Here is a 57,671-nt window from a genome sequence, read left to right as displayed (position 1 = left end):
ATAATATCGCCGCTCCGGCAGGAATGATCGGTGCATCCAATTTCTTTGAGCTTGCTGTGGCGGTAGCTATTTCTATTTTTGGCCCTACATCACCGGTCGTACTGGCAACAATTGTGGGTGTACTGGTAGAAGTACCGGTCATGCTTACACTCGTAAGAATCGCTAATAAAACAAAACATTGGTTCCCAGGTGAAAAGGTATGTTACGGACCGGTGGAAGAGATGAAATAGTTGGTAAAACTACCGGTAACAGGTAAAAGTGCTTAAGATACAGGCGGGTGCGCCCATGCACCCGCCACTTTCCCTGAGAATGGCAGGGTAGAGTCGGGCGTTCTTTCCTTTCATTAAATATAATGCCAGAGTGTTTGTTCCCCAAAGAAGATGATAACTCAAGCACAAACAACAAACTAAAACGCTACCATCTAACTGTTTCCTTCACCATGTTTACTTTCCATCGCTCATAATTGTACTTTATATACATAGAATGAGAGATGTTTTTGAATCGTACCGTCTAATCTCTAGATTCAGATCATTTGGACTCTTAAAAGATGGGTTAATCGTGTGCGGATAGATCGATTACTTGCTATTGTTATAATGTTTCTAAGCAGGCGCAAAGTTACTGCTCAACAGGTCGCGGAGCGATTCGACATATCTGTGCGTACGGCTTATCGCGATATTGAGGCATTGAATTCGGCAGGCATTCCTATCGTATCCTGCCAGGGATCAGGTGGTGGATACAGCCTGATGGAAAATTACAAAATAGATCGTCAGTTGTTTACTCTTGATGATATGCTGTCAATTATTGCGGCCTTTAAAGGAATAAACGCGACCTTTTCACATAAGCACTTTGAGCTTCTTATAGAGAAGATAGATAGTCTTATTTCTCCCGAAAACAAGCACCGGTTAAGTAAACGAAGCGAGCCACTTGTTTTTGATATGAGTCCCTGGGGCCCTCAGGATAACCAATTAAACAGGTGTATGCAGGAGCTTTATGAGGCGATAATTAAAAACTTGCTTGTTGAGTTTTCTTACTACCCCCCTTTTAAACCTGTTAGCCAGCGAACGGTAGAACCGCTTACGATCTTATGTAAGTCATTCTCCTGGTATCTTTTCGCGTTTTGTCGTTTAAGAAACGAGTACCGTATTTTTAAACTCAAACGTATCAGGGGGTTTAACGTGCTTAAAGAGCATTTTTCACCCCGCGACGTTTCCTGTAAAGAGGTACTGATCAATGATCAGAAAAATGCACAGGAAGTATCTTTGCTTCTGCGCTTCAGTCCCTCAAAACGGCTGCTGGTTGAGGAGTATTTTCCTGCCCGGCTCATAGAGACGCAGCATGATGGTTCTTTGCTGGTTTGCGCCGCGATGCCTGAGGATGAGTGGTTGTATGGAATGATTTTAAGCTTTGGCCCCGATGTTGAAGTAATAGAACCTTGCCACATACGATCAGTTATTGCTACTAAAGCCGCCAATATAAAAAAAATATACCAAACCTGACATACTGCTGTCACAACACAGTGCTATCTTTTACTGACCAAACCTGGTGAGCCCTGATCGTATGCTCACCTTCACCTATAATTTAAGGAGAACAGTATGGATATGCAGCAAAAGGGACCATTTTGTCAAAGTTGTGCTATGCCTATGCAAAAACCGGAAGATTTCGGTACTGAAGCTACTGGAGTAAGGAGTAATGACTATTGCGTTTACTGCTTCAAAGATGGTACGTTCACCGCCCCCGATATAACTAAGGAGCAGATGATTGAGTTTTGTGTAACCCTTATGGATAAAGAGGGTATTATGCCCAAACATAAGGCTTCGGCGATGCTAAATGAAGTAATACCAAAACTAAAAAGATGGCAGTAAACTTCTCCAAATCGATCGGTTTGTCAACAAACATGACAAGGTGCCGGATACCACGTCCGGTAACCTTGTAATCATCTACTTTTGTTTTGACTTCTAAATTCTCAGATTATATTTTGCAGCTGAACTTTTTTGGTTACGGTTTTCTGAAAGGAGGATTGCTCATGGATAGTGACGATTATCACAGTTGTGATGATGATGTTCCTTTGTGTACTCAGTACTCAATTCGTTGCTTCCAAACAGTTAGCCTCAACATTCAGCGGGTGATCAAAGAAGTACTATATCCTTAGGGTATACACTCCTCGGCATTCATCCCTGAGAAGGTTTTGAGGGTTTGAATATGTATTTGGCACGCCTCATGCTGCCTTATCTCTAAACCGATGGAGTAAAGTAAATGAACAGAGAAATTCTGCACGATAAGCTGCGCGAAGCCCTTGAAGGGAAATACCTGGATGAAGTCAAATCCCTCGTCAACTCCCTTCACCCCTCGGTCACAAAGGAAGCTCTTGAAGGGTTTTCTTATGAAGAAATCTCACAGTTACTAAAGCTATTTAATCCAGACAAAAAGGCAGATATTTTCACCTATTTTGAGTTATCAGAACAGGTTGTACTGCTTGATATGATGCAGGAAAAAGAGATTCTGGACCTTGTACTTCATCTTAGAAATGACGAAATCGCGGATCTTCTCGTAGAACTACCCGAAGATCGTCACAGAGCAATTTTCCGCAAACTGGCACAAAAGAAAAGGGAGGAGATCTTAAAGCTTGAATCCTACCCTGAAGGCACTATTGGTTCCATTATGACCCCAAACTATGCCTTCGTTTCTCCTTCTATTACGGCCGCAGAAGCCCTGAACAAAATACGCAGAGAATCCACCGATGCAGAAGCGATCTATTATATATACTTGGTAGACTCAAACAGCCATCTCTTGGGTGTGGTTTCTTTAAAACAGCTCATTATTGCTAAGTCCGATAAACCTGTTAATACTTTCATGCAAAAAGACATTATCACCCTTCATGCGCATTCACCTGTTGAAGAAGCAGTGAATGAACTCAACAAATCAGATCTTCTTGCGTTGCCGGTGCTTGATCGTGAAGGTAGAATGGCCGGGATTGTTACTCACGACGAGATCGCAGACGCTGCGGCTGAGGAAACCACAGAAGATTTCCATCGCCTTGCAGCTGCTCCGGGGCTTAAATCACAAAACCTTAAATTAGCCACTATCCCTGAGCTTCTGGCTAAAAGATTGCCCTGGCTTTTAATCCTGGTATTTATGAATGTGTTCTCAGGTGCAGGAATTGCCTACTTTGAAGATACCATCGAAGCGGTAGTGGCACTGGTCTTTTTTCTACCACTACTTATAGACAGTGGTGGTAATGCTGGCTCTCAATCCGCAACGCTTATGGTCAGAGCTCTTGCAATAGGAGATGTGCGCTTACGGGACTGGTTTTACTTCTTAAGAAAAGAGGTCTCGATTTCAATTCTTATGGGTATTGCAATGGGTTTTGGTGTATCGATGGTTGCCATGTTCAGGGCACCGGAGGTCATGGTGGTTGTAGCACTCACTATGCTCTGCACAGTTGTGGTTGGAAGTCTTATTGGAATGATGCTTCCGTTTGTCCTGACACGGCTTAAACTGGATCCTGCTACCGCCAGTGCGCCTCTTATTACTTCTCTTGCGGATATCAGCGGTGTGATTATTTACTTTTCCATCGCCAATTGGTACCTGGGCCTTGCAGGATAAGCAGGTGTAGAGTATTGGAATATGCCCCAGAGAGAAAAAAGGGGTCACATGATGTGATCGTTTTTTTCTCTTTGCGACTTTTCACCGCCTGCGTCCACGATTGGCAAGAATCAATACATCCCAAATAAGCCAACAAGATTTGTAAGAACCACTCTTGCTGTTTATTCAGAATTATCCTCCCCACACCGCTCAGCAGCTATGCAAATAGATCAGCTGAGAGCTTTATCTAAATAATTGAAGCACACGGTTTGGAGGTGATACCATTCACTAACCTAACCAAGCAAGCTATTTTACCTCTTTGCAATCACCAGATCTGACACTACCAATCAATCATCCTGCCGGTAATTGACCAGAAATTTTTTGATTCGGTTCAATGCATCTTCAAGCTCATCGGCTCTTGGCAGAAATACGATTCTGAAATGGTCGGGATCTGGCCAGTTAAAACCTGTTCCATGAACCAGCAGGATATGTTCATTTCGCACCAGATCGTACATTAGCTTTTCATCACTTTTTATATTGAATTTTGCGGTATCGACCTTAGGGAAGATGTAAAATGAAGCCTTTGGTTTCACATAGGTTATACCATCAATCTGATCGAGTATTTTGCAGCACACTTCACGCTGATCACTTAATCTACCACCCTTTCGTGTAAGATCTTTGATACTTTGATATCCACCAAGCGCAGTCTGTATAATAGACTGACCGGGTACATTACTGCAAAGGCGCATTGATGCAAGCATATTGAGGCCCTGGAGGTAATCCTTTGCTGCTGCTTTGTTTCCACTTACGACCATCCACCCCACACGAAACCCGGCAACACGGTATGTCTTTGATAATCCGTTGAAAGATACAAATAAGAGATCGTCTGCCAGTGAAGCCATAGCAGTGTGCTCTGCATCATCATAGAGTATCTTATCGTATATCTCATCGGCAAAAACTATAAGATTATGTTCTCTCGCTACTTCGATTATGCTTTCAAGAAGTTCCTTAGGATAGAGTGCACCTGTAGGGTTATTGGGGTTTATAACTACGATACCTTTAGTATTTGGTGTAATTTTACTCTTTATGTCATCAATATCAGGATACCACTCGGACTCTTCATCACAGCGATAGTGCACAGCCTTACCACCAGAGAGATTGGCAGATGCAGTCCACAGGGGATAATCTGGTGAAGGAATGAGGATTTCATCCCCGTTATCAAGAAGCGCCTGCATTGACATCTGTATCACTTCACTGACACCGTTTCCAATAAAGATGTCTTCAATCTCTACATCTTTGATCGCTTTTTCCTGACAGTATTGCATGATAGCCTTACGGGCTGAGAAAAGCCCCTTTGAATCACAGTAGCCCTGGGTATTGCTGAGATTAAGCATCATATCATGAATCATCTCATCGGGTGCAAGGAGTCCAAACGGTGCAGGGTTACCGGTATTAAGTTTCAGTACCCTGTAGCCCTCCTCTTCAAGCCTCTTTGCCTCATCCAGAACAGGGCCACGTATATCATACAGTACATTATCCAGTTTTGAAGACTTTTTTATGTGAGTCATTTTTGGTATCCGATCATTAAGAGTAATTCCTTAGGAAATTATATATTAAATATCATTTATAATGCATCCATAGTTTTAGGTGCTATGAAACAACTTCAATTCAAAATCCAGTATTCAACACCCCATCCTCTCTCATACTCCTGATAATAATAACTTGTGTGAGGGCGATTAAAATATCTGAATAAAAGACCAAATCCCCTTGTACCCCTGGAAAACAATATACCCGCAGAACCATCAAAACCTCCACGCCAGTAACCAAGATGAACTAATTCACCTTTAAGGTAAACAAGGGGTTCGATCCCTGCGGTAATTTCAGATTTCACAAGAAGGGATAAATCCAATCTTTGCTTAAGCTCCTTTTGTGTTCCAACATTATAATACCATCCGTATGCTGGTGAAATTTCAAAGAAATCCCAAAACCTGTAATACAATTCAGCCCGTACCATTTCACTGCTTACAGCCCTCACGTCTTCTTCATCAATTCCTCCTTTGTGGCCATCTGCCAAATGAGCAGACAGGTGATATACCGGATAGAGCTTAAAGGAGAATTGTTCGCTTATCTGCGATGTAAGATATACAGTGAGAATGGCATAGAAATTATCCACGGCAAATTTCATATTCTCTGGTATCATGTTTATGTGAGCTGATGCCGTGACACCAATATCCCACGATTTAATATGGTCAAGATTCATTCCAAGTAGAGGAAAATCAACTCCGAATCTTCCACGCATGTAGAAGGTATCGTTTTCAGCTCCAGTGTGGAGCATATTGGTGTACTTAATATTCCTTAATGAAAGCAACTCTTCCTGCTGAGGAAAAAGTGTCAGATCGAATGAAAGAGCTGTGCCATAACAGACCAAAATAACTGCAAAGAACGATTTGATAGATACTTGCCGGTTCATTGAGAAAGCCTTTTTTAAGTAACACTGAGAGTTAGTAACTTTGGATACCAGAATCTCCGGGTATAATTTTTATAAATATAAAACATTCTATACAGTGCCATGCAATCAGAAATTGTGAAAGTTTGGGCCTTGCATTATACTGCACCTTATGTATCTTTTTAATTACTGATTTCAAATGACCGCAAAATGAGTAACCACAAATGAAAATAGTACTTCAAAGAGTAAGTAGGGCTAAAGTTTCGGTAAATAACGAAATAAAGGGTCAAATAGGGTGTGGTATTTTGATTTTCCTGGGAGTCGAAAACAACGATACAAATGAAGCGGCAGATTTTCTTGCCGCCAAATGTTCTGATTTGCGCATTTTCCCTGATCAGGAGGGAAAGATGAATAAATCATTAAAGGATATTGATGGCGAAGCATTGGTAATTTCACAGTTCACGCTTCCAGCAGACTGTAGCCGGGGACGTCGCCCCAGTTTTATTAAATCTGCTCCCCCGGAGTTTGGGGAAAAAATGTATCATTATTTTGTACAATCATTGAAATCGCACGTAAAAACAGTAGAAACTGGTGTTTTTGGAGCGGATATGAAAGTGGAGCTTTTAAATGATGGTCCCGTGACCTTTGTTTTGGAAAAGTGAGTGAGAAGGTTTCTGCAGAGCTTATCATGTGTTTTTTTTCATACCCACAAAATATTCTTCCCTATTATCCTAATTATTTATTTAGCTTAAATAAATTAGTTTGACATTTTTGCCGATATCTACTATTTTAGGCCTTTAGCGCACCTTTATGGGTAAATATCGCTATACGATTTCGGGCGTTTAGCTCAGTTGGTTAGAGTACTACCTTGACATGGTAGGGGTCACTGGTTCGAATCCAGTAACGCCCATTTCCGACATGCTCCTCGGTCCTCCTCTTACCCCGGGGCACCACAACGTTTTTGTGGCACTTTTTTGTAAAACAGAGGATAATCAGTTTTCAGGAATGTAGTTAATTCCTGTCATGTACACAGTTACTGCTTTTTGGAAAAGATATGAACATAATTTTACCCGATGGGAGAACTCTTCCAGCTGCGGAAGACGCGTCTTGTATTGATGTTGCTAAATCAATCAGTCCCCGTTTAGCTAAAGCCGCACTCGCGTGCAGAGTTAATGGTGAGCTAAAAGACACTTATACCAAGCTTAAAGATGGTGATCAGCTTTCAATTATCACTTTTGATGATCCCGAAGGCAAAGCAATCTTCTGGCACTCCTCCTCTCACATTCTCGCCCAGGCCGTTCAGGAACTTTACCCTGATGCAAAAATTGCCATCGGCCCGGCTATAGAAAATGGGTTTTACTACGATTTTGATGTTGAAAAACCATTTACACCAGATGAGATTACTGCTATAGAGAAGCGGGCAAAAGAGATCATCGCCCGCAAAATCACTTTTGACCGTAATGAAGTTTCAAAAGAAGATGCCCTTGAACTTTTTAAACAAAAGGGTGAAAGCTATAAATTAGAACTTATAGAGGATTTGGAAGGTAAACCAACGCTTTATAACCAAGGTGAATGGGTTGATTTGTGCCGCGGTCCTCACATCCCCAATTCCGGGTACATAAAAGCATTTAAGCTTCTCAGTGTAGCAGGCGCGTACTGGCGGGGTGATGAAAAGAGACCTATGCTTCAGCGTATTTATGGTATCTCTTTTCCCAAGCAATCGATGCTTGATGAGTATTTAACCCTTCTTGAAGAAGCACAAAAACGGGATCATCGCAAACTGGGAAAAGAACTTAACCTATTTTCTTTTCACAACGAGGGAGTTGGGTTTCCTTTCTGGCATCCAAACGGAATGGTGCTCTACAATTCAGTTATGGATTTTTGCAGAAAAGCACATGTAAACGCCGGATACCAGGAAATTAAAACACCCATCATTCTCAATGAAGAACTTTGGCGCAGAAGCGGTCACTGGGACAAGTATCGGGATAACATGTATTTCACCGAAATAGATGAAAAGATGCATGCAGTTAAGCCAATGAACTGCCCTGGCGGACTTTTGGTCTACCGAAACGATGCTCACTCTTATCGTAAATTCCCTATTAAGTACTGTGAATTTGGTCTGGTACACAGACATGAAAAAGCCGGTGTATTACATGGACTCTTCAGAGTTCGTCAATTTACTCAGGATGATGCGCATATTTTCTGCCTTCCCAATCAGATTGAAGAGCAGATTTCTGAAGTTATAGATTTCATTACGATGATCTATCGCACCTTTGGTTTCGAGGACTACAAAATTGAGCTCTCCACTCGTCCTGAACAATATATTGGCTCCATAGACATTTGGAACAAAGCAGAGGAAGCACTTAAAAACGTTTTGGAAAGCAGCAAAATCGACTATCAGCTCAATCCCGGTGATGGAGCGTTTTATGGACCAAAGATCGATTTTCATATAAAAGATGTCCTGAAACGCAGTTGGCAATGTGGTACGATACAGCTTGATTTCAGTATGCCCGAAAGGTTTGACCTTGAATACACCGACGCTGATGGTGAGAAGAAGCGGCCTGTTATGATTCACCGAGCACTTCTTGGCTCTATGGAACGTTTTATCGGCATACTTCTTGAACACTATGGTGGTGCACTTCCTCTGTGGCTCTCTCCTGTTCAATGCAGGATTCTGCCAATTTCAGATAAGTTCTCCCAATATGCCAATAGCATAAGGGATAAGGCGCAGGCAGCTGGTCTCAGAGTAGAGTTGGATGAGAGAAATGAAAAGATAGGGTATAAAATTCGCGATGCGGAACTAAAGAAGATTCCCTTTATGGCTATAGTTGGCGAAAAGGAACAAAACAGTGCAACTGTTTCTTTAAGACGCCACGGCCAGGGTGATAAAGGTAGCAGAAGTGTTGATCAGTTTATTTCTGAGCTGCTTGAAGAATCATTCGCTGCAAAAACAGTAAGTACCAACTAAACCAGGAGGTTTACTATTAACAGATTTCGTATGCCCCAGCGACGAGATGATAGTACACGAGTGAACAATGAAATCCGTGTCCCAAGAGTTAGGGTGGTAAGCCCTGATGGTGAATCGTTTGGCATTATGCCTATAGGGGACGCTTTAGACCGGGCTGAATCTTATTCGCTTGATCTCGTTGAAGTTGCCCCAAGTGCCGATCCACCAGTTTGCAGAATAATGGATTACGGCAAATATAAGTATGAGAAATCTAAAAAGGCCAAAGAAGCCAAAAAAAAGCAGCATATCGTCCATTTAAAAGAAGTCAAATTCCACCCTAAAACTGAGGAACATGATTTTAATTTTAAAACCGATCATGCGCGCAAATTTCTCCTTAAAGGGGACAGGGTTAAAGCCACTGTGGTTTTCAGAGGCAGAGAAATCACTCATATCGATTTTGGTAAACAGGTACTTGATCGTCTGTATGAAGCGCTCAAGGATATCGCACAGGTTGAGATGTCTGCGAAAATGGAAGGTCGTAACCTGACCTCTATCTTCGTGCCGGATAAAATAAAAATTAAAGAGTATACCCGTAAAATAGAGCAGGAAAAGAAGAACTCTGAATAAAACATAATAGATCGGTTTAAAATCCGACGCAACTTACACTAAACGGAGCCATGTTATGCCGAAAATGAAAAGTCGCTCAGCAGCTCGTAAACGTTTCAGCCTTACAGCAAACGGGCACGTGAAACGCAAAAAAGCTTACAAAAGCCACATATTAAACAAAAAGAGCAGAAAACGCAAACGTAATCTGCGTAAAACAGCTTATGTTTTCAGTGGTATCGAGAAAAAAGTACGTTCAATGGTCTGAGTCTACAAAAAGAAAAGTTTAAAGGAGTAAATCATGCCCAGGGCAAAAACCCGTGTTGCATCACGTGCAAAACGCAAAAAAATTATAAGTCAAACCGCAGGATATTTTGGAAAACGTAAAAACAGTATTACCATAGCCAAGGACGCTTTCTATCGCGCGGGAACATACGCTTACAGAGATCGCAGACAAAAAAAGCGCAATTTTCGTGCTCTGTGGATTATGCGTATCAATGCTGCCGCCCGCCTTAATGGAACCACTTACGGCAGATTCATCTCGGGGCTCAAACAAAAAGGAATCGAGCTTGACCGTAAAACTCTGGCACATTTAGCTGTGCATGAACCTCTGGCATTCACAAAGCTCGTAGAATCTGTAAAGGCCTAAGGATACTATAATGACAGAGGTAAGCGACTCCTATACATTAGATAATCTGGATGAGCTTGAAAGCAATGTACTTTCCGATCTTAAAAGTATTAGTAACGAAAGTGAAGCCGAGAGTTTCAGAATCAAATACCTGGGAAAAAAGGGTGTTTTTCGTCAGCTGTTGAAGTCTCTCGGCAGCATTGATCCTCAAAAAAGAAAAGAAGTTGGAGCAAAGGCAAATCGCCTTCGCTCTTTAGTCGAAACTGAATTTTCTAAAGCTCACTGGAAAAAAGAAAGCGCTGAAGTAGTAGACAAATCTTTTGACCCCAGTCTTCCGGGATTCCCTTTCCACAAAGGTTCATTGCACCCCCTTATGCAAATACGGGATCAGATCAGGGATATCTTCATAAGCATGGGTTTTACTGTCTCCTATGGACCTGAAGTTGAGAGTGATTTTTATAATTTTGAAGCTCTTAACACTCCAAAACACCATCCGGCCAGGGACATGCAGGACACCTTCTATATCGATCAAAATCACCTGCTGAGAACCCATACCTCCCCTGTGCAGATCAGGGTTATGGAAAACCAAAAGCCACCGATCAGATCTATTATGCCTGGAAGAGTGTACCGCAATGAAGAGATCAGTGCAAGAAGTTACTGCCTCTTTCATCAGGTAGAGGGGCTTTACGTCGATAAAGACGTTTCTTTTGCCGATCTTAAAGGCACTCTGCTTGCCTTCTCAAAAAGATTTTTTGATGAAGAAACCAAGATCAAAATTCGACCCAGCTTTTTTCCCTTTACAGAACCAAGTGTGGAAATAGATGTAGAATGTTTCTTATGTAAAGGTCAGGGCTGCAGCATATGTAAGCAAAGTGGCTGGCTTGAGGTTCTGGGGGCTGGTATGGTACATCCCAACGTTTTTAAAAGCGTTGGTATAGATCCCGAAAAATACACCGGTTTTGCTTTTGGTATGGGTATCGAAAGAATTGCACTTCTTAAATTCGGAATTGATGACATTCGCTTGTTCTATGAAAATGATACCCGTTTTCTCAGTCAGTTCTGAATCGACCTTTTTTTAAACGAATCACTCTTTTCTGGTAATAATTTATGAAAATAGTTTATAGTTGGTTAAAAGACTTTGTTGATATAGATGTCCCTGTTGAGGATGTAGCAGACGCGCTTACCAGTGCAGGTATTGAAGTTGATTCTGTAACTAAGGTATCTGTGCCAAAGGGCGTAAAAGTTGCCCGGGTGCTCTCCGTTTCAGCTCACCCTAATGCCGACAAACTATCGGTCTGTGAAGTTGATGATGGGTCTGGTGAATCAGTGCAGATTGTATGCGGTGCACCTAATGTAAAAGCAGGGATGATTTCTGCACTGGCAACCGTTGGTACAAAACTTGGCGACTTTAAGATTAAAAAAGCCAAAATACGCGCGATGGAATCGTTTGGCATGCTCTGTTCAGAACAGGAACTTGGTCTCTCAGAAGAACAAAGCGGCATTATGTCTCTGCCTCAGGAGTATGATATCGGAGCAGAAGTATCCAACTATATACCTGAAGATTGTATTATCGAGATTGAAATAACACCAGACCGAGGAGATTGTCTGAGCATTCAGGGAGTTGCACGTGAAGTAAGCGCAAAGTTTAATGTCCCGCTTAAAAACACCGCCATCAGGCCAAACGAAGCAGATGATGAACCTATTGACCGCGCCATTTCCGTTGAGATACTCGCTCCCCAGCGCAATCCCCGCTATATGGGCAGGCTTGTACGTAATGTACAACTTGGTCCATCACCGGACTGGATGCAGCGCAGGCTCTCTTTAAGCGGTCTCAGACCAATAAACAATGTAGTCGATATCACCAACTACATGCTTATTCAATATGGTCAGCCAATGCATGCATTCGATTATGATGAGATTAACGATAAAAAGATAAGGGTAAAGGAATCATCAACCCAAAGTACATTCACTACTCTGGATGGAGTGGAGCGTAAACTGCTTGAAACTGATCTTCTTATCTGCGATGGCAAAGAATCGGTGGCACTTGCAGGTATAATGGGTGGTGCAGGATCAGAGATCAAAGAGAGCACAAAAAATGTGTTTCTCGAGTGTGCCTATTTTGAACCAATAGGAATACGTAAAACATCAAAGCGCCTTGGTCTCTCAACCGATTCTTCGTATCGATTTGAGCGAGGTGTTGATCCTTCCCAGGGGCTTGTTGATGCACTGGATACCGCAGCTGCGCTTATGTCGGATTTAGCCCAGGGAACAGTTTTAAAAGGGGTCATTGATAACTATCCCACACCCATGAGCGAAAGCAAAATAACTCTAAGAAAATCAAAGGTAAATAAGATTCTGGGAATCGACATTGATATCGATCAAATCATTAAATATTTAACCTCTCTATCCATACTCTGCACAAAACAGGATGAAGAAACTGTAGAGTGTACGACTCCCCTCTTCAGACACGACCTCTCCCAGGAAATTGATCTGGTAGAGGAGGTAGGCAGACAGTATGGTTATGATAATATCGAAGCGATTGAGTGTGTACCCATTTCACTTGTAAAAGATACAAGTGTAGAGGAGCATAACAGAGATAGTATCCGTTATGCTCTCAGTAATTTTGGGTTCAATGAGCTTACAACCAACAGTATGACCAGTGAGGCCAAACGCAAACTTGTTACTCCTGAAGTTAACCCAATAGCCCTGCTCAATCCCCTTAACCCGGATATGGCAGAGCTAAGGACCACCATGGCCCCAAGCCTCATTGAGACAGTTGGATACAATCTCAACCGCAAAAACAATGATAACAAATTTTTCGAGATTGGCAAAATCTTCGAAAATAGTAGCGATATCTCAAACCACACAGAACGGGATATCCTTGCAATCATTATTGAAGGTAATTTCTTTAGTCCTTTTTGGAATAGTGAGGCAAAACCTTGTGATTTCTACATGCTTAAGGGAGTTTTAGAGACACTCTCCTATAACTGTAATTTTGGCGAGCTTACCTTTTCTGTTCTTGAGCTTCCCGAACCACTTTACGGTACTCATTCTGCTTCGATCTCAGGTAATTTAATACAAGGAACTGCTGGTCGTATTTCCCGGAAAGTGTGTACCTTTTTTGGCATAAAGAGCCCTCTGTATTATGCACAGCTTGATATTACTGAGTGGATTAATTCAATGCAGCCACTTGCCCAATATACACCGCTCCCTAAGTACCCTTCTTTGGAAAGAGATTTTAGCTTTGTGATGGCCGATGAAATCTCATCTTCCATTGTTGCAGAGGAGATTAAAACCCAGTCACCGCTGGTTGAAAAGGTTGAACCCTTTGATGTTTATCGGGGAGATAAACTTGGTGACGGTTTTAAAAGTGTGACGTTTTCGGTATCATTTCGCTCTGGTGAGAAGACGTTGAGCGACAAAGATGTTGAAAGTTTATGTGAAAAAATCATTGCTGTGATGAAAAAGAAGCATGGAGTAGTCTTAAGAAGCTGATTTTTGTGCTGCCTTAATACTATAATTGTAAAAAAAAGAGCAAAATAAGTGAGGTGCATTGTATTAGGTGTACCGCTTAGTATATATTAATAATACAATCTCTTAGCAGCGAAAAAGAGAAGAATGTAATTACTTTTTATATAGATTTTTATAGATTCCAAAAAAGGAGCACTTTTGTCTATTGAATTTTTATCAGATCTGGAAAATAAAATTGAGGAACTTATCGGAAAGCTCTCCGAATCCCGTGAAGAGATAGTCCGTCTTAATCAGCAGTGTGAACAATCAAAGAGTAGAATCACCGAGCTTGAGGACGAAAATCTTGAACTCAGTGAACAACTTGAAAATCTTCGCAGCGATGCTAATGGGCAAAGAGAAAAAATTAATGCTGCGGCAGAACGAATACAGGGGTTGTTATCTAAGCTGGAAACGGTTCAGTAAAGGTTTCCGGATAGGTTGGAGGAGAGTGTGGGCTCGATGAAAAGTGTGCGTGTTACGATTTCAGGCGTCGAGTACTCCATTAAAGGGGATGTGGACACAGAAACTACCATACAGGTAGCTAAATATGTTGATTCCAAAATAGCAGAGCTTCATAACAGCAATGCTTCAAGGGATAATATAAAATTAACCGTTCTTTCAGCATTAAACATTGCCGGAGAACTGTTTGAAAGCAAAGCCAAACATGAGGAAGATCTTCAAAAATTAAGAGAGTATGAGGAGAAGGTGGCGACTTTAAATCGCCGAATCGAATCAATTTTAGAAACTTAAAGAAGTATCATTCCTGATTTGTTCACATCTTTAATTCCCTTCCAGCTTTTCTAAAAGCCTTTATTACTCATTATACATGTTTACGGAAATCGAAAACCAGTTTCGGCTAAGAGCTGAACTGTATACATATATTCACATACATTCAGGAGGGTTAGATGGATTTGTCCATTATCATAATAGTTACCGTAGTTATAGCCTTACCACTTGGCTTTATCGGTGGCTTTTTCTGGCGTACAGTTGCCGATAAAAAATATCAGGCAAGCCATGAGGAGCAGATACGCAAAGATGCCGACAGGATAATCAAAGAAGCGAAAAATGAGGCAGAGTTAAAGAAAAAGACTGCAATTTTAGAAGCAAAAGATGAGTGGTTTAAGGCTAAATCAGAGTTTGAAAAGGAAGCAAACAGAACTCGCGAATCGATTCGTCAGGAACAGCAAAGGCTTAAGGAGGGGGATCTTGATCTAAAGCGTCGGGAAGAGCTTCTAGGGAAAAGGGAAACTGAATTCACTGCCCGTGAAAACTTTCTCAATTCAAAGGAAAAGACACTCAGAACCAAAGATAATGAGCTCTCACGCCTGATTGCGCTTCAAAACGATAAGTTAGAAAAAATCTCTCACATGACTCAAGAGGATGCGAAGAAACTTCTGCTTGAAAACCTTGAAGGTCAGGTTCGCTATGAATGCGCTCAGATGATTAAGGAGATAAAAGACCAGGCAAAATCTGAAGCAGAACGTGAAGCAAAAGAGATCATTATTCATTCTATACAACGCTGTGCTGCTGATACAACGGTTGAATCCACCGTTTCGGTGGTACATTTGCCCAGTGATGAAATGAAGGGCCGTATTATCGGGCGTGAGGGTAGAAATATCCGCTCCTTTGAAGAAGCTACCGGTATCGATGTTATAGTAGACGACACACCAGAAGCTGTAATCCTTTCCGGTTTCGATCCAATAAAGCGAGAGATTGCCAGACTGGCTCTTGAAAAACTTATTACCGATGGACGTATCCATCCCGGACGCATTGAAGAATTAATTAAGAAAAGCGAACGGGAGCTTGAAAAGATGATGAAAGAAGAAGCAGAAGAAGTGATCTTTGAACTTGATGTTCATGGGTTAAAACCAAAAATGGTTGATCTGCTGGGAAGGCTCAGATACCGTACTTCCTATGGTCAAAATGTCCTTCAACATAGTAAAGAAGTCGCTATCCTTGCCGGTCTCATGGCCTCGGAGCTTGGACTCGATTCCAAAACAGCCATACGGGCAGGATTACTTCATGATATAGGAAAGTCGATTGACAGAGAAACCGAAGGTACCCACTCAGAGCTGGGAGCCGAATTAGCAAATAAAAACGGTGAAAACGAAATTATTGCAAATGCAATTGCTGCGCATCATGAAGATGTCCCCCCTATCTCCATGTATCCTATTTTGATTCAAGCCGCAGATACAATCTCAAGCACCCGTCCAGGCGTGCGCCGTGAAACTCTCTCAAACTACATTAACCGCCTCACAAAACTTGAGGAGATTGCAGACTCCTTTCGCGGTGTTCAAAAAGCTTTTGTTATTCAGGCTGGACGCGAAATCAGAGTGATGGTGGAACCGGAGCAAATTGATGACGCGCAGGCAGAGGAACTTGCTGGTCAGGTTTCACAGAAAATTCAGGAAGAAATGGAATATCCGGGACAAATTAAGGTCACAATCATTCGCGAAAGCAGATACACAGAATACGCTAAATAATAATTATGAGAATCCTCTTTATCGGCGACATCTTTGGAAACCCAGGCAGGAGAGCACTTGCAGAAAGGCTCTCCTCACTTATTGATGACAACAGTGTTGATGTATGTATTGCCAATGGCGAAAATGCCGCCGGTGGCAGAGGCATAACAGCAAATCTTTTTAAAAAACTCAGAAAATATGGGGTACACGTTATCACTGGCGGCAATCACTCTTTTGCAATACCCGATAACGACAAAATATTCATGGATCACCCTGCTATTCTAAGACCGCACAATTACCCTCCGGGTAATATAGGCAAGGGAACGACACTTTTTACCCTTGAGGATGGCAGAAGTATTGGTGTGGTTAATCTTCAGGGTAGAACATTTTTCCATGAAACTCTTGATTGTCCTTTTCGTATGGGTAAAGCAGCAATAAAAGAGTTACGTGAAACTACTCCAATAATATTTGTTGACTTTCATGCTGAAGCATCCAGCGAAAAAATAGCCCTTGCCTGGCATGTTGACGGACTTGCTACTGCTGTTGTTGGCACACATACTCATGTGCAAACTGCTGATGAACATATACTTCCTGGTGGTACAGCCTTTATTACTGATGTAGGAATGACTGGACCGGAAAATTCCTGTATTGGAATGAAACCAGAGGGTGTAATAAAACGCTTTTTGCTTCAAACTTACGCACGTTTCGAACCATCAAATAGTTCACCTATGATTAATGGTGTAATCATTGATGCAGATGATGACACCGGAAAAGCACTCTCTATTTCACGGATTTTTGAACGGCTTTCATTACCATGATTTTTAATTCCTTTTTCCCACCTTCTGAGTTAGAACAACCCTACACCATAACTGAAATAAACAGTACCATCGCTTCTATCATTGAAGGGGGCAATAATCTGGTGTGGGCAGAGGGTGAGATAAGTAACTGGAAAGCAGCTTCCAGTGGGCATTGTTACCTTCGCCTCACAGACGAGCAGAGCCAGATACCAGCTGTTATATGGCGTTCCAATGCTGCTAAACTCCCCTTCACCCCTGAAGACGGAATGGCGGTAGTGGTAATAGCTTCCATTAAAGTTTTTCAACGGGGCGGATACTACCAACTTGACATCCACAAAATGGTGCAGGTGGGACAGGGAAAACAAAGCATTGCTTTTGAAAAACTCAAACAGAAGCTTAAAAAGGAAGGGTTTTTCGATCAGAAGCATAAAAAGTCACTCCCTGATACCGTTAAAACCCTTGGTATTATTACAAGTAAAAAAGGTGCCGCCCTACAGGATATAGTGAGAGTCGTATCGCATCGTGCACCTCAAACCGACATTGTTCTTTTGAATGTAAGTGTTCAGGGTATGAGTGCTCCCTTTGAAATCACAGAAGCAATTAAAAACATGAATGAGTATAATCAGGTAGATTGCATAATTGTTGGTAGAGGGGGCGGCTCAGCAGAAGACCTTAGCGCTTTTAACGATGAAAACGTTGCAAGAGCTGTATTTGAATCGAAAATCCCTGTCATCTCTGCGGTAGGTCATGAAATCGATTTTACCATTTGTGATTTCGTAGCAGATATGAGAGCCCCTACCCCTTCAGCAGCAGCAGAGCATGCTGTAGCTGATAATCAGGAGAATGAGCGATATTTTAGAGCCTGTTCCAAGCGCCTGATCAATAACTTTGCAAAATTTTATTCGCAAAATACTCAGCGCTATAACCGGGCGATTTGCTCTTCGGCTCTATCTAAACCATTTCGCATTCTCGAAGATTCCCGACAGAGCCTTGATGACGCAGAAGGACGTTACCATAAAGCAATAAAAAGCTGTATGAGAGATTTTTCTTTGAGATTAAGTACTGCAGGTTCAAAACTGCATTCACTCAGCCCTCTTTCTGTTTTAGAACGTGGATACAGTGTTACCCGCAATCAAAAGGGTAAATCGATTCGCAGCTGCAAAGAGCTTAAGGAAAACGAAAATGTATCTATTACATTTATGGATGGTACAGCACAAGCAAAAATTGAAAAACTAAGCTCAAATCGTAACATAAGCAACGCTCAGAATTTTGACAATTCTTAAGTGAATTATTAATTTTTGGATATAAATGTTAGACGATTTTCAGGAATTTTAGTATATGAAAGAAAAAAATAAGATAAATAGAAGTTTTGAAGAAGCACTTTGTGAATTGGAAAGTGTTATTGAGCAACTTGAGAGAGAAGATCTAACACTTGATAAGGCTCTGGAACACTTTGAAAACGGGATAAGCCTTATGCGTCATTGTGACAGCCACCTGAAAAATGCTCAGGGCAAACTAAAGGAGCTGTTAAAGGATGAAAATGGTAAATGGGTTACCAAGGTATCAGGGGTAACGCTACAATCTTTTATCGAGGGAGAAGAAGTTGATGGATGAGCTAAAAAAGTATATCAAAAAAGCATGTGAAGCAACCGATTTTACTCTCCAGAGGATTCTCCCACCAGAGGATATGTATCCTACTTCCATACACAAACTCATGCGTTACAGCAGTTTTGCCGGCGGGAAAAGGGTTCGCCCTTGCCTGGTGATCGCTGCGCACGAAGCCTCTGGTGGAAGTTTTGGTGATGAAAATGTGCTCAAAGCTGCAGCTGCCATCGAGATGCTTCATACCTTTTCCCTGATTCACGATGATCTTCCTTGTATGGATGATGATGATTTCAGAAGAGGAAAACCAACAGCACACAAAGCTTTTGATGAAGCTACTGCGGTGCTGGGCGGAGATGCCCTTTGCATTCTTGCTTTTGAAGTGCTAGCAACAACTGGAAAAATTGAAATTATTCAGGAGATTGCAAAGGCGCTTGGTACCAGAGGAATGATCGGTGGCCAGGTTGTAGATATTGAATCTGAAGGAAAAACAGTCACCAAAGACATAGTAGAATACATTCACAATAATAAAACTGCTGCTTTAATTAAAGCATCTGTTCGGGTGGGGGCAATTCTTGCCGGAGCCTCTAACCATACACTCGAAAAACTAACCTCGTATGGGAATTCAGTAGGTCTGGCGTTCCAGGTAGTCGATGATATACTTGATGTAGAAAGCACCACCGAGCAACTGGGGAAAGACGCCGGAAGCGATAAAGAGAGAGGAAAAGCCACTTTCCCTGCAGTATGGGGCTTAGAACAGTCAAAAGTGTATGCCAAAAAATTAATCGAAGACGCGTGGAATGAAATCGAGTTTCTCGGTGAAAAAGGGATTATCTTAAGAGAGCTTGCTGAATATATAAGAGTGAGAATTTCTTAATACTTTCTATTGATTAAAATATCAACGCTGATATAAGCACATTGTATTCATCGTGGGGATAAACGGGTTTCGGTACAGGTGTAATCAGATTTCACCTCCCTACCCCATTTACCACTTGTCCTTACGCTTTCTAAGTTCTGTAAATACCGCCACTGGTGATCTCCCCACCATATCTAACTCTCTACGAACAGACTGTTCATTACATCTAAGAAACGGGTTGGTGCTTTTTTCCAGCGCTATAGTCGAAGGTGTGGTGTATTTATTAGCTGATAAGCGATCGTTTTCAACCAAAAGGCGCTTAACGATATCGGGGTTTTGCGGTTCGATAGCAGAAGCAAAATCGAGATTTTCCTTTGTGTATTCATGTCCGAAATACACACTTGTTTCTTCCGGGAGTTTAGAGAGCATAAGGAGTGATGAGTACATCTTTTCGGGACCACATTCAAATAATCTCCCACAGCCAGCTCCAAAAAGAGTATCACCTGTAAAAAGTTGCCCTTGTGATGGCAGATAAAAAGCAGCCTGGTGTTTTGTGTGACCGGGTACATGAAGCGTCCTTATTTCTTCTGAACAAAATTGTACCACTTCGCCATCACTTAACACCTTACTTATTCCCGGTATTCTTTCATCTAATCCCAGAATTTTACACCCAGTAGCTTTCTTCACCTCTACATTTCCCAGGGTGTGATCGCTATGGTGATGAGTGCTTAGAATGTAATCTAGTGTAACACCCTGATTTTCTATTAAAGAAAGTAGAGCCTGTGCATTGGTTACATCTATCGCTAACGCTCGTTTTTCACAAACAAGCAGGTAGGTATAATTATCTGGGGGAACAAGTAACGGCACTACTTTGACCCTCTTCACTTCAGATCACCTCCCGGGATCAGGTTTAAGATTGGGCATTGAAGCTGCTTTTACAGCCAACTCATCGCATCGTTCATTTTCAGGGTGTCCATTGTGCCCCCTTACCCATTCAAACGTTACATTATGCTTTTCTAAAAGCTTCAGTAGTTTTTCCCATAAATCAGGGTTTAAAGCAGGATCCTTTTTGTTTCGCATCCAACCCATTGAGCGCCACTTTCGTGCCCACCCTTTCTGAACCGCATTCACAATATACTGAGAATCGGTAACTACTGTAACATCACACGGTTCTTTCAGTGTCTCTAAAGCAACAATTACGCCTAACAGTTCCATACGGTTGTTTGTAGTATTACTGTAACCGGCAGATAGTTCTTTTTGGTGGCCATTGTATTTAAGAATGACACCATAACCCCCTGGCCCCGGATTTCCGGAGCAGGCTCCATCAGTATAGGCTTTGATTTTTTTCATCAATTATCCTTAATACCTCACGCTAAAGGTGGTAGTGAGGCGGTGATCATTGTAATCCTGTTCAAGTATTCTATTTGAAACCAAAGCCCAGGTTTGGAACCCATACCCCAGTTCAAATGCTGTATTCTTTGTTACCAGGCTCATTCCAACCGCAAAGCTCTGAAGATTTCTTTCTACTTTTACATCATCCCTTTCCCATTTTCTGGAGGCCCCCCGCGCCACTTCTACATACGGATAGAGATCATACATATCATAGGAATAGCCGCCTCGTAAAATAATTGGAACCACAGTAAGTGGTACCTCTACCCCTACTCCTCCTCCGAAAATAAAACGCCTGGCCTGATTACCATCAGGAATATCATCATTAGGGAAAATATACGTATAAGGAAACTTAAACCTTCCCTCCGTAGTAACGGTAAAATAGGGTAGAGTCAGAGCGGCACCCATAGCTCCTGACAATGGTGAATGGAGTCTCTTTCTGACTTCATAGTTATATCGAATATCCTGTTTTGTTTTATTGTCTCGATAAATTTCATTAACTCTTTCCACAAACCTTATTCTCTGCGGTATTACTATGCGCATTCCCAGGCGAAACACATCATCAAAGTTATACATTAATCCACCTCTTAGATCATACCCCTGGTAGGAACCTTCTCTTTTTCCCGTAATTGAGTTACTGCTTGAATCTTCCACAACCACCATTTCTCTTGATTCACTCATTTGGTAATTACCCCTGATTAGTGACACACTAACCCCGGCACCAACGTTAGGAGCAACCTGAACACCAAATCCACTACTCCACATTCTTAGCCCACCATATCTTGATATCTTGGCGTCAGTGGTTTCATTTAAACCATCTCTTTTGAAAGCCCCACTGTAGGTGGCGAAATCATCAAAGACAAAAGGATTTTGGTAAGCAGCAGCCATTGTAAAGCCACCCTGTATAGTTGGGAGCGCGCCCATCAAACCTGCATTAGTAAGCTTTATTCGTTCATGGTAATCTGTAACTGAGTTTCTATTGAGTTGAAATTCTCCTGAAGTCCTGAAACCATCAACCGAAATCTGAAATTCCCGCACTGGTAAAAACGATAGTGCGGCGGGATTCCAGTATAAAGCCGACAGATCGTTGGAAATAGCGGTGAAGTTATTTGCAAAGGAAAATGCTCTTGAACCAACCCCATAATGCCTTCCAACTAAACCCATAACTGGATAACTATCTGAGCCATAGGAGTGAGAAAACAAACTGGTTACAATAATAACTAAAACTATCGCTTTTTTAATCATCAGAAACTCCTCGGATTGCGACCCATAATTTGTTCAGGACTAAGAGTTGTGTCCACCGGAGCAGATTCTGAGGAGGAACTGCTCGCACTGTCAGAGCGCCTTTTGGGCACATTAGGATATGTTTGCACTGATTCTTCCTCTGAAGTCGTTGATGCAGAAGAGGAGCGGGTAGTTGAGCTGTTATCTGAAGCAGGTAACTCAGCTCCTTCAAGACCGGGGGTACGGGATCGTGGTGGTGGTAGTTCAGACGGTTGTTTTTCTTCAGGCGATGAACCACCAGCGCCATCTCTTCTTACCGGAGGCCGGGTTGAACCGATATATCTGCAGGTTCCACTTCTGTAATCAAAGTAATAAAATGGAGGACACCGATCGTAATCTCCCCACTGTGGATTATTTCTGTACCACCATGGTAGGTTCTGATAAAAATGCCAGTTTTGTGTATAGTTTGATCTAAAACAACGAAGTCTTGGATAGCCTGCAATATCTCGTTGCCATACGCATATTTCTCTGTCAGTGGTGGTAATAGTATCAACCTGACGCACCACTTTTACACTGTCTCCCTCTGAATTCACGACCATCTTAGTTTGGGGTGCATGGGTTGAATCAGTCCGTAGAAACTGCGTGTAGCATCCGCTTAGCAATAAAAGTGTAGGTGCAATACTAAAAAGAGAGATTAAACGTTTCATAATACCCGTGTTCCTCCAGAAAAGGGCTCTCAGATCCTGAGGTGTATACATCAAATATAGCCATTGGAACCGAAAAAATCTATATTACTCTCTTTGTGAGATGCACATCAAATTACGTCATTGAGAGTTGCTTATTGTGCTGCAAACAATCAGACATTCCTTCTTTCAGCAGAATCATGGATCAAGGAAAGAAAAACCTCAGATCTATCATACTCAGCCAGAAAATCTGTTTGAAGCCTTTCAAGATCAGGTTCATCGACACCAATACCGGCCTTCATGAATATATTCCACAGCCTTTCATCGTAAGGGGGTGCCGAAAAGCGCCCGGAGTTGCCAATTGAGGTAAGATGGCAAATAAGATCCCCAAGAGTGACCATGGCAACAAAATGTTTATCTGCTCCAGCATTCCAGGGGGTATGGTGATGCAATATTGTTTGAGAGATAATTGATGGCAGATTCCACTTTTCTGTTAACCATGCGCCTATTCTTCCATGAGTCGTACCGATCACTTCCTTTTCAGCTTCTTCAAACGAGCACTGTTCAGCACGGTTTAACACCTGGTTAAATTCAGCATTGAAATATTGGTTCAGGATTATTTTTCCAATATCATGTAACAGACCTGCTACAAATGCTTCAGCGGCAAAGCGTGACTGATTAGTTCTGGCAATCATACGAGCTGCAACTCCACAGGCCACTGAGTGTTCCCAGAAACTCGCGGCATCAAAATCACCACTACTGTTTGAAGCGCGCTTAAAAACATCAAACACCGACAACCACAACCCCATCTCTTTAACTGTGTTGAAACCAAGCACAACAATTGCCATATTTACGGTAGAAATTTCTCTTGAAAAACCATAGTAAGCACTATTGGCCAGTTTGAGAATTTTTGCGGTTAACGACTGGTCTGTAGAAATTAATCGGGCCAGAGTTGTTGCTGATGTTCGTGGATTATCAATCATCTCCAGCATCTTGGAGATCACTGTGGGTAGGGTTGGAAGCCCTATAATACTCTGAGTAATTCTCTTGATGCGTGAAGTATCAGAGGGGTTCGGTCCTTTTCTGCTATATTCTGAATATGTTGAGTCCATCTTTTCTATTCCAAACCTATTGTTTCAGTTCCTAAGTAATGTATGCTCGAAACTACGCTTCAGTATCGACGAAAAAACCACCATTGTTTGGTTTTCTACGTTTTTTTCTCCTCTTTACCGTCTTACTTTGGGAGCGTTTTTTTTGTTTTTTTTCATCATCTTTTCTGTTTTTTGGATCTATCTTTTTACCAACTGTCTCTTCAGGAGCAACAGGCATTCTAATACGTTTTTCAATTTGACGTTTTGAAATGTTTTGATTTTGATCCTGATAAACAAGCGGAGTTTGTTTGTTTTCAGACTGATGCCGTTCAATCTGCGGAGCATTATTGATAGAGATGTGTACATCTACCCCACTCATAATCATCTCTCCTGCTCAAACGCTTCAGGCATTTATTTTCTGAAGTAATTTGGAGCGAAGTTTAAGTATAGCTTTTGAGTGTATCTGGCTCACCCTCGATTCGGTCAAATCCAGCACCACACCAATTTCCTTTAAAGTAAGCTCTTCATAGTGATAAAGTGCAATAACCAATTTTTCTTTTTCAACGAGATTAGATATTGCTTCTTTAAGAACATTTTTCACCTCAGTAAACCCCAGTTCTTTCAGTGGATTTTCACTACCAGGGTCTTCAATGGTATCGATTATACGTATTTCTTTTGAATCTGAGCCACCGTCGGGCATAGCCTCTTCAAGGGAAATGATTGTTGTGGGGGTAACCTCTGAGAGCATCTCCTCATACTCTTTGATTCCAATCCCCAACTCCTCACAGACTTCATCATCATAAGGAGCTCTTCCCAACTCGTTTTCAAGTTTGGTAAATACTCGTTGTAAATCACGTGATTTTTGACGAACCGATCGAGGAACCCAATCAAGTGCTCTCAATTGGTCTAAAACTGCACCGCGTATCTTATGCCCGGCATATGTTTCAAACTTAAATCCCCGCTCAGGGTCGAAAGTTTCAACTGCTTTTATAAGTCCCATTATTCCAGCACTCGTAAGATCATCACGATCAACAGAAGGTGGTAAATTGAGTGCTATCCGATGGGTTACATACTTTACCAAATGTGCATATTCAAGCAGCAATTTATCTTTTGCTATCTTTGAACCGTTTTGTTTGAATTCACACCATAATTTATCAATGTTCGACATTGCAACCTCTTAATGCAAGATATGGAGTTTCAGCCCAATACTCCCAATTCTTAAACCACATATATGGTTTAAGAAGCTTTTTTCTTTCTCTTACGTTTTCCCTTTTTCCCCTTAGGATCTACTGTATCCATATATTTTATCTCTGATTCATTCTGCTGCAAGCGCAATTGCAGAGTAGTTACATTTTGAAGTAACCCTCCTTCTACCAGATTTTTTTTATCAAAGGGGATATCACCGATTAACCCTTTTACAAAGATATCACCAAAAATAAATCCCACAAACCAGAAAAAAGAAGCTGCAATCATAGCTTTTATTACAGCCCCTAAAACGTTTGCCAGATTAAAAAAGTTCGAAAAATCCATACTTATAAGTAGTGTAGCAAAGAACACGCTTACAGAAATAACCCAAGCAAATCGTTTAATCCAAAGAATCATATCTGCCTCTCAAAGTGTTCATTACTATTTCTACCACTCTAAATTCCCCACTTGAAGAGCGTAGACTAAGCACCCAGCAGTTTTGAGAAAAAACTGGTTTTCCCCTGAACTGTTTTAACACCGCTGATCTTTCTTCCCAACGCAGCCGTTCTCAAAAAAAACCGGTTACGCGATTTAAGCGCTAATGGCATTCTCTGAGCCCTAATATTCTTACGCACTTCTCCATCATTGAGCAGTACGCCAATAAGCTCAACAGGCGTCTTTAAGAATTTTATCACTAATGCATTGAGCCTGTCAAATGTTTCAATACCTTCCCTATCAGAACCAACCATATTCACTAGTACTGCGATCTCTCTGTTACCTCGTTCATATAATACTTTAACCATGGCGTATGCATCTGCTAAAGATGTGGGGTCTGCAGACATCACCAGAATCACTTTATCTGCATTAGATGCAAATTGTATAACTGTTGATCCTATGCCAGCACCTGTATCGGTAACCATATAATCATATCTGCTTTCAAGGTTTAGGAAGTCATGGCGCAGTTTCTCTAATCGTGCCGCATCTATATTGGCAAGATCTTCAAGCCCAGAAGCTCCTGGTATAATATCTACCGCACACGGCCCTTTAAGCACAATATCCTCAAGCTCACATTCACCTGATACAACATGTGAAAGCGTTTTTTTGGGGGCGATGCCGGTTAAAATATGAACATTTGCAAGCCCCAGATCAGCATCCAACAACAACACCCTTTTATTAAGTGCGGAGAGTGATGCAGAAAGAACCAGCGAAATAGTACTTTTTCCTACCCCGCCCTTACCACTTGTTACAGCAAGTGTTTTACAGCGCTGCAAGGTAGTGTGACGGGTTTGGAAGTTTACCCTGGACTCACCTCTGATTATCTCCCGGCTTTTTACAATTTCTCTTAATTTCTGCGCCTGATCATTCAAATCGGTACCCTTCCATTAATCGAGAGACAAATGTTGTTGCCTTAGCTAATTCTATATCATCAGGAACACTTTGTCCGAATGTAAGGTATGATACTGGTACTCTACTTTCACTAACAGTGTTATAAATATTACCGAGTTTTACAGTTTCATCAAGCTTTGTAAAAAGAAGTCGATTTACTCCAAGAGACCGGTAATATTTTATATTCTCCATAAGATCAGAATCTTTAGTCGTTGCGCTAAGTACCAGATGGGTTTCATCAGGCCTTAAAACCGAAATAAGATCGGTCAAATCTTTCATATGCTCGGTGTTTCTCTGACTTCTTCCTGCTGTATCTATAAACACTACATCATCATCTCCACATACCTCTAATGCAGCTGCCACTTCCTCTGGAGAAAAAACAACCTGGAGCCCTACTTTTACAATATCTGCAAACATTCTTATCTGCTCAATGGCAGCAATTCTATAAGTATCCGCAGTAATTATTGAGACCTCCTTGCTTTTATTTATTTTGCAGTGTGCTGCAAGTTTAGCAAGCGTAGTAGTTTTCCCTGAACCGGTAGGACCAACAAAAGCGACAACCAAAGGTTTTTGTTTTTTTAACCTAAGTGGACCAGATACCGGAAACTGTGCTCCTATTGCTTTTACCATGCCCTGTTCTAACTCAGAACCATTTAATACACCGGTTTCCTGAATCGAAGCAATTAACTTTTGGGCAAGATTATCTTTTACCTCAGAACTTAACAAAATTTGTTTAACTTTTTCCCAACCAATACCACTATTAGTAACATTATCGTGCTTTTTTGCTCTCGTGTTATCATTGAGAATTGTTTTAACCAAGTCCTTTAGTTCTTTAATATTTTCCCGAAGCTCATGAATTTCTTCTTTACCCTCATTGTTGAGATTGTCTCGTTCCGGAGTTTGCTTTTTTGCTCTTTCAAAAGGTGGATACTGCCTGGTAGTAATCTTTTCAGTTACCCTACCAGTGTAGGCTTCCTTTGCTTTTAATTCTGGTAACTCCGGGGGTGGGATTCTGTTTTTCAAAGAAGTTTCCAGTGGTTTTCGATCATAAGTACCAGGTTCATTTACTCTTAGAGGAGGAAAATTTTCTTTTCTTACATTTGCATCATCAATAGCAGCGGTAACCTCAACCTCATCCTGACCAGCAATCCCAAATACTTTTTTGGGAATCTTTCTGGTTTTTAAAATGATAGCTTCCTCTCCAAGTTCATCTTTAATCTGAAGCAATGCTTCCCGCATACTCTTTGCAACATATTTTTTTATTCTCATTTTTATATCTTTCCTTTAATTGCTCTTTCTTTCAAATCATTTACCATCAAGTGTAATCATTCCCATTGATCTGATTTCAATTCCAGGTACGATTTCGTTATATGAAAGCACAATGAGATCAGGATGAGATGTTTCGGTCAATCGTTTAAGCTGTATTCGTATAGTTGGCGAGCATATAACAATAGGTAATTCTCCTGTTTTTCGTACAGATTCGACCTGTTCAGTTAAAGCAGAGATAATTCTATTTACATCTGAAGGTGACAGGGCAAACCTGATACCACCATCGGTTTCCTGAATTGCACCTTCTAATTGCGCCTCAAGGTTTGGATCAAGGGTAATTACCGGTACTATTCCATCTTCGCTTTTACAGGTTTCACATATCTGAGCAGCCAAAGCGTTTCTCACATATTCAGTTAATATATCAGGATTTTTACTCTTAGGTGCAACATTTGCCAGCGTCTCAAGGATTAATACAAGGTCCCTTATTGAAACTTTTTCTCTAAGCAAATTTTGTAAAACCTTATGAATATCACCTATACTCATTAAACCAGGTATCAGTTCTTCAACCACAGTAGCACTGTGTTCTTTGACATTATCAATAAGAGTTCTTACATCCTGACGTGTAAGTAATTCATGACCGTGTCGTTTGATAACTTCGGTAAGATGTGTTGCCAGAACAGCAGGTAACTCTACAACTGTGTATCCATTGAGTTCTGCGTCTTCTTTTTGACTTTCAGTAATCCACAGAGCCGGAAGTCCAAATGCAGGTTCTATAGTTTGCACACCTCGGATTTTCTTTGTTACTGTACCAGAATCCATTGCAAGGTAGGCCCCACTCATCAATTCACCTTTACCTACTTCGATAGTCCTTATCTTAACCCTGTACTCACTTGCCTTTATCTGAATATTGTCCCTTATCCTCACGGGTGGAATGATTATTCCTAGCTCAGTGGCTAACTGACGTCGTATCATCGTAATTCGGTCCAGTAGATCTCCGCCCTGCTTTGCGTCCACCAGTGGAATAAGACCATAGCCTATTTCAAGTTCCATGGGATCTACATGTAAATAGTCCTCAACTCTCTCCTCCTGGGGCTCATTTTCTACCTGTGGTTCCTGCAACTTTTTCTGTTCCTCTTTATTGCGCTGGTAGCCAATATACGCAACAGATAATGAGATTGCCCCAAGAACTATGAAAGGAATTTTTGGAAACCCTGGTATTGCAGCAAAAAACCACATCATCCCTCCCGCTACTCCAAGAACTTTGGGTTTTGAGAAAAGCTGATGAGTAATCTCATGTCCCAGATCATTTTGAGAAGCAGCTCTACTTACCAGTATACCCGCACCGGTTGATATCATCAGGGCTGGAATCTGTGAAACAAGTCCATCTCCAATGGTTAGCATAGTATATACAGAAAGCGATTCGGCAAACCCCAAATTCATCTGAGCGACACCAATAATAAAACCACCGATTACATTAATTATGGTGATAAGAATACCTGCTATTGCATCCCCTCTGACAAATTTGGAAGCACCATCCATTGCCCCGTAAAAGTCAGCTTCTCTTGCAATCTGTGTGCGACGGTTTCTTGCCTGCTCTTCGTTGATTAATCCGGCATTTAGATCTGCATCAATAGCCATCTGTTTACCTGGCATAGCATCTAATGTAAATCTTGCGGCAACTTCAGCAATTCTTCCAGCGCCCTTTGTAATAACAACAAACTGAATGATTACCAAAATGAGAAATATGATAAATCCCACCACCATATTTCCTCTTGTTACAAACTGACCGAATACCCTTACCACCTGACCAGCATCAGCCTGACTAAGAATCAAACGGGTGGTAGCAACATTAAGGGATAATCTAAATAGTGTAACTGTTAGTAACAGTGAAGGAAAAACAGAGAACTCCAGGGCCTCTTTGTTGTACATAGATACAAGAAGAATAATCAGCGCGAGACACAGGTTTAAAGAGAGAAGTAGATCCATAAGTATGGTTGGAATAGGAATAACCATTACTATTAGTATTCCGACCACACCAAGAACTATAAGCAAATCTCGCTGTGCGGCAAGTTTGCCAAGCACAGAGGAGTTCATAACCCCACTAAGCGAAGATGGTATTCCTGTTGTTTTCATTCCACTATCATCTCAAAATAAACAAGTTGCGCTTTTTTAAATTGTAGTATTATTTTTTCTTCACCGCAAATCTTATAATTCTATACTTTGTTTTTAAGCTGCACTTTTGTTTTTGAGCTTAAATACATATGCCATAATTTCCGCTACAGCGGTAAAAAATTCCATTGGTATTTCAAAACCAACCTCTATTTTATCATACATTGCTCTTGCCAGCGGTTTATCTTCCACAATAGGAACATTGTGCTCATTTGCAAGCTGCTTTATCTTTTCTGCTGAATGTTTTTTACCCTTTGCAATAACAATCGGAGCTTCACTTTCAGATGGCTCATATCGCAATGCTATGGCTATATGAGTTGGGTTAGTTATAACTACCGTTGCTTTAGGAACTTCCTGCATCATTCTACGTCGTGCCATTTCCCTTTGCAGTGCTCTTACACGTGATTTTATCTGCGGGTCTCCCTCCATCTGCTTACGCTCTTCCTTTACTTCCTGATGAGTCATCTTTAATTTCTTCTCATGCTCAAATCTCTGGTACCCGTAATCCAAAACAGCAATGAGTATTAGTACCAGTGCAACCCTTAGAATCATTTTAAAGGCGACTTCAAGAATGAAGTTCCAGATAACCAAAACAGAGGCGTCTGAAAGCACAAGCATCCTGTCATACTCTCCCCGTATGGTTAAATATGCAACAGTGCCTATAATTATAAGTTTAAAGAGATTTTTCATCAACTCCACAAGTGAACGCATTGAAAAAAGTCTTTTCGCGCCACTTAATGGGCTGATTTTTTCAAGTTTTGGAGTTAATGGCTGTAATGTAAAAAGAAACCCAATCTGGATTATATTAGCTATTACTCCTATGACCAGAATACTTCCAACAATTGGTAAAATTGTTCTTAAGGCCAAAAATATCATACTTCTAAGCACTTGTACACACAATTCAACACTCATTGAAATATCATTGCCAAAGGCAAAGAATTCATTGATACCAGCGACAAGTTCGTCTATTAACCAGGGTCCGGTAAGCCGCATCATAAAAAGAGCAGTTAAAAGTACCATTACAGAATTTACTTCTGTACTCTTTGCTACAGTACCCTTTTCACGAGAATCCTGTCGCCGTTTCTCCGATGGGGCTTCCGATTTTTCTTCTGTTGTATCTTCAGCCATAACCTACTTTTTCCATCCCGAAAGACTAAAATCACCAACCGATCTTGAAACAATTATATCACATTGTTATGCCATAAGGTACAACAATCTCCATATATCCTGAATAAGTTGGTCAACCATACTCCTAAAGAGGGCCGCAAGCATCGGGAGTGCAATAAATAAAGTACCTAAACCCACCAGTACCTTGAGAGGTAACCCAACAAAGAAAATGTTTATTTGAGGAACGGTCCTGGCTACAATTCCCATTGATATTTCCGTTAAAATCAGTGTTACAAAAATAGGTGCTGATAATCTGATGGCCAGTATGAAAATATTGCTGATCATAGAGGTTATGTGAATTGAAAGCCCCTGGGTGTTAAATTCGGCCGCCATCAATGGAATAACATCAAAACTTCTCTGAATTGATAGTAACAGAAAGTAATGTCCGTTGAAGAGTAAAAACAGAATAGTAAAAATAATTACCTGAAATTGCCCCAGAGCAGTTACCTGGTCCCCGGAAAATGGATCAGCAAGCTCAACAAAACCAAACCCCATTTCCGTGTCAATCAATCGACCTGCAAACTGAACCGCAGTAAAGAGAAAAGATGAGGCGAAACCAATTGCTAACCCAACCGCAGCTTCTTTGATAACCATCAAAATAAACATTCCCAGGGAAAATTCACTCGCTAAATCTGGAAGTCCTGATGCTAAAAGTGTCGAAAAGAGTGCAATTGACAGTAGAAGTGATAAAGCAACTTTTAGCTGTGTGGGAACATAGCTAGCCCCAAAAATAGGTAACAAAGCCATAATTGTGCTAATTCGCACAAAAATCAGCACAACATACTGCACATGTTCAATTGATAAAGCCAGATCCTGCATTCAACGCCCGACTCTGCCTATAAGATCAAATAGACTATAGGTGTACTCAATAAGCTTCAAAATCATCCAGGGCATTAGTAATATAAGTACAGTTACGATACCAAGAATTTTTGGAATAAAAGTAAGAGTCATTTCATGAATTTGAGTAACAGCCTGAAATATTCCCACACATAAGCCAATAAAAAGTCCAACCAAAAGTAAGGGTCCCGAAATCAAAAGTGTAATCCAGAGTGCATGGCGTCCTATATCTACTACAACAGATGGTTCCATAACTAGTAACCTCCTCTCAGTGGAATGAAACAATCAACTGACGTACAATCAGATGCCAGCCATCCACCAAAACGAAAAGGATGATTTTAAAAGGCATAGAAATCATAACCGGTGGAAGCATCATCATACCCATTGACAGGAGAACACTTGCTACTATCATATCTATTACCAGAAATGGAATAAAGAGCAAAAACCCAATAATAAATCCCGTCTTCAACTCGCTTGTTATAAAAGCCGGAACAATAACCTCAAATGGAAGGTCATCTACATTTCTGGGTGGCGGCATACCCGAAATCCTCACAAACAAAGCTACATCTTTTTCACTTACTTGTCTTAACATAAAATTTCTTATCGGGCTGCTTGCAGCATCAAGCGCATCCTTCCACTCAATTTCCTCTGCAATATAGGGCTGAATTGCCGTTTCATTCATTTCTGTGAAAACAGGCATCATCACGAAAAAAGTGAGAAACAAAGACAGACCTATCATTATTTGATCGGGAGGCATAGTCTGAGTTCCAAGCGCACGACGTAAAAATGACAGCACAATAACTATTCTTATAAATGATGTCACCATAATAAGAATAGAGGGCGCAAGTGCAAGAATAGTAATTAAAAATAACACCTGAAGGGCAACTGCGACTTCTCCCGGATTGTTAGTATCTGCAACCGATAAACTGAGCCTGGGAAGCGTCTGTGCCTGAAGGGCATGAATCGCAGGGCCAAGTAGGATTATCATGGTCACAAATACATGTTTTACATTGCAAGAGTTAAAGGTTATATTTCTCTTTTTTTTATTTAAGTCCCCCCTGTACTTTTCCGATATCGATAAGGGAGACAGTACAAACTTTCCGATGGTCATGATGATTTCTTTATCTTTCCTAAAAAGTTATTGAAAGCATCCTTAAACTGCACGATTGAAGTACCACCCTTACTGGATGCAATTAAATCTATGGCTTTTTGTCCTTCAATTTTCTCAAGTAATACAATTGAACCCGGCGTTTGGCCAAGTAAATACACGGTATCCATTACCCTCACAAGAATCGTATTTCTGTTTTGTCCAAAGGAGAGAACTTCAAGAATATCCATACATCCACCACCAACCCTTGAGGCGCCAGCAAGTCCGGCTTTTCGAATAAACCAGGCAACAATGAATATTAAGGCAGAAATTAAAACCAGATAGCCAATAATCCTTATAACCACAAATGGATAATTGTTCTGCGAGTCGGACATTTCTACCGTACCATACCCATCACTATCTACCGGATTGCCCACTCCGGAAATCGCTTGATTCACTTTATCGATCTCAAATTTTCCAATATCCTGATCACCTGAAACAAGACAAGTGAATCCAGATACAATTACTATGACTAAAACCGCACCAATTTTAAGAATCATCTATTCCCTTCCAGTTTATACAGATTATTTCTATCTTAAACTTTTTATCCGATCTTCAGCAGAAACAAGCGAAACTATTCGTATACCAAAATTTTCATCAACCACAACAACCTCACCCCTGGCAACTACTTTATCATTAACCAGAAGATCCACCGGTTCTCCGGCCATTCTCTCAAGTTCCACCACTGCTCCGGGAGCAAGATCAAGTATTCTTTTTATTGACATACTTGATCTCCCAAGTTCAATACTTACATCAAGCTCAACATCAAGCAGCAGTTCAATATTTTCCCTGCCTTCCACTGCCGCACCTGAAACCGCACTTTCCCTGAACTGATCCACAGCACCATTGGTATCATTAAAATTGGATGCCACATTGGAAAGTTCATCAAGCTCAGCCATATTGAGCCCGACATTGTCATTTTCTTCACTACTGTCCACTGAAGGCAATTTAGTTGAGAGTTGAGTGGCAATTTCTTCAGGAATTAGAAGTGCCACATAAGAATCAAGCATCTCCTCAATTTTCACCTTCGCAACCGCCATATCGAGAGAATCAGGGGGAAAGGGCGGATCTTCTAGATCAAACTCCGTAACTTCAACCGAACCACAGGAGACGCTTTGAGAAATCTGTTCACCTAAAGCAGTAGAAAAGGCTCCCATTACCTGATTAAAGAGCTCACCTATAGCGTCTTTGTGATCCTCATTATAATCTGCACTCCCATCGCCCATCATCATCAGATCAGAGAGCATCGCAACATCTTTTTTATGCATAATGAGGTACATATCTCCGGTAATCCCAGAGCGAAAGGAAAGTGAAAGCGAGACGACAACAGCCTTCATCTTTTCCTGAATGGTGGAAAAGTCTGCCTTTTGACACATCTCGGCAGTAATTTCAAAGGTTTTATTTAAAACCGTTGAAACAACACTCCCTGCTTGTTCACAAAAAAGATCAAACATTGTAGCCAAAGCAGCATAATGTTCAACAGAAGAATCCTGAGAACTTGATTCTTCGCTTTCATCCTCATTTATTGCACCGGACAGTAAACTGTCGATTTGGTCTTGAGATAGGTAATCACTCATCGCAGCCCGGTACCTCCTCTTCAAGAATTTTAGTTATTTTCACTGCCTTTTTTCTTCCAATAACACCCGAACGTCCAGCCATTTTTGTTTTACCTTCAACCTGTACAATCAGATCACTATCCTGGTGTTTATTTAAACACAAGACATCTCCATGTTGAAGTTGTAACAAGTCCCTTATTTTTAAACTTGTTTTTCCAATAAGAGTTGAGAGAGTTAGATCAATGTCCCTCATCTCCTCTTCAAGCATAGTTCTTGTTTCATCTGTGGGACTGCTTTGTGAAGCCATCCAGTTGTCACCAGAGAGGTTATTTATAACACTCTCAAGTAAAAGATATGGAAAACAAATACTCATCAAACCAGAAGCATTCTGCATACGAACTTCTAGTGAGATTAAAATAACCGTCTCCCCCGGCGGTGCTATTTGAATAAACTGCGGGTTTGTCTCGTAGGCTTCAATTTTAGGATTAAATGATCCAATATGCTCCCAAATATCCCTTAGGTCGCTTAAACTACGCTCAACAATACGATGGATCACATTACGTTCTATAAGAGTGAGTTCTCTGTTTTGCTCTGAAGGCCTGCCCTGACCGCCAAACAATCTATCAATTATGAAAAAGACCAGTGAGGGATTTATCTCCACAATAGCGGTCCCCTCAAGAGGCTCCATTTTAAATACGTATATACAACTTGGATTAGAAATAGACATGACAAATTCTGAATAGGTAAGCTGATCAACGCTAACCAACTCTATTTCAACAAACGTTCTAAGAAAATTTGTTAGTGAAGTGGAAAACTGTCTGGCAAACCCTTCATGCAAATTCTGAAGCGTACGCATCTGATCTTTTGAAACCCTGTCGGGTCTTCTGAAATCGTACAAAAAAAGAGATTTTTCAGAGCCAGTAGAACTCTCGTAGCTGCCGCTATTGTCCTCTACACTATTCTCCTCGCTGTCTACTGACCCCAATTCAGGATCATCACCGTTTGATACGGCATTAAGCAGGGCATCTACTTCTTCTTGGGAAAGAATATCACTCACAAGTTTCTCCCTAACTACTGAATAATATATTGAGTAAATAAAACATCGCGAACTTCTCCTACACCCTCAGGCAGAGTATTATTAACAAGTCTTAACAGATCTTTTCTGATTTTTTCTCTTGCTTGTGGTTCAGTAACTTCAAATAAAGTAAGCTTTGAGAGATGGTTTAATAATAAATCCCTGTAGCGTGGAGCTCGACGATTTAATTCTTCGGATAATCTTGGGTACTTACGGTCGTCATATTCAAATATAATAGCTGCCTTTAAAAATCTCTCACCCTGGGTACCGGAAATATTAACAATTACCTCTATTTCGGCTTCTGCTATGGCCCCCATAAGCGTTGCTCTTTTTTCTTCCATTCGCAAAGAATCAGCATGGGCTTTTGCAGCCAGAGCTTCAGGATTTTCGGGCCTGGTAAATTGAAAAAGCAAAAAGGCCATAAATGCATTAAGTACAATTATTCCAATAAGAATTCCAAGAAAAAGTACTTTATTTCCCTTTTTCTGGCCTGCACCCTTATCTTCTGTAGCTTCATTATTTGTGTCCGCTCTCTCATTCATATTTTATACTCCGGGTTGAGAATACGGTGTTTTACCATTGAAACCCATCATTTCTTTGTATATAATCAACATATATTTCAATTCTTCTGTTTATACTTCTGTTTTCCTGTGATGTATTTGGCACCAAAGGCCTAAATTCCCCATATCCTACTGCACTAAGTCGAGCAGGATCGATTCCTCCCCGTTCAGCCATAAACTTAACAACATTAAGCGCCCGTGCCGCAGATAGTTCCCAATTAGAGGGGAAACGAACTGTACGTATAGGAAGATCATCAGTGTGCCCTTCTACCCTTATTAAGGTTCCATCTACCACACCTATTGTTTTTGCTATTTCATAAAGGGTGGATATAAGTTCCGGTTTAATTTCTGCACAGCCCAGATCAAACCCTATCGGGTCAGCAATTTTTATGGCTATACCACTTTCTGTAACTTCCACTTTTATTGCATCTTCAAGACCTTCTCTTCTGATCGTGCGTCGTATTCTCCTTGTTGCATCGATGGCCATGCGCTTATTCTGCTCATCACCTCCCATTCGTGGTATCAGTATTTCTTCTGATATGAGTATAGAAGGATGGGATTCAAGTACACCACTAAAAGCATTCTGAAAGGAGGAAGCAGCAACGTGAAACTTAGCCGGATCAATAGTTGACATTGCCAAAAGCATAACAAAGAAACACAGTAAAAGAGTACACATGTCACCCCAGGTGGACATATATGCAGGTGCGCCCTTTGCCTGTTCTTCTTTTTTCTTTCTGGCCACTTATTTACCCTTTTCTTTCATAACAGCCGCACGTAACCCCGGCTCAAGAAATGCCGTAAGCTTTTGTTCAACAATTCTGGGATTATCACCGGACTGAAGAGACATTATGCCCTCAAGCATAAGCTCTTTTATTAAAATTTCCCGCCTTGAATACCCCTTTAATTTTTCGACAATAGGCAAACAAACAGCATTGGCCAACAGTGATCCGTAAAAGGTGGTAATCAAAGCAACCGCCATATTAGGGCCAATAGATTCCACATCTGTCATGTTACCTAGCATTAAAACAAGCCCTATAAGTGTCCCGATCATACCAAATGAGGGTCCCATGGCAGCCAAAAAGTCAAAAATTTTTGCTCCCTCTTCATGCCTCAATTCAGTAAAAGCGATATCTGTACTTAATATGTCCTTTATTAGCTCAGGCTCTGTTCCATCAACAGCAAGCTGAATCCCGGTCTTCAAAAACTCATCTTTAACTTCTAATGCCCTTGCCTCAAGTGCCAGGATTCCCTCCCTGCGAGCCTGCTCGGCAAACGAAACAAGCTGCTTAATAATATCAACAGGTGTACTTTTTTTCACAAAGAACGCATTCTTTACCACACCGATGGAATTAATTAGCTTATTTGCAGGAAATGCAGCCACAGTAGCACTAACTGCACCGCCGATTGCAATAAACAAAGATGGCGGGTCAATGAATGCTGCAAGATTGGGAAGGCTAATCCCGAAAATTACAAGCAAAAAAGCACAAGTAAATCCAATTATTGTTGCCAGATCCATCCTCAGTGGCTCCTTATTCCAATAACGATGTAACCATTACCGTTTATTTGCCCCATGCTCATCACTCTTTTTCTTCCCGATTAATAACCTGCAGTGCACTGTTGCAGAGCTGTTTATATTTTATCACCTTTCTAACCACCTCTTCGATACTGTTTTTAACCAGAATTTTTCTACCGTTGGTTAGAGTAACCATTGTATCCGGAGTTAATTCAATACTCTCGATTAAATCAGCGTTCAGTACAAATTCCTGACCATTGAGGCGAATAAGTGCAACCATTAGCTTTTCTCTTTCCTGATTTCTTAGGCCATAGCCTGATTTTCAGATTATGAAAATGATTATATCATTATCGTATATGATGTTGCAACAAAGATTTATGAAGAATGTTTTTATGCCTGTATTTGCCAGACCCCCTTTAAAAAGCGACATAAAAGGGGGATTGCTCCCCCATTTTGTATTCTACAAGAGTTTAGCGAACAAGTTGCACAAGCTCCTGAAGTAGCGAATCACTTGTGGTTATTACCCTGGCATTCGCCTGATAACCACGCTGAGTAGTTATCATGTTGGTAAACTCAGTGGCTAACTCAACATTAGACATCTCAAGTGCACCCGGTTTAATTTTGGTGGAAGAACCAACCCCCGGTTTTTGCATAACTGCTTCCCCTGAGTTATTGGAGGTTGCAAGCATACTGTCACTTACCCTCATTAACCCTGCCGGGTTATTAAACTCAGCTACATATATCTGTGCAATCGACTTATTCACACCATTGGTATAAATACCAGTAATCTCTCCACTTTCATCAATTGAAACCTCCTGGAGCCTGCCCATGGGGTAACCATCCTGATCTCTTGCCATAGTGGTGGACGGAGCCCTAAATTGCGTTATTCCTTCAAATGAGCCAGGAGAGCCCACATTAAGGTTGATGGAAACGACGTTTGACCCGTTATTTGGATCAAAACGAAAGGCTGTTGCTGAATCATCGTAGGTAAAAGAAGATGGTGAGCCATCCTGACCAAAAGTCATCCGGCCTCGGCTTCCGGCAAGTATCTCCTGCCCTCCTTCCATCTCTACTTCCCACAACCACTCTCCGGGGTTCCCCGAATGGGTGAAGCTCATGGTAAGAGTGTGAGCATCCCCTGATCGATCATATACTTCTATAGATGTACTGTGCACACCGGTATCGCGGGCTCTTTGAATTTCTGTAAAGCCCATATTAGCATTAAACCTTGTGGGTGATGGTGGTTCGTTATTGGAATCCGTTGCAGAAATTGAAATACTGGTTATCTCAAATGCACTCTCCGGTTGACCGCGAATAACAATGGCCCCATCAGGTATACGATCATTATCAGAATCTGCTTCATTTATAGAAACGGATGGATTATTGTCGGTCGTTCCATCGGTAGGTGGTAATCTGAATGATTCTTGAATAAGATTCATCAGGTCACCTAAAGTAGTAATTGTTTCAGGATCTGCTGGATCAAGAGAATAGATACCGGTGTTAGTTGAAATAGCACTACCTGCTACAGAACCGTTAATGTCAATAGAGTCTCCATTCTCAAGCCCCAGAGGTTGCCCAGCGGCATCAAATACCTCTTCAAGCAAATGATCCCGGGTAGCGGGAGTTCTGATACCTGAACTTGAAACCACCTGCCCTGATTCGATAGTAGGCGGAAAGGAAAAGGTGTTTGATACTTGTGAATTCGATCCGGGTCTTGAGTTGGTTATCTGCAAACCATTGATGGCCGCACCACCTTCTACATCAATTGTAAGAGCCCCATCCACAATATCGACGTTTATAAAATCACTTACCTGCTCTCTAAGATAAGCAAGTACCTCGTCTCTTAAATCAGAAAGGGTTGACACTTCATTAACATGAAAACGTTGAGGGGTTTCACCCGCCACTGCGATGGTAAGTACATCGCCATCTCTTATTCCAAGGCTGTTGCCATCTTCATCAAACAATGATGTTAAAGTATGATTCTCTTCGGCTCTGGCGATAAAGCGATTGGTATGAGTAACCGTACCCAACCCTTGAGAATCGGATTCCAGATTGGAAGCAAAATTAACGGTCGTTGTTTCTTTTGCAGGAGCTTTATCGCCGTAGGGAATTCTTATATCCCCTATTTTCCCTCCAGGAGGATATACTCCATTTGAATCTGCCATCATTCCCTGAAGCGTAAAACCATTGGTTGGTGATACCAGGCGCCCAGTTCCATCAAACTGTAATGCACCGTTTCGACTATAAAACATACCCTCACCACTGGAATAAGCAAAATACGCTCTTCCTTCCAAAGCAAGATCTGTAATCTGTCCTGTACTTTGCAAATTACCCTGTGTTAACATACTATCGATTGACCCAATCGACATTCCAAGCCCAATCTGAAGTGGGTTTGTTCCCCCAGCGTTCCCCGCGGGTCGAGTTGCCCCCTGAAGAAGCTGAGACATAGATTCTTTAAAAGTAATACGGCCGGCCTTAAACCCAACAGTATTTACGTTTGCTATATTGTTACCGGTCACATCCAAAGCAACCTGATTGTTACGCAAGCCACTTATACTTGAATATAACGATCTAACCATAACAGCCTCCTAAGCCATTTGTGCCCGGTGCATTGCACATCTCAAAGTCACATCTGTCGTTCTGTAACTTCCCACATCCAATCCATAATGGAGCGGTCCAGTGGTATTGTTAACCTGCAATCACCGTGCTGTCTATATTTGTAAAAACATTATCCCTAATACTTTCCCCATCCATAGCTGTTATGACAGTTTTATTGGGAATATTAACAATAAACGCAAGATCGCTGAGAAGAATCAACGAATCTTTGGCACCCTTTTGCTCTGCTCCCAAAATAGCTTTTTCAAGCTTGCTCATTACCTCCGGGCCTATGTCTATTTTTCTACTCTTAAGCCGTGATGATGCATGAGCTGAAAATTTTACTTCCTCAATTTTTGACTTTAAAACATCACCAAAAACAGTCTTGCTTTGAGATTCAGTTCTCTGTAAACCTCCCTGATAACTTCTGCCCTTTTGAACAACCCCGGCACGATGTGCCTGAATCCTTCCTGCAAGATCATTATCACTGATGTTTACCGGGTTCATACCGACTCCTCCCAGCCAGCGCTGGAGATATCGATAATTTCACTTAGTGCTACAGCTCTTCTTCCAACTTTTAACTTAAGTTCACCTCCTGTTAAATTCGAAATTCCATCAACTGTACCTTCACTGTAAGCATACGTCCCGTCACCGTTTTCCATTCCGGCAAAACGAAGCATATACGTTCCAGCTTCAGCATATTCTCCACCAGTAGTTTCTCCATTCCAGGCCAAAACAGCCTTCCCAAGCCCATCAGTATGGATTGGAAGAGTTCTTACCACCTCATTTTCACTGTTTAGTATTTCTACGGTTAAGCTTTGATTTGGAGATGACTGAACATTTACCATACTTACATCACCGGAACCACTTCTAAGAATACTATCCTGACGCATAGTAACCTGTTTACCAAGCAAAGAAACAGCATTGGAAGGATTCAGTCCATGTACGCCACCACTGTCTCCAATTGAAACATCCATAACCTCACTAATAGGAATTTCACCTCCTCCAATCTTAACAATTGCACCTGTTGGTGTAAACCGAATTCCTTCTACTACGTCTTCAACAAAGGCATACAAAGATGGATCTTCTTCCTGCCCTACAACAGAAACACTGTAGTTCCCACTCATTGCAATAGTGCCCTGATCAGTTGTTCCATCCCACTGAAGTGCCACACTGTTTTGAGAATCCTTGTCAGTCGCATTGAGAGTTCTAACCACCTCCCCTTCATCGTTCCGAATCTCTACCGTAGCTTCAGTCGCATTCCCCAGATGCACATTAAGCGGAACTGTATTACCTGCCTGTGCACTCCATCTTATTTCATGTTGCGCCATGCGCACATTTCTGCCAATCAAAGAAACTGATGAAGAGTTTGAAACAGATTGGGACATGAAATGCTGAGCATCTAAAGAGTTTTTAAACGATTCATCAAGCTGACCTACCGCTTTTTCGATATTATCATTACTCTCAAGTGCACGAAACTGTGCCAATTGAGCAACAAACTCTGTATTTTCCATTGGACTCAGCGGATCCTGGTATTTTAGCTGTGTAACAAGCAAATGTAAAAAGTCATCCTTTCCAAGCTCGTTATCTGCTTCACTGAACAAGTCAGTATTACGATCTCCGGTAACCTTTGATGTCGAAGGGTCGACCATACCACCTTCAAGCGATGCTCTGGCAGTATAGGGATCCTTTTGAGGCCTGAAAAGGCTGTTAACATCTGTTGTCAAAGCCATTTTACACCTCCTTTCTAAGCAAAATATTCAAAAGAGTTATTTCCATACCTTCGCCCGGTATCTTCACCTAAATCATTTAACTTTTTTGTATCCCCAATCACCTCACTTTCTTTGCTTTGAGTACTGTGACCAGCTATGGTGTTTTCACTCCATAGAGTATCCCGACCACCTTTTGTTTCACCACTACCTTGCCCCCCAACATCTACATTTAGCGAGCCGGTATGGATATTTTGTTCTTCCAGTGCGTCTTTAAGCCCCTGAAGTTGACTCTCAACAATCTGCCTGACCTGCGTATTTTCTACCTGAATGCGGGCAAATACAATATCACCCTCCATTCGGATACTTAACTGAACTTCGCCAAGTGCTTCGGGACGCAGCTGAATCCGTAACTCATGAACACCAGAGCGAACTGCCTGCTGCATCTTATCAGCCAGTTGGTTCATGAGTGATTCTTCATTAATTCTCGATAAAGCAGAGCTTATCTTTGAAGTGCTCTCCCGGTTAAAAACACCCCCATCATCGCCCTTTAAGCCAAAAACGGACTGGTCTGTTTTGTCCTCCTCTATTGTTATCTCCTTTAATTCCTGAGCTACAGTAATCACCTCTTTTTTGATTTTTACCGACTCAACACTCTCAACGGCTTCTTTATTATTTGCAGCCGAACCTGTTTCACCATCGATCTTTAAAACCGCACGCATTAATGCAGTTTCATTCGAATTTTTAAGCTGTGAAGCTGAATGTTGATCCTCAGGATTCAGATCTTTCACCCCCTCTCCAATAAGTGCTTTTATCCTATCTACAGCAGCTGCAAACTTATCACTGTCAAACCCCTGATCCATAGCAGCAAATAAACGTTGAGCATCATCTTGAGCTATTTTTAGATCTGCGGGATTCGTTGCCTGGACTATCCCGCCGCTGAGATCACCTCCGTTTTTTTGGGCCAGAAGCTCTCTAATTTCAGCACCTATTTCAAGCTGACTTGATCCAAGTTCGATTCGAAACAACTCCTCCCGAAGATTCTTAGCCAAATCGGAAATCTGAGAATACTCAACGGGTAAAAAGTCCAGCTCAATTGCTTCACCACCAGATGCTGCTTCACCACCAGATGCTGCTGCATCCAAAACCTCCACTACCTGCCTTAACATCCAAATAATCTCGGCAACTTGCTCAACACTTTCCAGTGTAGGATCCTTGAAATTTAGTTCCTCCAGATTGCCCCCGATGTTTAAATCAAGCAGCTCAGAAATCTTTCCCAACGCATCTTTAACTATTTCACCGGCCTGTTGAAACCCGACCGCTTCAGAGATATCTAAAACAGCCTCCATTTTCGGGTCTTCCATTTTCACCGGGTCCAGTTTTTTAAGTATCTCAACTCCTTTCATTATATGTACATTTGCCATAGCTCCATCACTTTCGCTCACCGAACTTTTTGCCACGCTGTTCTCCTGTGCCATTTTTTCGTATAAATCCGCGAATTTTCCGGCACCCGTTTTACTCATAACTCCCGCTTGCTTTTTGTCGCTTACAGCTTTGTTTGAATCAGCTTCAGATATGCCAGTTTTATTACTTCCAGCCAAATGAAACAGCGTTGCCTCTCTTACCATATAATCACCCCCTTTCACCTCTGTTTAAAACCAAATTCACTCCACAGGAGTTCCCAGCATTCTGCTTATTCGTGAAGCTTTTTGGTTACTAAGATTAGATAGTATTCTACTCTTTTGCCTGTCATCGTTAATAGAAGTTATTATACTCATGGCTAATTCGTCATTGAGGTTTTCAATTATAAGAGCAGCTTCAACTGGCCTCATTGATCCGTAAAGTCTGGCCAGCTCACGTTGTCGTTCCTCACTTAGCGCAGTACTTTCATCAACCAACTCCTCAAGCCTGAGACGCTCCTTCTTTAACTCCTCTCTTTTAGACTCTATTTCCGCAACGATTATATCTAATCTCTCCTGCTGAGCCTCCAGCCGCTCTCGTTCCTGTTCTAGTTTCTTTCGTTCCTGCTCAAGTGCACGGAAGGTTCTGGAATTAAGAGCTGCAAGAGAATCTCTGCGGGCACTTTGAGCTACTTTCTGTAACTGATTTTCAAATTCACCCGGTGCTCCAAATTCAATGCGGGCTGTACCCGTAAAAAACAGTATAGAGAGATAGAGGATAGGAAAGGATAGCAGTGCCACCACAGAGATGGCGATTATATCTTTAAAGCGTAAATTCATACTACATTAATCCTTTGCTCATGTTCACGGTGGCTGAATATGCAATGACTATGCCACAGAAAGACGTAAAAGAACATTCAGACACATATGATGTTATATCAACCATTTAAACCAGCTTACAAATTCTTGTCTGTAATTATTTGTACCTCCAGCCTCATGCCTCGAGGGAAGCTTCATCCATGTGAGATGGAATTTTTTTCCCCACCTGCCATGGGAAAATTTTATTTAACCTATAGCTGTTTTTTTCAATTAACCCGTCTAAAAAGAAGAACCCTAAAAAAGGAGTATTATGATTCACAAATTTTTTCCAATCGTTATAGCAGTTCTAATTTTTTTGGGCTGCGCTGAGCTTTTCCCCCCCCAGGAACCAACCAGAACAAGAATGCAGGGCTTATGGGAAGTGGTTGAAGTGTATGATGAGGATGGTGAGACAGAGAACAAGGATGGTAGACGATATATCGACCAGATCAGTTTCCCCGTAACTGCGTTTCATTTCTCAAGTGATAACAGTGTAACCTCAACTGCCGGACCTATGATCATGTATCTGGTTTATGGCTCCAGTAACTACACAAGAATAGCCTCTCAGGTCGATCAGGTATTCAACTATGCGAATTTGAATGTAAATGGCGGTGAATGGTTTATTGGATCAGGCAACGTGGATCGATTTACTCTGGAAATGAGACTGGAAGGACTACCAGGGCAGACAAGTATTACATCGCTATTATCAATGTTGAATGTAACTCATATTCACACCGTTATTTACCATAAATTCATGGATATAAAAGTCACCTTTGATACCTGGGATGATTCGATCATGTATTGGGAGTTTGATGACCAAACTTTTGCCGAATACAATACTAAAGACGAATATGGAAGAGATGTATTATGGAGAGGTTGGCCTGCAGAAAATTTTTCACGAGGTCGTTTTGAACTCCGCAAAAGAAGCGGCGATATTACTGACCTGATAAAATGACCTGCTACTCTTTTCTAAGAAAAGCTTTATTTTAGATTCAGCAGTACCAATGCTCCATAAACTGCTGAATCTGTTCCCCATTGCCCACTTTCATATTTTATTATATTGAACCCTCACAGCTTAAGCGGTCACTAATGATTGGCAGTACACCATTCACCAGCCCGAATTATAGGATTGATAGGTGTTTAAATGAAATTTTTGGCATGCGTCATTTATGTTTTGCTACTATGCACCCACTCTTTTTCTCAGCAAAATCTCATTATAAACGGAGATTTCTCAAACGATTCATACTATGAAGAGTGGACTTTTCATGCTATGGATGCTCAGGCCATAGGTGAAATAGTTGATGGTCAGTATATTATAACGATCGAAGCCGATGGTTCACTGGAGTATTCACCGCAACTATACCAATCTGGTTTAACTCTTGAGCGAAGTGAAGCATATTTGCTAACCTTTACTGTTTCCGCTCAAAACGAAGGGGTACTAAGAGCATTTCCAAGTCTAAACCATGAACCCTTTACACCTTACATCGATTCAATCGAAAGTGTCTTTGAAATAGGACCTGAGCCCACCAGTCACTCTGTGACTTTTATCATGAAAGAGCCAACAGATCCTGATGCCAGAATACAGTTTAACTGTGGGGTATCATCCGAGCTGCAAAATATCACAATAGAAAATGTGAGTCTGGTAAAACTAGATGAACCCGTTATAGAGATCACCTCTCCGGGAATGGATACCCGCTGGAATACAGGAAGTGAAAGAAAGATAACGTGGGAAAACTCCGGCTCCCTTTCCCACGTTTCCATACTTTTTTCAAAAGATAACGGGCAAAGTTGGCACCCTATCACAAACAGTGTTCAAAACAGCAAGGAGTTCACCTGGGATATACCGCAGGAAGCAGAGTCCAATCAGTGTAAAATAGTGGTACGCGACCTCTCGGGACTATATGCAGATACCAGTACACTGTTTCAGATAGTTCATGGGGGGGCAATAAGTGAGGGGGAACTGGTTAGAAACGGTACCTTTTTTGATTCTACGGACTGGTATTTTGAAACCAACCCCCCGGCAAGTGCTACAGGGTTGTTTGAAGATGAGTTTATAGTCAAAATAGACAATGTAGGTCATAATCCCTGGGAAATTAAACTATACCAAAAGGGGTTTAAACTTAACCCCGGTAGTTCGTATAAATTTTCCTTTGATGCGTATGCTTCGGAGCCTAGAACAATATTCGCCAATATTGGACTTACCGACCCACCCTGGACCAGCTTTAGTGGTGGAGATACGATACCAAAGCATTTAACCACCGAAAAAACAACGTTTAGCGATATCTTCTTCATCAGCTCAAGTCCTGAAGCTGATTCAAGAATTGAGTTTAATTTAGGTAACGAACTGGGAGATGTTTACATCGATAATGTTAGCCTCATAGAAATCAGAGGTGAAGGGATCTTCCTTGAACAACCCAACGCCGCTACAGTATGGCAAAATAACTCCAATCAAATAATTAAATGGGAAACAGCCGAAAACCACGACATTGTCTCTGTTGAATATTCAATCAATGGTGGACAAAACTGGAACTTAATCTCAGGTGATGTGGTGTTTGCCAAGGGTGAGCTACGCTGGTTTATCCCGGATATAAATACAGAAGATGCGCAAATCAGAATAATTTCTCAGCAAACTGATGAAGTCATAGCATCCAGTGCTCCGTTTGAAATAAACAGTATCGGAATACCTATGCGTTATGGGGAACTAATAATAAACGGTAATTTTTCCCAGTTTGAAACAGGTTGGAATTCGTTATCAACGTCCAATCATGCTCAGGCACATGGTTTTGTTGAAAACGACATCTATAATATAAGGATAGATTACCAGAATGGAGGCGCATCTGATATCATCTTTTCCCAAAGTAACCTTCCATTGATGGCACAAAATGAGTACACTTTATCTTTTGATGCTTATACTGCTGGAAACAGGCAAATGCTTGTACGGCTCATCTGTGCAAATGACCAGGACACAGTGCTCTTTGAAAGTACACAAAGCCTTCCTCAGGAATGGCAGACTTTTAATTTTATTTTCACTCCCCGCATGGATGCAAACAGCAGACTCGAGTTTCATGTTGGTGGCTCCCATGCAAGTGTATATCTAAATAATATAAGCCTGACCACTCAAGCACCGCTCCCTACATCAGCCAATTTTTCAATAAAACCACCCCAAAGCCGTAAATTATTGGTATCCAACACAACTCCCGGAATAGTCAGGTTAGCATTTTCAGAAAAAACCCAGGGAACGATTACAATATTCAATCTCAGAGGGAAAAATATAAGGACACTGCATTTAGACAGAGACTATATTCTTTGGGATCGCACAGACAGAGCAGGTAACCCGGTAGCGCGGGGATCCTATATCATACAGTTCCGTGATAATCTGGGCCAAATCACTCACCCCTTAGTTCTTTATTGAGATTTTTAACTGTTTTTGCACAAATAACCTTTATAGGCAATACGAAGTACTTGGGAAAATGAGAAAAAAGGTTCCAATAAAGTGCTCATTTTTTTCAAATACTTATTCATTTAAGTATATTTTTATAAAGTAAGATTTTACATATTGAATCAGCCGCAAAAGTAGTTAAGGATTCAGGTAAAAACAAGTATGTTATACTATAGCCTGTGAGTATACTATATTTATGATTGAAACAGAGAGAATCGGCTATCCGTTGATATTAGCTTCAAAGTCACCCCGCAGAAAGGAAATACTCTCAAGCCTTGGATTGAGTTTCCAGGTAGCGGATTCGGGGATAGCTGATGAGCAGTCATATATTGATCCTGAAAACCTGGAGCATTCTCTTTGCCAGCTGGCATCAGCAAAAGCAAACTCTGTAGCTCATATGAACCCCAGAGCGCTGGTTCTTGGTGCCGATACCATTGTTGTAATAAACAACCGGATACTTGGTAAACCGAGCGATGAAATCGAGGGGTTTAAAATGCTTCAGGCACTAAGTGCAAATCATCACGAAGTGATAACGGCAGTATCTGTTGTTTGCAGAGGTGAGCACTTTGAGCTCACAAAAGCCACCAAAACAGTGGTTTATTTCAGGGATTTATCAGACCAGGAGATAAAAGCTTACCTTAAAACGGGTGAGTATAAAGATAAAGCCGGTGCTTATGCCATCCAGGGTAAAGCAATGGCCTTTGTAGATAGAATTGAGGGTTGTTATTACAATGTTGTTGGCCTGCCGGTAACAGCTACCCTTCATCTGATTAAACAGTTTATTGTGCGAAAGGAATCGGTCGATGTCCGACAAAAAAGAATTCGATAAAAATCAATCTGCCCAATCAACAGATCGTGTCGGAGACATTCTTAGAAAGGAACGTGTAACCCGACGCATTACTGTTGAAACAATCGCCAAAGACCTTAAACTTAATGTTAAATACATTAAAGCTCTTGAAGCAAACGATTATGGTGCCTTACCCGCAGCTCCCTATGTCCGGGTTTATCTGAGATCTATTGCAAAATACCTCTCTCTTGATTCAGAAGCCATTCTCTCTGCCTTTTATGAAGAAAAAGGTATGGATGATGATATGTATCCAAACCAGGGCGAAAAACTGCGCATTAGCGTACAGGAAGGTGATACAAAGCAAAATCCTACTTTCATCGTGGCTATAGTACTGATTCTTATGGTCGGGATATTTGCTTTTGTGGCAAACCAGCAGGGATGGATCAATTCCGATGACCAAGCTGATACCCAAGAGGTTGTGGACCAACAAGATCAGGATACAGATGCTACCGATGAACCATTAGAGGTCTCACCGGTACCGGTTTCTGATATTTATCAGGAAAGTTTAGAAAGTAGTGAAGAGGAAGCGGAAGGCACAGAAACTGGCGACACTGAAGAAGAAGAACAGCAGGATGTCTCTGCACCCGGACCTATGGAACTTCAACTCAGTGCAGTACGAGACTCTGTATGGGTTCATGTGTTTAGTGACGGAGAATCCTGGAGAAACTTTATCTACCATAACAGACCTCGAAATTTTACGGCTGCAGACAGCTTCAATGTACGCGTAGGGAATAACTCTCTTTTAAATGTCTCTTTGAATGGAGAACCTGTGCGTGTTAACAGCTCTGGTGTTACTGCTTTCAGAATAGATCGGGAGGGACACGATGTATGGCCAACCAGAACGTGGAACAACGTTTTTAGAGGACGTTTGTAATCTAAATGTGGATCGATATCCATTCACATCTCTTTGACCTCACAAGGGATCAACTGGTGCAGACTATACGCCAGGCAGGATCTGCCGGTATAGATGCAATCATTAACAATGCTGTATCTGTTCAAACAGCTCATACAGTAGTCCAACAGAGTACAATTCACCCTTCCCTTTTCGCTGCTGCAGGAATATCACCCTTTGATGTTGAAGATCAGCCGCATGACTGGTACCAGGTACTTGAGCATTACTGTAAGACAAAAAAGATTATAGCTGTTGGAGAAATTGGTCTTGACTCAAGCAACCCACGCTATCCGTCTCTGCAAAAGCAGGAGCCCTTCTTTAAAAAACAGCTAACCCTCGCTACAGAATACGGACTTCCCACCCTGGTACACTCACGAGGTATGGAATACCAGGTGTGCAGAATATGCCGGGAGCAACAAGCAAAAAAAGTTGTATTTCACTGTTTCACCGGGGATGAAAAATCGCTCAATTACTTGCTTGAATGTGGTTTTTACGTATCTATTTCTGGTATCGTGACCTATAAAAATTCTCATTTACCGGATATTGTGCCCAAAATTCCACTGGACCGTCTCTTTATTGAAACCGATTCTCCCTACCTTGCCCCAATCCCCAAAAGAGGCACAACCAATCAACCAGCTTATGTTCAATACACTGCTAAACATATAAGCAAACTGCTTGAAGTTTCAGAAGAAAAACTGCAAACTCAGTTACGGTATAATTTCAAAGAAGTGTTTGGGGCAGACCTTTAAACAATTATTTTTTCTTTATTCACTCTGCTTGTTGTATTTTAACTGAAAAAGTGGACTACGCTAATGTTGATATGGACAATTTTTCTGATAATCGCCTTAATCTGTGTAATATTTCTTATTTTTTATTTATGTGTTGAATTAAATGAGGTAGATAGAAACATTTCCCAACTTTACAAAGACATAGAAAAACATTATGAAAATTGAAGATGCAGTCAAGCTTGTTAATTCCAGTGTCCGAAGCCTTAAAAAGTACCATCTTACGCCAGAGGAATCACAAATCAAGCTCAATCAGAATGAAAATCCCTGCGACTGGACCGCTGAAATAAAGGAACTTGCAGCAAAACACTGTATTGAAAGACCCTGGAACAGATACCCTGATTTTATTCCACTGCATTTAAAAGATGATCTGGCCCGGTATACTAATGTAGAATCAGAAAATATTATCGTTGGAAATGGTTCAAATGAGATGCTTATGATTCTTATGCTCTCATTTTTATCCAAATCATCAACAGCAATAATGTGCACCCCTACTTTTACCGTTTACAACCTTCTTGTAAATGGACTTGGTGCGGCACATAAAACTGTAAACCTTAAAGAAGATCTTCAATACGATGTACCGGCCATTTGTGATGAGGTTAAAAACAATCCCGGCTCAATACTCATCCTTTGTTCCCCCAACAATCCAACCGGAAGCGTACTATCAAAACAACAGCTTACCGAAATTCTCGAGGTCCATAGCGGCATCTGTATTCTTGATCAGGCTTACATAGAATTTGGTGGATTCAATGGTATTGAGTTGATAAAAAGCTATCCCAATCTGATAGTTACCCGAACCTTTTCAAAAGCTTTGGGGGCAGCAGGGCTGAGATTAGGTTATATGATAGCAGATAAAGAGTTAATTGAGCAGATTAATAAGATTAAACTACCCTATAACATCAATTTTTTCTCTGAGTATTGTGCCTCACTTATTCTTCAAAACCGTTCGAAGTTAAACACCTATATTGATACTACTATAAAAGAACGTGAGGAATTAATTACTTTTTTAAATACATTACCATTTGATAATGTCTATCCCAGTGAAGCAAACTTTGTTCTGGTAAGAAGCTCCCAAAAGCAGCAGTTGTTTGATTATCTTAAAGAAAATGGTATTCTTGTCAGAGATGTATCTTCAAGCCCTATGCTTGAAGGGTGTCTTAGATTAAGCCTGGGCAAAACAGAAGAGAACGATAGGTTAAAAGGACATATTAAAAGCTTTTTTGAAAAATAAAAAGTTCCATTTTCAAAACGAGGTTTCTTGTAATGAGCCGTTCAGCAAAGGTTAGCCGCAAAACCCTGGAAACCGACATTACCGTCGACATAACAATAGAGGGTAAAGGTGATTTTCTGGTAAAGAGTGGAAATGGTTTTATGGATCATATGCTCTCTTTGTTCACAAAACATGGGCTGTTTGATGTAAAAATCGCGTGTGTAGGTGACACTCACGTTGATTTTCATCACAGTGCAGAAGATATCGGTATTAGTCTTGGGATGGCTTTCAGGGAAGCGCTGGGCGATTGCAAAGGTATTCAACGTTTTGGAACCTGCTACATGCCAATGGATGAGTCATTATCCAGAGTGTGCCTGGATATTTCAGGACGCCCCAATCTTGTTTATGAAGTTACACTTACAGACAGAATGATAGGAACTTTTGAAAGTGATCTTGTGCAGGATTTTTTTAAAGCTTTTACCGATCATGCGCAAATTACAATGCATGTTGATCTTATCAGAGGCAGAAACAGCCACCATTGTATAGAAGGAATTTTCAAAGCCTTTGGCAGAGCACTTTCACAGGCATGCGCTATCAACCCAAAGGCACGTGAAGTTATTCCTTCGACTAAAGGTGTTCTTTAACTACAAAAACAATAATGGTTTTAACAGATTCGTAGTACTTTAACTTCTAACATTGTGAAAACAGATAGCTTATAAACACCAAAAATGGTAAAAGTGTGGTTTTTATTCATATTATATAGTAATTTTAGTACATTACTGTATCTCTTTAAATAGTAAAATGCTATTTTTTTGGTATATCTTAAAGGAGGAACTATGTACATAGGCAAGTTCCTGGTAATCGCAGCAGTATCTGCAGCTGTTATTTGGGGATGTGGAAAACAGGAAACACCTGAGGAATCTGAATTCGCCAGTACTCGCGGTGAATCTAAAACATTCAGAACAGATGCTTCTGATGTCTTTGATGAGTTCTACAGGGATGACACGAGCCCAGAGCAACCCTCTGAGCCTGAACCCAGGGAGCCAACCAGAAGTGCCTCACCTCAGAAACCCGAATTCGTGGAAAACGGCAGATATGTAGTGCAGCTCACTACCGTTCAGAGCAATACAAATGCAGAGAACCTCTCTGCTGAGTTAAATAGTAAAGGGTATCCAGCCTATGTTGTAGAGGTAAACAACCCGGCACCCAATCTTCATGGAACCTACTACAGGGTAAGAATAGGTGGCTTCAGAGGCATATCTCAGGCTCAATCTTTTGGTAATAATTTTTTGAAACCTGATGGATATGATTTCTGGGTGGATAACAGAGCTAACGACAACGTTGGGATACAGGGGGCTGGTTTTGGAACATCAGGCGGTTCATCCTGGGGCACACAACAGACCACCGCTTCCGATCCTGAGCCACAACCAACTACTACTACTACCGAACCCGAACCGCAACAATACTCAAGCTGGGAAAGCGAACCGGCAGAAGAAGAAACAGCACAGGTAACGCCAGTTTCTCAACCTGTTGCAGAAGAGCAACCTTCAGATATCGAAGAGAGCTCAGATGAACCAGGCGATGCTGAAGATAGCTGGGACATCGATGACTGGGATACCGATTCGGAGTGGTAAGATACGTACACACCAATAACTTCAGGTTTTGTCCAACCGGGCAAAACCTTTTTTTTTAAATAATCTATGGCAAAAATATCATTACAAAATCTTGGATGCAGTAAAAACCTCATCGATGGTGAGCGTATACTCAATCTTCTGGTGTCCGGTGGGCACCAACTTACAGAAGACTGCAAAGTTGCAGATATCATTATTGTTAATACGTGTGCTTTCATTAAAGAAGCGCAGGAAGAAGCGATAGAAACAATCCTTGAAATGGGATCATTTCGAACCGGTGGTAAGTGTTCAAAGCTCGTCGTGAGTGGTTGCTTCTCTCAGCGTTTCAGAGAACAGGTAGCCCGGGAGTTTCCGGAAGTCGATCTGTGGGCCGGTGTCGAAGATTGGGAAAAAGTGCTCTCCCCGCTCCTGGAAAAACCATCCGAAGCCTCTTTTAAAAGACAACTCTACGAGCCGGTTGCCACTCAGCATTTAAAAATAGCTGAGGGGTGCTCTCATCGATGCTCGTTCTGTGTTATACCTTCAATCAGAGGTAATTATAAAAGCAGAGAACCCCAATCAATCATACAGGAAGCAAAATGGTTGTATGAGATGGGTACCAGAGAGCTTATCATCGTCGCCCAGGATACTTCCTTTTACGGAAAAGATAAAGGGAGTACCCTCGTTGATTTACTGCAAAAGCTGCTTAAGGAAACCGATTTTCCCTGGATAAGGATGATGTACCTTCATCCTCAATATGTTACCGATGAGCTGCTTGAGCTGGTTGCAGGGGAAAGCAGAATTTGTTCCTATTTTGATATTCCACTTCAGCATATTTCCGATCCGATCCTTAAATCAATGAATCGCAAACCCTTATCTAAAGACCTGTACCGTCTCGTTAAACGGATCAGAAACACAGTACCCCAGGCAGGCATTCGCTCCTCTTTTATACTTGGCTACCCGGGGGAAAGCGATAAGGAGTATAATGAGTTAGTGGATTTTATTGAGTTCGCACAGTTTGATAAGCTGGGAGTATTTCCGTTCTCTCCCGAAGAGGGTACGGAAGCCAACCGTCTAAAACCTCGTCCTGACACCTCTATTGCACAAAAAAGGTGTGAGGAGTTGATGACCATACAAAGAGATATCAGCAGAGAGTTGTTGGAAGCTCGTATAGGAACTGAGATGGAAATTATCATCGATCGCATAAGTGATGATCCCGATTTTAATTATGAAGCACGAACCCGTCTGGATGCCCCAGAAGTGGATGGAACAGTGTTTATAAGCTCCGGAAGCTTTGAACCAGGTTCTATAGTTACGGCAAAAATCATTGGTGCTGCTGATTACGATCTGTATGCAGAGGTGATAAAGTAGCCCTTTACACCACTTTAAAGTGCAGCACGGTATCCCTGTTCTGTTCGCTCTTCCAGAGTTGATACATTGTGCCAGCAAACTGTTACGAAATACTTCATTGATAATTCCTGCTACCGGAATATATTTTTGAGCCCATCACAGGGTTAACCCAATACAGGCAACAAAAAGACCTGATTTGGTATGAAAGGAGAAACTCATGCCTACCTATGAGTATGAATGTGAAAAGTGCGGTTATGTTTTTGAGGAATTTCAAAGCATAAGCTCAGAGCCGCTTAAGTCGTGTAAAAAGGAAGGATGCAACGGAGCAGTTCAAAAACTTTTCTCTCCGGGTGCAGGTTTTCTTTTTAAGGGAAGCGGGTTTTATATTACCGATTATCGTTCAGATTCCTACAAAAAGGGTGCAAAAGCCGATAACAGTTCCTCCGGTTCAACTTCATCAAAAAGCAGCACTTCATCTTCTTCATCATCCGGAACAACAAAAAACAGTTCAGGTTCCTAGGATATTGCGGGCCCCGATCTGATAGCTAAGGAGTGGTGAAATGTTTATAGATGAAACAGTCATTAAAGTTAAAGCTGGTGATGGAGGTAATGGATGCCACGCCTACGAAAAACAGAAATATAAGCCCAAAGGACGCCCTGACGGTGGCGATGGTGGCAGAGGGGGGCATGTTTTTGTTATGTGCTCTTCAAATGTCCACACACTCCAGGATGCAGCGTATAGTCGCCATTACACCGCCAAACGGGGAGCTCATGGCAAGGGCTCAAATCAGACAGGGAAAAGCGCTGAAGACATTATCATATCGGTTCCTCGTGGTACAATAATTTACGACCATATCTCCGGTGAGCAGATCGGTGATTGTATTACTGAGGGTAATACAATAATGTTAGCCAAAGGTGGAAGAGGTGGAAGAGGCAATGCTTCACTGGCATCATTGAGAAATCCCAATCCCGAGAGAAGCGAAGCCGGTAAACCGGGTGAAGAAAAGGAGATTCGCCTTGAACTGAAAGTTCTGGCTGATGTAGGGCTTGTGGGAAGACCCAATGCCGGTAAATCCACTCTACTATCCAAAATTTCCAGAGCAAAACCAAAGATAGCTGATTACCCCTTCACTACAAAAGAGCCCAATCTTGGCATTGTAAAAATACCATCAATACATCAGTCCTTTGTAGTAGCAGACATACCGGGACTTATAGAAAAATGTCACGAAGGACGGGGGCTTGGAATCAAATTTCTACGCCATATAGAGAGAACCCGGGTGCTTGCGATACTCGTTGAATCCATCTCTCCCGATCCACTGCATGATGCCTCTGTTCTGATTGATGAGCTTGCCCATTATAGTGAGCACCTCGCATCTAAACCCAAATGCTTCATAATGACCAAACGTGACATCCTCTCTGAGAACGATTTGAAGAAGATACCCAAAGACTGGTTTGTCATCTCTGCAATAACCGGTGAAGGATTGGACAGGGTCATTCAACACCTCTATGGGCTGCTCAAAGACAACCCTGATACCACCGCAGTGTAAGTTCAACCTGGTCGGTTGTTTTAATTAGATACTACAACCGCCAAAGCTTTCACTGAGATTGAGAAGCCCTCCTGCTCTTGATTCTTTAGACTACAGAAGACTATAATTTAAGTCTGAATATATAGTATTTTAATGTACTGCAAAACTACAGTAGTTTAATTTAACACTAATTACTTAAGCGGTTATGAGTTTACTATTTTCAAAGGACCAACGATGATTAAATCTCTCATAATTCTTGCCGTCTTCAGCAGCAGCCTATTGGCCCAAACCACAATAGAGCCATCCCAGCCGACACACTATCTCTACACCCCCACAGCCCATGTAAATCCACCCTATCACCTGGTTCTCAGTTTTCGCGAAATCTCCTATGCCCTTCCCGGCGATATCCAGGTACAAGCATCCATTTTGGATAATATAGGGAGACTGTCCTTTGGTGCTAAGTATGGCTTTTCAGAAAATCTTTCCCTGGGAGTGGGTATAGCCTCTACGTTGATTCGCGTCCCAAATGGTGTTCATGGAATCCCCGAAGGGGCAAGACCACGTTTTGGAATGTTCCTCACCTATGGATTCGTTCAGGATTACAATTTCCAAATGGCTGTAACACCTCACACCCAAATCGGTGATAGCAGAATTTCGATGGGTGCAGACCTGGGTTTTATTGTGACCCCGGTCGATGTATGGTCGTTTATGGGTGAAACTGGTTTATCTTTAGATTTTTATGACAGTAACCTGTATCTGTATTTGGCTGGCGGGCTAAGGATTCACCCCCCGACTATTCCTTTTATGAATTTTGATATTGGAATCGATATTACAGAATTTCCTGTTAATGCAGGTGGTGGTCCAGAAATAGCCATATTTTTCGATGTAATCTTTTCTATGATTACTATGTAGAACCTGCTCATAGTTAAAGCTAACAGTCCGGGATAGTGCTCATTAGCAGCATTATCCCCTTTTTTTTTGCCTAAATCCACTCGGAAGCAAGACATTTTTACAGTAGCTAAATACTAATAGTGAATGTAACTGTAGTAAAATGTGCATTGCATCGTTACGTTTAATGAGTTACGGTTGTAGTATTGGCAGGTTACCGTACCGGTGCAGGTTCAAGACATAAGTAACCACATCAATTATAATTTAGTTAGTCTCTTGAAAGGAGACTGATGATGCCGTGAAAGGAGGTACAGGTCTTGCATCAAAAAAGAACAGAATTTGTGCTGAAGTCGTTAAGCAGGGATGTCGTATCACTGAATTATGTCGAGAATACGGGAGTAGTACAAAAAGCGGCTACAAATAGCGGGAACGCCTCATTCAAGAGGGATTAGGTGGCTTACACGATAGATCAAGACGACCGCATAACAACCACTATTAGCTTTGAGCAGGAAAAGGAAAAAACAAATCTCCCATTTCCTTTAATTAGTAATTATGTTACCACCATTTTCACATTTGACCACAAAAGCTATCTCGGTGGATGTACCACTAATCGTTTTATATCACTGGTGGTAGTCTTTCTAAACCCCTCTGAATGCGCTTTTACCTGATACAGGTACACATTTGGTGTAAGAACATTTCCCGCCTGATCTCTTCCGTCCCACAAATATCCGTTTTCTGGGTCGCGTATAACTCTGATTAATCTTCCACCAAGAGTGTAGATTCTAATCTCCAACTGAACATCTCTGCTATAAACAACATCGCTATGGTGAAAATAGAAACGGGTTCCCTCCCCCATTCTCATTGGATTAGGAACATTA

General features: G+C 41.4%; 61 protein-coding genes and 1 tRNA gene (1 of these 62 running past the window's edge). 32 read left to right on the top strand and 30 right to left on the bottom strand.

What is annotated here, in order from left to right:
• The 5 genes from arsB to mgtE form a co-directional block, all read left to right on the top strand.
• Window positions 1-230 carry the end of an ACR3 family arsenite efflux transporter gene (gene arsB, locus QA601_12450; GenBank protein ID MDG5815893.1) on the top strand. The gene continues 856 nt to the left of window position 1, outside the view, so 230 of the gene's 1,086 nt are visible here — the last part of the coding sequence; the start codon falls outside the window, past its left edge; it ends in the stop codon at window positions 228-230.
• Window positions 231-560: 330 nt separating this feature from the next.
• Window positions 561-1,496 (top strand): YafY family protein, encoded by a 936-nt coding sequence (locus QA601_12445; GenBank protein ID MDG5815892.1) that lies wholly within the window; start codon window positions 561-563, stop codon window positions 1,494-1,496.
• A 96-nt stretch (window positions 1,497-1,592) separates the two neighbouring features.
• Window positions 1,593-1,862, top strand: a complete 270-nt coding sequence (locus QA601_12440; protein MDG5815891.1) for a zinc ribbon domain-containing protein — start codon at window positions 1,593-1,595, stop codon at window positions 1,860-1,862.
• A 161-nt stretch (window positions 1,863-2,023) separates the two neighbouring features.
• Window positions 2,024-2,149, top strand: coding sequence for a hypothetical protein (locus QA601_12435; protein MDG5815890.1), 126 nt, complete (start codon window positions 2,024-2,026; stop codon window positions 2,147-2,149).
• Between the two features lie 104 nt (window positions 2,150-2,253).
• Complete coding sequence (mgtE, locus tag QA601_12430; GenBank protein ID MDG5815889.1) at window positions 2,254-3,603, top strand: magnesium transporter; 1,350 nt, start codon at window positions 2,254-2,256, stop codon at window positions 3,601-3,603.
• 326 nt (window positions 3,604-3,929) lie between these two features.
• Here mgtE and QA601_12425 read toward each other — a convergent pair whose 3' ends face one another.
• Window positions 3,930-5,150: a pyridoxal phosphate-dependent aminotransferase gene (locus tag QA601_12425; protein MDG5815888.1), complete on the bottom strand. Its 1,221-nt coding sequence runs from the start codon at window positions 5,148-5,150 to the stop codon at window positions 3,930-3,932.
• 95 nt (window positions 5,151-5,245) lie between these two features.
• The gene (locus tag QA601_12420; protein MDG5815887.1) at window positions 5,246-6,052 is read right to left on the bottom strand and encodes a hypothetical protein; all 807 of its coding nucleotides are present in this window, start codon (window positions 6,050-6,052) and stop codon (window positions 5,246-5,248) included.
• Between the two features lie 200 nt (window positions 6,053-6,252).
• Here QA601_12420 and dtd point away from each other — a divergent pair, with 200 nt between their 5' ends.
• The 15 genes from dtd to QA601_12345 all read left to right on the top strand — a co-directional run bounded on the left by dtd (window position 6,253) and on the right by QA601_12345 (window position 19,454).
• Window positions 6,253-6,690 (top strand): D-aminoacyl-tRNA deacylase, encoded by a 438-nt coding sequence (dtd, locus tag QA601_12415; protein ID MDG5815886.1) that lies wholly within the window; start codon window positions 6,253-6,255, stop codon window positions 6,688-6,690.
• 174 nt (window positions 6,691-6,864) lie between these two features.
• Window positions 6,865-6,938: transfer RNA gene (locus tag QA601_12410), tRNA-Val, on the top strand.
• Window positions 6,939-7,082: 144 nt separating this feature from the next.
• Complete coding sequence (gene thrS, locus QA601_12405) at window positions 7,083-8,996, top strand: threonine--tRNA ligase (GenBank protein ID MDG5815885.1); 1,914 nt, start codon at window positions 7,083-7,085, stop codon at window positions 8,994-8,996.
• A gap of 30 nt (window positions 8,997-9,026) precedes the next feature.
• Entirely contained in the window at window positions 9,027-9,602 is a 576-nt protein-coding gene (gene infC / locus QA601_12400; protein MDG5815884.1) for a translation initiation factor IF-3, read from the top strand.
• A gap of 55 nt (window positions 9,603-9,657) precedes the next feature.
• Window positions 9,658-9,846 (top strand): 50S ribosomal protein L35, encoded by a 189-nt coding sequence (gene rpmI, locus QA601_12395; GenBank protein MDG5815883.1) that lies wholly within the window; start codon window positions 9,658-9,660, stop codon window positions 9,844-9,846.
• Between the two features lie 33 nt (window positions 9,847-9,879).
• Window positions 9,880-10,227: a 50S ribosomal protein L20 gene (rplT, locus tag QA601_12390; GenBank protein MDG5815882.1), complete on the top strand. Its 348-nt coding sequence runs from the start codon at window positions 9,880-9,882 to the stop codon at window positions 10,225-10,227.
• 10 nt (window positions 10,228-10,237) lie between these two features.
• Window positions 10,238-11,269, top strand: a complete 1,032-nt coding sequence (gene pheS, locus QA601_12385; GenBank protein ID MDG5815881.1) for a phenylalanine--tRNA ligase subunit alpha — start codon at window positions 10,238-10,240, stop codon at window positions 11,267-11,269.
• A gap of 44 nt (window positions 11,270-11,313) precedes the next feature.
• Window positions 11,314-13,701, top strand: a complete 2,388-nt coding sequence (pheT, locus tag QA601_12380; GenBank protein MDG5815880.1) for a phenylalanine--tRNA ligase subunit beta — start codon at window positions 11,314-11,316, stop codon at window positions 13,699-13,701.
• A gap of 174 nt (window positions 13,702-13,875) precedes the next feature.
• On the top strand, window positions 13,876-14,139 hold the full coding sequence (zapB, locus tag QA601_12375) for a cell division protein ZapB (protein ID MDG5815879.1): 264 nt from the start codon (window positions 13,876-13,878) through the stop codon (window positions 14,137-14,139).
• A 36-nt stretch (window positions 14,140-14,175) separates the two neighbouring features.
• Complete coding sequence (locus QA601_12370) at window positions 14,176-14,466, top strand: cell division protein ZapA (GenBank protein ID MDG5815878.1); 291 nt, start codon at window positions 14,176-14,178, stop codon at window positions 14,464-14,466.
• A gap of 155 nt (window positions 14,467-14,621) precedes the next feature.
• The gene (rny, locus tag QA601_12365) at window positions 14,622-16,199 is read left to right on the top strand and encodes a ribonuclease Y (GenBank protein ID MDG5815877.1); all 1,578 of its coding nucleotides are present in this window, start codon (window positions 14,622-14,624) and stop codon (window positions 16,197-16,199) included.
• A 5-nt stretch (window positions 16,200-16,204) separates the two neighbouring features.
• Entirely contained in the window at window positions 16,205-16,996 is a 792-nt protein-coding gene (locus tag QA601_12360) for a TIGR00282 family metallophosphoesterase (GenBank protein ID MDG5815876.1), read from the top strand.
• Window positions 16,993-18,258, top strand: a complete 1,266-nt coding sequence (xseA, locus tag QA601_12355; GenBank protein MDG5815875.1) for an exodeoxyribonuclease VII large subunit — start codon at window positions 16,993-16,995, stop codon at window positions 18,256-18,258. Before QA601_12360 ends, xseA begins: the two co-directional genes overlap by 4 nt.
• A gap of 55 nt (window positions 18,259-18,313) precedes the next feature.
• Window positions 18,314-18,589, top strand: coding sequence for an exodeoxyribonuclease VII small subunit (locus QA601_12350; GenBank protein MDG5815874.1), 276 nt, complete (start codon window positions 18,314-18,316; stop codon window positions 18,587-18,589).
• A complete protein-coding gene (locus QA601_12345) occupies window positions 18,582-19,454 on the top strand; it encodes a polyprenyl synthetase family protein (GenBank protein MDG5815873.1) in 873 nt (290 codons plus the stop codon). The genes QA601_12350 and QA601_12345 overlap by 8 nt, the downstream gene beginning before the upstream one ends.
• A gap of 108 nt (window positions 19,455-19,562) precedes the next feature.
• Here QA601_12345 and gloB read toward each other — a convergent pair whose 3' ends face one another.
• From gloB to QA601_12210, 27 genes are all read right to left on the bottom strand, one after another.
• Window positions 19,563-20,318 (bottom strand): hydroxyacylglutathione hydrolase, encoded by a 756-nt coding sequence (gloB, locus tag QA601_12340; protein ID MDG5815872.1) that lies wholly within the window; start codon window positions 20,316-20,318, stop codon window positions 19,563-19,565.
• 6 nt (window positions 20,319-20,324) lie between these two features.
• Entirely contained in the window at window positions 20,325-20,783 is a 459-nt protein-coding gene (gene rnhA / locus QA601_12335; protein MDG5815871.1) for a ribonuclease HI, read from the bottom strand.
• 9 nt (window positions 20,784-20,792) lie between these two features.
• Window positions 20,793-22,067 (bottom strand): hypothetical protein, encoded by a 1,275-nt coding sequence (locus tag QA601_12330; protein MDG5815870.1) that lies wholly within the window; start codon window positions 22,065-22,067, stop codon window positions 20,793-20,795.
• Complete coding sequence (locus QA601_12325) at window positions 22,067-22,753, bottom strand: hypothetical protein (protein ID MDG5815869.1); 687 nt, start codon at window positions 22,751-22,753, stop codon at window positions 22,067-22,069. The genes QA601_12330 and QA601_12325 overlap by 1 nt, the downstream gene beginning before the upstream one ends.
• A gap of 149 nt (window positions 22,754-22,902) precedes the next feature.
• Window positions 22,903-23,841 carry an HDOD domain-containing protein gene (locus QA601_12320; protein ID MDG5815868.1) on the bottom strand — a complete coding sequence of 313 codons (939 nt, stop codon included), beginning with the start codon at window positions 23,839-23,841 and terminating at the stop codon, window positions 22,903-22,905.
• A gap of 52 nt (window positions 23,842-23,893) precedes the next feature.
• On the bottom strand, window positions 23,894-24,199 hold the full coding sequence (locus QA601_12315) for a hypothetical protein (protein ID MDG5815867.1): 306 nt from the start codon (window positions 24,197-24,199) through the stop codon (window positions 23,894-23,896).
• Between the two features lie 24 nt (window positions 24,200-24,223).
• A complete protein-coding gene (locus QA601_12310) occupies window positions 24,224-24,988 on the bottom strand; it encodes a FliA/WhiG family RNA polymerase sigma factor (protein MDG5815866.1) in 765 nt (254 codons plus the stop codon).
• Window positions 24,989-25,056: 68 nt separating this feature from the next.
• The gene (locus tag QA601_12305) at window positions 25,057-25,422 is read right to left on the bottom strand and encodes a hypothetical protein (protein MDG5815865.1); all 366 of its coding nucleotides are present in this window, start codon (window positions 25,420-25,422) and stop codon (window positions 25,057-25,059) included.
• Window positions 25,423-25,487: 65 nt separating this feature from the next.
• Entirely contained in the window at window positions 25,488-26,372 is an 885-nt protein-coding gene (locus QA601_12300) for an AAA family ATPase (GenBank protein MDG5815864.1), read from the bottom strand.
• The gene (gene flhF, locus QA601_12295; protein MDG5815863.1) at window positions 26,365-27,660 is read right to left on the bottom strand and encodes a flagellar biosynthesis protein FlhF; all 1,296 of its coding nucleotides are present in this window, start codon (window positions 27,658-27,660) and stop codon (window positions 26,365-26,367) included. Before flhF ends, QA601_12300 begins: the two co-directional genes overlap by 8 nt.
• A 36-nt stretch (window positions 27,661-27,696) precedes the next feature.
• The gene (gene flhA, locus QA601_12290; GenBank protein MDG5815862.1) at window positions 27,697-29,793 is read right to left on the bottom strand and encodes a flagellar biosynthesis protein FlhA; all 2,097 of its coding nucleotides are present in this window, start codon (window positions 29,791-29,793) and stop codon (window positions 27,697-27,699) included.
• A gap of 93 nt (window positions 29,794-29,886) precedes the next feature.
• Window positions 29,887-30,957 carry a flagellar biosynthesis protein FlhB gene (flhB, locus tag QA601_12285; protein ID MDG5815861.1) on the bottom strand — a complete coding sequence of 357 codons (1,071 nt, stop codon included), beginning with the start codon at window positions 30,955-30,957 and terminating at the stop codon, window positions 29,887-29,889.
• 66 nt (window positions 30,958-31,023) lie between these two features.
• Window positions 31,024-31,815, bottom strand: coding sequence for a flagellar biosynthetic protein FliR (fliR, locus tag QA601_12280; GenBank protein ID MDG5815860.1), 792 nt, complete (start codon window positions 31,813-31,815; stop codon window positions 31,024-31,026).
• Complete coding sequence (gene fliQ / locus QA601_12275; GenBank protein MDG5815859.1) at window positions 31,816-32,085, bottom strand: flagellar biosynthesis protein FliQ; 270 nt, start codon at window positions 32,083-32,085, stop codon at window positions 31,816-31,818. It lies immediately after the preceding gene.
• A 16-nt stretch (window positions 32,086-32,101) separates the two neighbouring features.
• On the bottom strand, window positions 32,102-32,944 hold the full coding sequence (fliP, locus tag QA601_12270) for a flagellar type III secretion system pore protein FliP (GenBank protein ID MDG5815858.1): 843 nt from the start codon (window positions 32,942-32,944) through the stop codon (window positions 32,102-32,104).
• The gene (locus QA601_12265; GenBank protein ID MDG5815857.1) at window positions 32,941-33,480 is read right to left on the bottom strand and encodes a flagellar biosynthetic protein FliO; all 540 of its coding nucleotides are present in this window, start codon (window positions 33,478-33,480) and stop codon (window positions 32,941-32,943) included. The genes fliP and QA601_12265 overlap by 4 nt, the downstream gene beginning before the upstream one ends.
• Before the next feature lie 30 nt (window positions 33,481-33,510).
• Window positions 33,511-34,557 (bottom strand): flagellar motor switch protein FliN, encoded by a 1,047-nt coding sequence (gene fliN / locus QA601_12260; GenBank protein MDG5815856.1) that lies wholly within the window; start codon window positions 34,555-34,557, stop codon window positions 33,511-33,513.
• On the bottom strand, window positions 34,550-35,593 hold the full coding sequence (fliM, locus tag QA601_12255) for a flagellar motor switch protein FliM (protein MDG5815855.1): 1,044 nt from the start codon (window positions 35,591-35,593) through the stop codon (window positions 34,550-34,552). Before fliM ends, fliN begins: the two co-directional genes overlap by 8 nt.
• 14 nt (window positions 35,594-35,607) lie before the next feature.
• On the bottom strand, window positions 35,608-36,153 hold the full coding sequence (locus QA601_12250) for a flagellar basal body-associated FliL family protein (GenBank protein ID MDG5815854.1): 546 nt from the start codon (window positions 36,151-36,153) through the stop codon (window positions 35,608-35,610).
• A gap of 31 nt (window positions 36,154-36,184) precedes the next feature.
• Window positions 36,185-36,913, bottom strand: coding sequence for a flagellar motor protein MotB (locus QA601_12245; protein ID MDG5815853.1), 729 nt, complete (start codon window positions 36,911-36,913; stop codon window positions 36,185-36,187).
• Complete coding sequence (locus tag QA601_12240) at window positions 36,914-37,687, bottom strand: motility protein A (protein MDG5815852.1); 774 nt, start codon at window positions 37,685-37,687, stop codon at window positions 36,914-36,916.
• Between the two features lie 61 nt (window positions 37,688-37,748).
• Complete coding sequence (locus tag QA601_12235; protein MDG5815851.1) at window positions 37,749-37,964, bottom strand: flagellar FlbD family protein; 216 nt, start codon at window positions 37,962-37,964, stop codon at window positions 37,749-37,751.
• A 190-nt stretch (window positions 37,965-38,154) separates the two neighbouring features.
• Complete coding sequence (locus QA601_12230; protein MDG5815850.1) at window positions 38,155-40,263, bottom strand: flagellar hook-basal body complex protein; 2,109 nt, start codon at window positions 40,261-40,263, stop codon at window positions 38,155-38,157.
• A 109-nt stretch (window positions 40,264-40,372) separates the two neighbouring features.
• Window positions 40,373-40,786 (bottom strand): TIGR02530 family flagellar biosynthesis protein, encoded by a 414-nt coding sequence (locus QA601_12225; GenBank protein ID MDG5815849.1) that lies wholly within the window; start codon window positions 40,784-40,786, stop codon window positions 40,373-40,375.
• A complete protein-coding gene (locus QA601_12220; GenBank protein ID MDG5815848.1) occupies window positions 40,783-42,012 on the bottom strand; it encodes a FlgD immunoglobulin-like domain containing protein in 1,230 nt (409 codons plus the stop codon). Before QA601_12220 ends, QA601_12225 begins: the two co-directional genes overlap by 4 nt.
• Before the next feature lie 14 nt (window positions 42,013-42,026).
• Window positions 42,027-43,616 (bottom strand): flagellar hook-length control protein FliK, encoded by a 1,590-nt coding sequence (locus tag QA601_12215; GenBank protein ID MDG5815847.1) that lies wholly within the window; start codon window positions 43,614-43,616, stop codon window positions 42,027-42,029.
• Between the two features lie 36 nt (window positions 43,617-43,652).
• The gene (locus QA601_12210; GenBank protein MDG5815846.1) at window positions 43,653-44,228 is read right to left on the bottom strand and encodes a hypothetical protein; all 576 of its coding nucleotides are present in this window, start codon (window positions 44,226-44,228) and stop codon (window positions 43,653-43,655) included.
• Window positions 44,229-44,517: 289 nt separating this feature from the next.
• On the opposite strand from QA601_12210, the gene QA601_12205 reads away from it, so the two are divergent.
• The 12 genes from QA601_12205 (at window position 44,518) to QA601_12150 (ending at window position 56,817) form a co-directional block, all read left to right on the top strand.
• Complete coding sequence (locus QA601_12205; GenBank protein MDG5815845.1) at window positions 44,518-45,201, top strand: hypothetical protein; 684 nt, start codon at window positions 44,518-44,520, stop codon at window positions 45,199-45,201.
• Window positions 45,202-45,390: 189 nt separating this feature from the next.
• A complete protein-coding gene (locus tag QA601_12200) occupies window positions 45,391-47,658 on the top strand; it encodes a carbohydrate binding domain-containing protein (GenBank protein ID MDG5815844.1) in 2,268 nt (755 codons plus the stop codon).
• Window positions 47,659-47,881: 223 nt separating this feature from the next.
• Window positions 47,882-48,514 carry a Maf family protein gene (locus QA601_12195; protein ID MDG5815843.1) on the top strand — a complete coding sequence of 211 codons (633 nt, stop codon included), beginning with the start codon at window positions 47,882-47,884 and terminating at the stop codon, window positions 48,512-48,514.
• Complete coding sequence (locus tag QA601_12190; protein ID MDG5815842.1) at window positions 48,489-49,406, top strand: helix-turn-helix domain-containing protein; 918 nt, start codon at window positions 48,489-48,491, stop codon at window positions 49,404-49,406. Before QA601_12195 ends, QA601_12190 begins: the two co-directional genes overlap by 26 nt.
• A 5-nt stretch (window positions 49,407-49,411) precedes the next feature.
• Complete coding sequence (locus tag QA601_12185) at window positions 49,412-50,173, top strand: TatD family hydrolase (GenBank protein ID MDG5815841.1); 762 nt, start codon at window positions 49,412-49,414, stop codon at window positions 50,171-50,173.
• 193 nt (window positions 50,174-50,366) lie between these two features.
• Entirely contained in the window at window positions 50,367-51,440 is a 1,074-nt protein-coding gene (gene hisC / locus QA601_12180; GenBank protein MDG5815840.1) for a histidinol-phosphate transaminase, read from the top strand.
• A gap of 32 nt (window positions 51,441-51,472) precedes the next feature.
• Window positions 51,473-52,063: an imidazoleglycerol-phosphate dehydratase HisB gene (hisB, locus tag QA601_12175; protein ID MDG5815839.1), complete on the top strand. Its 591-nt coding sequence runs from the start codon at window positions 51,473-51,475 to the stop codon at window positions 52,061-52,063.
• 192 nt (window positions 52,064-52,255) lie between these two features.
• A complete protein-coding gene (locus tag QA601_12170) occupies window positions 52,256-53,053 on the top strand; it encodes an SPOR domain-containing protein (protein MDG5815838.1) in 798 nt (265 codons plus the stop codon).
• Window positions 53,054-53,119: 66 nt separating this feature from the next.
• Window positions 53,120-54,400 carry a 30S ribosomal protein S12 methylthiotransferase RimO gene (gene rimO, locus QA601_12165; GenBank protein MDG5815837.1) on the top strand — a complete coding sequence of 427 codons (1,281 nt, stop codon included), beginning with the start codon at window positions 53,120-53,122 and terminating at the stop codon, window positions 54,398-54,400.
• A 196-nt stretch (window positions 54,401-54,596) separates the two neighbouring features.
• The gene (locus QA601_12160; protein MDG5815836.1) at window positions 54,597-54,899 is read left to right on the top strand and encodes a zinc ribbon domain-containing protein; all 303 of its coding nucleotides are present in this window, start codon (window positions 54,597-54,599) and stop codon (window positions 54,897-54,899) included.
• A gap of 40 nt (window positions 54,900-54,939) precedes the next feature.
• Window positions 54,940-55,926, top strand: coding sequence for a GTPase ObgE (gene obgE, locus QA601_12155; protein MDG5815835.1), 987 nt, complete (start codon window positions 54,940-54,942; stop codon window positions 55,924-55,926).
• A 213-nt stretch (window positions 55,927-56,139) separates the two neighbouring features.
• Window positions 56,140-56,817, top strand: coding sequence for a hypothetical protein (locus QA601_12150; protein MDG5815834.1), 678 nt, complete (start codon window positions 56,140-56,142; stop codon window positions 56,815-56,817).
• Window positions 56,818-57,379: 562 nt separating this feature from the next.
• On the opposite strand, the gene QA601_12145 is transcribed toward QA601_12150, so the two are convergent.
• The coding region (locus tag QA601_12145) for a hypothetical protein (protein MDG5815833.1) at window positions 57,380-57,671 on the bottom strand (292 nt) is incomplete at its 5' end.

The organism is Chitinispirillales bacterium ANBcel5 (assembly GCA_029688955.1).
In the GTDB taxonomy this organism is placed as follows: Bacteria; Fibrobacterota; Chitinivibrionia; order Chitinivibrionales; family Chitinispirillaceae; genus Cellulosispirillum; species Cellulosispirillum alkaliphilum.
Note: the sequence above shows the minus strand (reverse complement) of the source record. Positions and strands in the feature narration are given on the sequence as shown.

Excerpts from the sequence above, each read along its gene's own strand:
- QA601_12440 (MDG5815891.1), top strand. The coding sequence starts at position 1,593 with ATGGATATGCAGCAAAAGGGACCATTTTGTCAAAGTTGTGCTATGCCT.
- QA601_12435 (MDG5815890.1), top strand. The coding sequence starts at position 2,024 with ATGGATAGTGACGATTATCACAGTTGTGATGATGATGTTCCTTTGTGT.
- mgtE (MDG5815889.1), top strand. The coding sequence starts at position 2,254 with ATGAACAGAGAAATTCTGCACGATAAGCTGCGCGAAGCCCTTGAAGGG.
- QA601_12425 (MDG5815888.1), bottom strand. The coding sequence starts at position 5,150 with ATGACTCACATAAAAAAGTCTTCAAAACTGGATAATGTACTGTATGAT.
- QA601_12420 (MDG5815887.1), bottom strand. The coding sequence starts at position 6,052 with ATGAACCGGCAAGTATCTATCAAATCGTTCTTTGCAGTTATTTTGGTC.
- dtd (MDG5815886.1), top strand. The coding sequence starts at position 6,253 with ATGAAAATAGTACTTCAAAGAGTAAGTAGGGCTAAAGTTTCGGTAAAT.
- thrS (MDG5815885.1), top strand. The coding sequence starts at position 7,083 with ATGAACATAATTTTACCCGATGGGAGAACTCTTCCAGCTGCGGAAGAC.
- infC (MDG5815884.1), top strand. The coding sequence starts at position 9,027 with ATGCCCCAGCGACGAGATGATAGTACACGAGTGAACAATGAAATCCGT.
- rpmI (MDG5815883.1), top strand. The coding sequence starts at position 9,658 with ATGCCGAAAATGAAAAGTCGCTCAGCAGCTCGTAAACGTTTCAGCCTT.
- rplT (MDG5815882.1), top strand. The coding sequence starts at position 9,880 with ATGCCCAGGGCAAAAACCCGTGTTGCATCACGTGCAAAACGCAAAAAA.
- pheS (MDG5815881.1), top strand. The coding sequence starts at position 10,238 with ATGACAGAGGTAAGCGACTCCTATACATTAGATAATCTGGATGAGCTT.
- pheT (MDG5815880.1), top strand. The coding sequence starts at position 11,314 with ATGAAAATAGTTTATAGTTGGTTAAAAGACTTTGTTGATATAGATGTC.
- QA601_12370 (MDG5815878.1), top strand. The coding sequence starts at position 14,176 with ATGAAAAGTGTGCGTGTTACGATTTCAGGCGTCGAGTACTCCATTAAA.
- rny (MDG5815877.1), top strand. The coding sequence starts at position 14,622 with ATGGATTTGTCCATTATCATAATAGTTACCGTAGTTATAGCCTTACCA.
- QA601_12360 (MDG5815876.1), top strand. The coding sequence starts at position 16,205 with ATGAGAATCCTCTTTATCGGCGACATCTTTGGAAACCCAGGCAGGAGA.
- xseA (MDG5815875.1), top strand. The coding sequence starts at position 16,993 with ATGATTTTTAATTCCTTTTTCCCACCTTCTGAGTTAGAACAACCCTAC.
- QA601_12350 (MDG5815874.1), top strand. The coding sequence starts at position 18,314 with ATGAAAGAAAAAAATAAGATAAATAGAAGTTTTGAAGAAGCACTTTGT.
- QA601_12345 (MDG5815873.1), top strand. The coding sequence starts at position 18,582 with ATGGATGAGCTAAAAAAGTATATCAAAAAAGCATGTGAAGCAACCGAT.
- rnhA (MDG5815871.1), bottom strand. The coding sequence starts at position 20,783 with ATGAAAAAAATCAAAGCCTATACTGATGGAGCCTGCTCCGGAAATCCG.
- QA601_12330 (MDG5815870.1), bottom strand. The coding sequence starts at position 22,067 with ATGATTAAAAAAGCGATAGTTTTAGTTATTATTGTAACCAGTTTGTTT.
- QA601_12325 (MDG5815869.1), bottom strand. The coding sequence starts at position 22,753 with ATGAAACGTTTAATCTCTCTTTTTAGTATTGCACCTACACTTTTATTG.
- QA601_12320 (MDG5815868.1), bottom strand. The coding sequence starts at position 23,841 with ATGGACTCAACATATTCAGAATATAGCAGAAAAGGACCGAACCCCTCT.
- QA601_12315 (MDG5815867.1), bottom strand. The coding sequence starts at position 24,199 with ATGAGTGGGGTAGATGTACACATCTCTATCAATAATGCTCCGCAGATT.
- QA601_12310 (MDG5815866.1), bottom strand. The coding sequence starts at position 24,988 with ATGTCGAACATTGATAAATTATGGTGTGAATTCAAACAAAACGGTTCA.
- QA601_12305 (MDG5815865.1), bottom strand. The coding sequence starts at position 25,422 with ATGATTCTTTGGATTAAACGATTTGCTTGGGTTATTTCTGTAAGCGTG.
- flhF (MDG5815863.1), bottom strand. The coding sequence starts at position 27,660 with ATGAGAATAAAAAAATATGTTGCAAAGAGTATGCGGGAAGCATTGCTT.
- flhA (MDG5815862.1), bottom strand. The coding sequence starts at position 29,793 with ATGAAAACAACAGGAATACCATCTTCGCTTAGTGGGGTTATGAACTCC.
- flhB (MDG5815861.1), bottom strand. The coding sequence starts at position 30,957 with ATGGCTGAAGATACAACAGAAGAAAAATCGGAAGCCCCATCGGAGAAA.
- fliR (MDG5815860.1), bottom strand. The coding sequence starts at position 31,815 with ATGCAGGATCTGGCTTTATCAATTGAACATGTGCAGTATGTTGTGCTG.
- fliQ (MDG5815859.1), bottom strand. The coding sequence starts at position 32,085 with ATGGAACCATCTGTTGTAGTAGATATAGGACGCCATGCACTCTGGATT.
- fliP (MDG5815858.1), bottom strand. The coding sequence starts at position 32,944 with ATGACCATCGGAAAGTTTGTACTGTCTCCCTTATCGATATCGGAAAAG.
- QA601_12265 (MDG5815857.1), bottom strand. The coding sequence starts at position 33,480 with ATGATTCTTAAAATTGGTGCGGTTTTAGTCATAGTAATTGTATCTGGA.
- fliN (MDG5815856.1), bottom strand. The coding sequence starts at position 34,557 with ATGAGTGATTACCTATCTCAAGACCAAATCGACAGTTTACTGTCCGGT.
- QA601_12250 (MDG5815854.1), bottom strand. The coding sequence starts at position 36,153 with ATGAATGAGAGAGCGGACACAAATAATGAAGCTACAGAAGATAAGGGT.
- QA601_12240 (MDG5815852.1), bottom strand. The coding sequence starts at position 37,687 with ATGGATCTGGCAACAATAATTGGATTTACTTGTGCTTTTTTGCTTGTA.
- QA601_12235 (MDG5815851.1), bottom strand. The coding sequence starts at position 37,964 with ATGGTTGCACTTATTCGCCTCAATGGTCAGGAATTTGTACTGAACGCT.
- QA601_12230 (MDG5815850.1), bottom strand. The coding sequence starts at position 40,263 with ATGGTTAGATCGTTATATTCAAGTATAAGTGGCTTGCGTAACAATCAG.
- QA601_12225 (MDG5815849.1), bottom strand. The coding sequence starts at position 40,786 with ATGAACCCGGTAAACATCAGTGATAATGATCTTGCAGGAAGGATTCAG.
- QA601_12220 (MDG5815848.1), bottom strand. The coding sequence starts at position 42,012 with ATGGCTTTGACAACAGATGTTAACAGCCTTTTCAGGCCTCAAAAGGAT.
- QA601_12215 (MDG5815847.1), bottom strand. The coding sequence starts at position 43,616 with ATGGTAAGAGAGGCAACGCTGTTTCATTTGGCTGGAAGTAATAAAACT.
- QA601_12210 (MDG5815846.1), bottom strand. The coding sequence starts at position 44,228 with ATGAATTTACGCTTTAAAGATATAATCGCCATCTCTGTGGTGGCACTG.
- QA601_12205 (MDG5815845.1), top strand. The coding sequence starts at position 44,518 with ATGATTCACAAATTTTTTCCAATCGTTATAGCAGTTCTAATTTTTTTG.
- QA601_12200 (MDG5815844.1), top strand. The coding sequence starts at position 45,391 with ATGAAATTTTTGGCATGCGTCATTTATGTTTTGCTACTATGCACCCAC.
- QA601_12195 (MDG5815843.1), top strand. The coding sequence starts at position 47,882 with ATGATTGAAACAGAGAGAATCGGCTATCCGTTGATATTAGCTTCAAAG.
- QA601_12190 (MDG5815842.1), top strand. The coding sequence starts at position 48,489 with ATGTCCGACAAAAAAGAATTCGATAAAAATCAATCTGCCCAATCAACA.
- QA601_12185 (MDG5815841.1), top strand. The coding sequence starts at position 49,412 with ATGTGGATCGATATCCATTCACATCTCTTTGACCTCACAAGGGATCAA.
- hisC (MDG5815840.1), top strand. The coding sequence starts at position 50,367 with ATGAAAATTGAAGATGCAGTCAAGCTTGTTAATTCCAGTGTCCGAAGC.
- hisB (MDG5815839.1), top strand. The coding sequence starts at position 51,473 with ATGAGCCGTTCAGCAAAGGTTAGCCGCAAAACCCTGGAAACCGACATT.
- QA601_12170 (MDG5815838.1), top strand. The coding sequence starts at position 52,256 with ATGTACATAGGCAAGTTCCTGGTAATCGCAGCAGTATCTGCAGCTGTT.
- rimO (MDG5815837.1), top strand. The coding sequence starts at position 53,120 with ATGGCAAAAATATCATTACAAAATCTTGGATGCAGTAAAAACCTCATC.
- QA601_12160 (MDG5815836.1), top strand. The coding sequence starts at position 54,597 with ATGCCTACCTATGAGTATGAATGTGAAAAGTGCGGTTATGTTTTTGAG.
- obgE (MDG5815835.1), top strand. The coding sequence starts at position 54,940 with ATGTTTATAGATGAAACAGTCATTAAAGTTAAAGCTGGTGATGGAGGT.
- QA601_12150 (MDG5815834.1), top strand. The coding sequence starts at position 56,140 with ATGATTAAATCTCTCATAATTCTTGCCGTCTTCAGCAGCAGCCTATTG.